This is a genomic window from Pseudomonas sp. PA-6-3C (assembly GCF_021605825.1).
Taxonomy (GTDB): Bacteria; Pseudomonadota; Gammaproteobacteria; order Pseudomonadales; family Pseudomonadaceae; genus Aquipseudomonas; species Aquipseudomonas edaphica.
In genome coordinates, this window is sequence record NZ_WKDV01000001.1 from 1 (window position 1) to 56,893 (window position 56,893).

The window sequence follows — 56,893 nt, forward strand, 5'->3', positions numbered from 1 at the left end:
TTCTTGACGACCATAGAGCATTGGAACCACCTGATCCCATCCCGAACTCAGTAGTGAAACGATGCATCGCCGATGGTAGTGTGGGGTTTCCCCATGTGAGAGTAGGTCATCGTCAAGATTAAATTCCGAAACCCCTGATTGCTAACGCAATCAGGGGTTTTGTTTTGGGCGGTCGAAAACCCAAACCGGTCCAAAGCTGCCGACAAATTTGCACAGTTATTTCTGAACCAGACCATTAGAATAGGCACCTAACCTTTTTTAGAGTTCGAGCCCTATCTATGCCCGATCCGGTTGATACCGTCGAGGTGTCGCAGTTACCACTTGAGGATCTGGTGGCATGCCATGAGTGCGACTTGCTGATGCGCAAACCCGCACTCGCCCTCGGTGAAAAAGCCCAATGCCCACGTTGCGGTTACGAGCTTTACGCTCACCGCCACAACGTGGTTGAGCGAAGCCTCGCTTTGGTGCTGGCTGCACTGTTGCTGTACATCCCCGCGAACTTTTTACCCATCATGCAGCTCAATCTTCTCGGGCAGTCTTCGCAGGACACCGTATGGAGCGGCGTGGTAGGTCTGTTCGATACCGGCATGCAAGGTGTCGCAGCCGTGGTGTTCCTGTGCAGCATGGGCATTCCCCTGCTCAAGCTGCTCTGCCAATTGGCGGTGTTGGTCAGTATCCGTTGGAACATCGGCCGCAGTTATGGGCTGTTGCTTTACCGCATTTACCATCACCTGAAGGATTGGGGAATGTTGGAGGTTTACCTGATGGGCGTGCTGGTCGCGATCGTCAAGCTCGCGGACATGGCCTCCATCACCATTGGCCTGGGGCTTGTCTGCTTCGTCAGCCTATTAGTGGTTCAAGTACTGCTGGAGGTGGTGATGTCGCCCCACCAGATCTGGCAAGCGCTTTCAGGAGAGGATGATCATGCGGGCGATTGATGCGGGCATTCTGATTTGTACCGAATGCCACGAGCTGAACAAGCAAGAGGCGGATACCGATGAGCAGCTGTGCACCCGTTGCGGTGCGCTGATCCATGCGCGTCGCCCCAACAGCCTTGTGCGTACCTGGGCGTTGCTGATCACTGCAGCGATCCTGTATATCCCGGCCAATCTTTTGCCAATCATGACCATCAACTCTCTCGGCCAGGGTGATCCCAGTACGATCATGGCGGGCGTGATTCAGCTGGTGCAGCACGGAATGTTCCCCATCGCTGCGGTGGTGTTTATCGCCAGTATTCTGGTGCCGACGTTCAAGCTGGTGGGCATTGGCTTATTGCTGTTCTCGGTGCAACGTCACCAACCGTTGTCCGCACAACAACGCATTATCATGTACCGCTTTATCGAATTCATTGGCCGCTGGTCCATGCTGGATATCTTCGTGATCGCCATCCTGGTGGCGGTTGTTAACTTTGGGCGACTTGCCAGTGTCGAGGCCAACCTTGGTGCTGCAGCGTTCGCCAGTGTGGTGATCTTGACGATGCTTGCCGCAGTAACTTTTGATCCCCGACTGATTTGGGATAACACGGAGTCGGACGACGACCATGAGTGATTTGCCTAAAGCTAAAACCCGCCCGGCCTCTAACTGGTCGGCCATTTGGGTGCTTCCCCTGATTGCGCTGATCATCGGCGGCTGGCTGGGATGGCGTGCCTATTCCCAACAGGGCATCGAGATCCAGGTGCGCTTTGAAAGTGGCGAGGGCATCCAGGTCAACAAAACCGAAGTGGTCTACAAAGGCATGACGGTGGGCAAGGTCAAAGCCTTGGCCCTGGATGACGAAGGCAGCAATCGCGGGGTGATCGCCACCATCGAGATGAACAAGGACGTCGAGCAATACCTCAAGACCAACACACGCTTCTGGCTGGTAAAGCCCAGCGTCAGCCTCGCCGGTATCACCGGCCTGGAAACCCTGGTCTCGGGTAACTACATTGCCGCCAGCCCTGGCGATGGCGAGCCCACGCGCAAATTCAAGGCGCTCTCCGAAGAGCCGCCGTTATCTGACGCCAAGCCTGGCCTGCACCTGACCCTTAAAGCCGATCGCCTCGGCTCACTGAACCGCGGCAGCCCGGTGTTCTACAAACAGATTCAGGTTGGCCAGGTCAAAAGCTACCTGCTGTCCGAGGACCAGAGCACCGTCGAGATCAAGGTTTATATCGAGCCGACTTACGCCAGCCTGGTGCGCAAACACACGCGTTTCTGGAACGCCAGCGGCATCAGCATCGACGCTAACCTGTCCGGCGTAAAAGTGCGTAGCGAATCGCTGTCCAGCATCGTCGCCGGCGGTATCGCATTCGCCACCCCTGAAAATCGCAAGGACAGCCCGCCGACCGATCCGAGCCTGCCTTTCCGTCTTTATGAGGATTTCGACGCCGCCGCCGCCGGCATCAAGGTCAAGGTAAAGCTCACCGACTTCGAAGGCCTGCAGGCCGGGCGCACCCCGGTCATGTACAAGGGCATCCAGGTCGGCAGCCTGAAAACCCTGAAGATTGACCCGGACCTGTCCAGCGCCCATGCCGAGCTGACCCTCGACCCGCTCGCCGAAGACTACCTGGTGCAAGACACCCAGTTCTGGGTGGTCAAGCCGTCGATCTCCCTGGCCGGCATTACCGGTCTGGAGGCGTTGGTAAAAGGTAACTACATTGCCATCCGCCCCGGCGACAAAGGCAGCGCACCGCAACGTGAGTACGTCGCCCGCGCCAAGGCGCCCCCACTGGATCTGCGCTCCCCCGGCCTGCACATGGTGCTCTTCACCGACAACCTAGGCTCCCTGGATGTGGGCAGCCCGATCCTCTACAAACAGGTCAAGGTCGGTTCGGTGCAGAGCTACCAGTTCTCGCGCAAGAACAAGCAACTGGTGATCGGCGTCCACATCGAGAAGGAATACGAAAACCTGGTCAACGGTTCAACGCGTTTCTGGAACGCCAGCGGCGTCACCTTGACTGGCGGCCTCACCGGCGGCATCCAGGTGAAGAGTGAATCCCTGGCCAGTCTGATGGCTGGCGGTATCGCCTTCGAAACCCCGGAACAGAATGTACCGTTGAAAAAACGTATCCCGCGTTTCCGCCTGTTTGCCGATCGCGACGCGGCCAACCAGCACGGGACCCTGGTGACCATCAAGGTTGATCGCGCCGACGGCCTGCGCCCCGGCACACCCGTACGCTTCAAAGGCCTCGACGTGGGCAAGATCGAGAACGTCGACCTCAGCGCCGACATGCAGTCGGTACTGCTCAGCGCCCGGATCACCCAAGTGGCTGATCGCATCGCGCGCAGCGGCAGCCAGTTCTGGGTGGTCAAGCCTGAGCTGGGCCTGATGAAAACCGCGAACCTGGAGACCCTGGTCACCGGCCAATACATCGAAGTGCAGCCCGCCGTGAAAAACGCCGGGCCGCAAAAGAGCTTCGTCGCGTTGGACAAGCCACCAGAGGCTGTTCACCAGCAAGAAGGCCTGAGCCTGGTCCTCAGCGCCGCACGCCGTGGTTCGTTGAAGGAAGGCGTGCCAGTCACTTACCGTGAAGTCACTGTGGGCAAAGTCACCGGCTACGAATTGGGCCAGACCGCCGACCGGGTGCTGATCCACATTTTGATCGAACCTAAATACGCACCACTGGTGCGCAGTGGCAGCCGCTTCTGGAATAGCAGTGGGTTTGGTTTGGACTTCGGCTTGTTCAAGGGGGCGACGGTGCGCACGGAATCTCTGGAGACGTTGGTGGCCGGTGGTATCGCCTTTGCCACGCCAGATGGCGAGCGGATGGGCAATGCGGCGCGACCGCAGCAGACGTTCCCGTTGTTTGATAAGTTTGAGGATGAGTGGCTGACCTGGGCGCCTAAGATTCCATTGGGCAAATAGGCCGAGGCGCGGCCATCGCGGGCAAGCCCGGCTCCCACATTGGAATGCATACCTCCTGTGGGAGCCGGGCTTGCCCGCGATGAGGCCCTCAACATCACTGCAAAACCCCAGCCCATAAAAAAGGCCGCGATCCATACAGATCGCGGCCTTTTTACATTTCAGCGCAGTGGCTTAAACCTCATCCAACTCCGGCTCATCCGCCTGCACATTCACCGTCGCCTTCACCACATCATGACGACGGATGTACTTCCAATCCGCCTCATCAATGTAGATACCATTCGGCCCGCTGCCGCCTTCCAGGTCGATCGCCACTTGGGCGGACACCTGCGGCTTCACACTGGCCAAAATCGGCACAAAGCCCAGCTGCAAACTGGTTTCCAGCAACGCCGCCTGGTTCTTCTCATCGATGTCCGCTGCCTCATCGAGGTAGTACGGTAAACGCACGCGCCCGGCCTGGTCACGGTCCATCAAGTGCAGCAACAAGTACATGTTGGTCAGCGCCTTGATGGTCATGGTGGTGCCGTTGGACGCCGCGCCGTCGATGTCGGTGTGAATCACCGGCTGGCCATGCACCTTGGTGATTTCAAATGCCAGCTCGAACAAGTCCTTGAGGCCCAACTGGTTATGGTTGGCGGCCACAAGACGGGCCAGGTATTCCTTGGCCTCTTCGTTCTTGTTGTCCTGCTCGGCGCTCTGGCTCAGGTCGAACACCGACAGGGTTTCGCCTTCTTCATACTGACCGGCACTGTGGATGATCTGGTCGATATGCTTGAGGGCTTCCTTGTTCGGCGCCAGCACGATGCGGAAGCTTTGCAGGTTGGACACCTGACGCTTGTTGATCTCGCGGTTGAACAAGGCTAACTGGTGCTCAAGGCTGTCGTAGTCGCTGCGGATATTGCGCAAGGTCCGCGCAATATCGGTGACGGCTGCACGGCGCGCCTTGCCTAGGGTCAGGGCTTCATCGGTGCGGTGCGCATAAGCGTTGATCAGCAATTGCAGACGACGCTCTACGTCATCCTCGCTGTCGAACTTGGCCACGCCCTTGAGGCGCACCTGTGCATACAGCGCCTCAATCTGGCCATCAGCGCGCAGCAAACCTTGCCAGCTGTCCTGATAGTCATTGAGCAATGGCAACAGGTTGTCCATCGAGTCGTCGACCGGGTCCATAAACGGTGTGCCGAACGGCAAGTCGGCCGGCAACAACTGACGGCGGCGCAGGGCGTCATCCAGCGTGCGTTGCTTGGCTTCCATATCGCCGATCTGACGGCCGACCAGTTGCAGCTTGGCCGACAACTGCTGGACACGCTCGGTGAAGGCATCACTGGAGCGCTTCAACTCATCTTGCGCGGCTTCCATCTGCGCCAGGTTTTCGAGCTTCTCGCCTTCTTCCGCGCTCAGGGTTTGCGCGCGACGGAAGTCTTCCAGCGCCTTCTGCGCATCCAGCACTTGCTGGTACAGGGCTTCGGTCTGGGTCTTGCTCGCCGCACGGTCAGAGGCTACGGCCTGCTGCGTCTTGAGCTGCTTGAGTTCTTTTTCCAGGCGCTCTTTCTGGTCGCGCAATGCCGCGCGATCGGCCAGCGCCTGCAATGCCGGTGGTTCGATATTGGAGATGTCGATCGACAGCCCCGGCACTTCAAATTTTTCACCCTTGAAGCCATCAAGGATCTGCTCCAGGGATTTAACCCACTGGCCATCCTCATCCAGCGTGATGCCATGCTCGCCCAGCGGCAAACTGAACAACGAACTGTTGAACAGGCGCATCAGACGCTCGACGTCCTGTTGTGAGAATTCTTCACGCAGTTTGGCGTAACTGTTGTTGTCGGCATGGTCGAGCTGTTGCTTGACCGACTTCAGGCGTTTCTCCAGGTCACGCAAGCGCTCATCCAGGTCCTCAGCGCTGAACTGACGGGATTGCGCCAGGGCGCCCGCCAATTCATCGTGGGCATCCTTGGCCGCCAACAGTTGCTGCTCCAGCACCTTGACGTCATCCACCAGCGCAAAGCGATGCTTAAGCACCGACAGCTCGCCCAACCAACGCTGGATGCCACTGATCTCGCGCTCCAGGCGCATCAGCTCCTGGGTACCGCCACGCTGATCGTTTTGCAGCGCGTCCTGCTCGTTACGGTAGTGCTCGGCCTGGATGGTCAGCTCTTCCTTGCGCGCACTGGCGTAGTCTGACCAGGTGCCGAGCAACGAATCCAGCAAGGGCGACAGGCGATGCAATTTGCCGCGCAATACATCGCGCAAGCGCACGCCATTGGCGAGCGCTTCAACCAACGGCCCGGCAGCCACCAGCGAGTTGTAGTCCTGCTCCATGCGCCTTACATCACGGAAGGCTTCTTCGCACGCAGCGATGTAGTCCACGCTGCCGGAACGCAGGCTGTGTTCGAACGCATCCAGGAACAATTGCTTGAGCTTGGCCGCGGTGATTTCGCGCATGTGCAGCAGGTTGATAAACAGCGCGCGGAAGGTCTTCAGGCTCTGTTCGCTGGTGGAACGCAGCGGAATCAGGGTCAGGTCCAGTGGGATTGACGTGTGGCCACCGACCAGCAAACGGCGCAGTTCATCCGGTTTGAGTTCGTAGGCTTTAAGGCCTTCGCGCTCAAGGTTGGTGAACAGCTCTTTTTGACGCAGGCAGGTGTCGTTCTTCTGGTAGTGGGCCAAGTCCAGCTTGCCGGCATAGGCAAAGAACTGGTGACCGAAACCACCGCCCGGGCCGCGCCCGACCACGCCGATTACGTGCGGGCCGTGGGGCAGCGAGACTTCCACGAGGATGTAGCTGGTGTCGGTGGCAAAGTAGAAGCGCCGCGATTGTTCCAGGGTGTACTTGCCGAAACTCATGTCCGACATACGCGCCAGGATCGGGAACTGCAAGGCGTTGATCGACGCAGATTTACCCAGGTTATTCGCGCCGTACACCGACAACGGTTCCTCCAGCGGGAACAAGCCCAGGCTGTAACCCGCGGTGTTCAATAGGGCGAAGCGGCGGATGCCGTAACGTTCCTTACTCATGCGTCGGTCTCCTGTTCTTCGGCAATGGCGCGGGCCAGGGCGTCTTCTTCGCTTTCTTCTGCGAAGTCGCTGAGGTCCAGCGGGTCATCGGTTTTCAGCAGTTTTTCATCGCTGTCTTCATCGATGATTACCGGCGCCGGCAATGGCAACACACTGTGCACGCTGGCGGCCAGGTCACGGTCCTGCTGCACGGACAGGCACACATCAAGGAAGCGGTGCATCGGCGGCAGGAAGCGATAGATGCCGTTGTCTTCGCTGGCAAAACCCAGTTGGGTCATGCGGCGCATGATCTTTTCTTCGAGCTCTTCCTGGGTCTGCACTTCGGCCTGGATAAACAGGTCGCGGTACTTTTCCAGCAACGACGGCAACTCATCGCGGCCCAGGCTGCCGCCATCGAGCACGGCGACCGGGTCGCGGCCCTGGTCGGCCAGGTGCTCGACGATGATGAAGGTGAACAGCGCCAGACGTTGCGCGGTCTTGTTGACCTGCGCCGCAGCCACGGCAGTGTCCGGCACGAAGTAATAGAAACCGCGTGTGTCACACACCAGCTCAAAGCCCAGGGCCTTGAACAGTGTGCGGTACTGGTCCTGGAAGTTCGACAGTTGTGCGTACAGCTCCGGGTCGCGGCGGCTGACGTGGTAACCCTTGAACAGCTCGCGAAAGATCGGTGCCAGTTGGGACAGTTCGGATAGATCAAGATGCATAAGGCGTGCTCGCAGAATTCTCGGTGGCATCGGTGCCAGCCGGGAGCAGGGCGAATGAGCGCAGGCTGACCTGGTGCTCGTGTGTGTGGTAGTCGCGGCGTTCCAGGCGTTCGCGCTTGAAGCGTTTTTCCCGCGAGAGCCGTGAGAACCAGTACAGCAATTCATCGGTGGCGCCGTCCGGTTCCTGCTCCAGCAGCCAGGTCATCAGGTCCGGCATCGGTAGCGCGTCTTCGCAGCGCTCGAGCATTTCCTTGACCGTGCGCGGCGCACGCTGGGCTTCGCCCTTGTGGGATTTGTGCGCCTTGGGGAAACGCGCCGGTTTCGGCTCGAAATTGGCCAGGGCATACACGTACGCTTCGACCTGGCTGGCACTGCCCAGGAAGGTACTTTGAGGCCGGGTAAACATCGGCATCGCCGCTTGCGGCACCGCGTCCAGGCCTTTACGGCGAATGGCCGACAAGGCCAGCGCCGCGCCACGCGTCACGGCGTTGTGGCGGCGCGCTTCTTCGCGCAGCGGCAGCAGCAGTTCGCGGGCATGGCGCAAGGTGAGCTGGGCGCTGGTTTGCATTTCGAGGATGCGCGCGTGAGTACGCAGCAGCATATCGTCGTCGACCAGATGGCCGAGGCGTTGCTGCTCGGTGAGCATGCGCAGCAGCACATTCTCGACCTTGCGCACGCCTTGCTCGAAGGCGCCGTCGGCGTTCACCAGTTGGATCATGGGTTCGACGTATTCGTCCCAGGTCGCCAGTACCTCGGCGTAACGCTGGCGCAACGGGATTTGCCGGTCGCTGGTCTTGGCGCGGTCGGCCACGGCCGCCAGGGCTTGTTCGTCGTTGGCGAGTTTTTTCAGCACGTCCCGCACACGCATATCCAGCAAGCGCAGTTGGCGGGCCAGGTCGTGGCCATCACGGATGTCAAAGGCGTCCTGGATGTAACCGGCCAGACGCTCAAGGTGGCGCAGGTAGGCTTCGATTTCCAGGCACAGGCCAAGCCGGTGCTCCTTGCGAAGATAGGCGAGGAAGTCGTGGATCTGTGCATTGAGCTCGAAACGGTTCGGGCTCTTGGCGACAGGCACCAGGATATCCAGGCGAATCCACACGTCCAACAGGCTGGTGATGTCCTGTGGCGTGCTGTCCAGTTGTTGGGCCGCCAGTTGTGCGCGCAGCTCGCCCAGGCTCAAGGTGCCTTGGTCGAAGTGTTCGCACAGTGGCTCAAGCAGGGCCCAGTGTTCGGCGAGGGCGCGCAAGACGCGCTTGGGTTCGATCATCGGAATGGCCGGCTGGTTGGCGAATAAAAGTCGCGATTGTACTGCATCAGGCGCGGGATTTATCCACAGCCGGTCAGTGCGCAGTGGGCGATTGTTACCGAACAGCGGTAGAATCCCCGCTCTTTAGTTATCCACAAGTGGCCGAGCTGTGCTTATCGAGTCCCGACGTCGCGCTTACTTGACTGCCATGCAGGTGGTCAACTGGCTGCCCCGCACCGAACTGCCGTTTGCCGCCCCATCGCGGCCCGAGCTGCTGCAGGCGCTTGAGCCTTATGAGGCGTTCGAGGTGTCGGGCGAGGAGGCTGCTGCGCCGGTGGCGGTGGTCAAACCCACGCCAGAGGCTCGCCCCGCTGTCGAACGCGTGAAAGTTGAAGTGCCGCGCCCGTCACCCGTGGCCAAGCCCGTGGCGGCCGAAACGCCAGCGCCGGTGGCCAAGGCAGCAGTGGTGCCACCGCCACGTTTCGCCCTGCAATTACTGCGGGCCGGGCGTTGCCTGCTGTTGGTGGAACTGCCCACCGGCGAACGTTTTCAGACCCGCGACCCGGCCTACATGCTGCTAAAAGACATGCTGCGCGCCGCCGGCCTGCCCGACAGCCCGCAAATCGTCGGCGACCCCGTGCGCTGGCCGCTGCTGGTGCGCGGCAACATGGACCAGGGCCCGGACGCTGCACGGGATTTTGTCCAGGGTTTTGTCTCGGCGCGCCTGGAAGACGAACCCTGCGTGTGCCTGTGGCTGATCGGCCTGCCCGCCGTGCGTTTTGCCGGTGAGGCGAATGCCGAAGCCTGGTATCGCGAGCTGCAGGTCGAAGGCCTGGGCTCGGTATGGGCCTTGCCGGGCCTGGAATTATTAATGGAAGAGCCACAGCGTAAGGCTGATGTCTGGCAAGCCATGCGCCGGCTGATGGCGCGCTGGAAAAGTACCGATGAGTGAAGCTTTATCGTTCCGCCCGATGACCGAGGCGGACCTCGACGCCGTACTGAAGATTGAATACGCGGCGTTCAGCCATCCCTGGACCCGTGGGATTTTTCTTGATGGGCTGGGCAAGTACCAGATCTGGCTGATGTTTGAAGGTGAGCAGCAGGTGGGCCACGGTGTGGTGCAGATCATCCTCGATGAAGCGCACTTGCTGAATATCACCGTCAAACCGGAAAACCAGGGCCGTGGCCTGGGGTTGGCGCTGCTGGAACACCTGATGTCGCGCGCTTATGCCGCCAGTGCGCGGGAGTGCTTCCTGGAAGTGCGCGACAGCAATACTGGCGCGTTTCGCTTGTATGAGCGCTACGGCTTCAACGAAATCGGCCGTCGCCGCGATTACTACCCGGCCGTGGGTGGGCGCGAGGATGCCGTCGTAATGGCTTGTACGCTGGTCGACTAAGGCATAAACCCGATGTGCAAGCCGGCCCCTGTGGGAGCTGGCTTGCCTGCGATAGCATCACCTCGGTCTGGCTGAAACACCGAGGCGCCTGCATCGCGGGCAAGCCCGGCTCCCACAGGGGAAGTATTCACAGGCTCAACTGTGTTGTGTCAGCGGTTACCGTCTATCGGGTCAATATCTGCCAATTCCGCCTCGTCCAGGCCATTGCCACCGCCAATCTCGTCCTCATCCACAATGCTCAGGTCATAATCCGCCGGATTATCCTCACCGGCCTCACGAGCATCCCGGGCGCCATCCTCATGGATCAGCGTTTCCGGGCTCATGTCATCATCCGTGGGCTCATGATCATCGGTCGAAGCCCCGGTCATGCCGGCTTCACGTACCCGTTCGTCGGGCATCAGGTGTTCGCGCTCGCGGCGCGGCAGCTCATCACCGATTTCTGCGGTCGGCTCTTGCTCGTCAAAATCCAGCTCGCGCATCTCGCCCATGCGGTCTTCGTTGTCATCAATCGGTTCGGGTTGGGTAGCGCCGTAGGGACGTCGTGATTCAGTCATGGCCAATCCTCATACTGTGGGGCTTATAGTGTGTGGACAGGCACGGCGCCCCAAAGATTCAAGCTAATTGCGCCCGGGCGTGACCCGGACGAGCGGTTGTCTGTCACAAAGCTGCGCATCATTCCTGAGGCTTTCCCTGATGAACGAACTACAAGACCTGCTTGATAACAACGAACGCTGGGCGGATGCGATCAAACAGGAAGATCCCGAATTCTTCGCCAAGCTCGCCCGCCAGCAAACCCCGGAATACCTGTGGATCGGCTGCTCCGACGCCCGTGTACCGGCCAACGAAATCGTCGGCATGCTGCCCGGCGACCTGTTTGTGCACCGCAACGTGGCCAACGTGGTGCTGCACACCGACCTCAATTGCCTGTCGGTGATCCAGTACGCGGTGGACGTGCTCAAGGTCAAACACATCCTCGTCACCGGCCACTACGGCTGCGGCGGCGTGCGCGCTTCGATGCAGGACCGCCAGTTCGGCCTGATCGACGGCTGGCTGCGCACTATTCGCGACCTTTATTACGAAAACCGCGAGGTGCTGGCCCAACTGTCCACCGAGGAGGAGCGGGTGGACCGCATGTGCGAGCTGAACGTGATTCAGCAAGTCGCCAACGTCGGCCACACCAGCATTGTGCAAAACGCCTGGCACCGCGGGCAGAGCCTGTCGATTCACGGCTGCATCTACGGCATCAAGGATGGCCGCTGGAAGAGCTTGAACACCACCATCAGTGGATTCGAGCAACTGCCGCCGCAATATCGCCTGCGCCCACTGGGCGAAGCCTAAGGCCGTTTGCGCAGGCGCCAGTGGGTCATGAACGCCTGGCCTTCGGCGCTCAATGGCTCCTTGGCGCCGGTGATCCAGCCCCGGCAGTTCAGCTCGCCGCATTGGCAAGCGAACTGCCGGAACAGCGCATCTTCGGTGGTGGCGTAATCCATCGTCAGCAAGGTGCCGGGCGCAATGGGTTGCACGGTCCAGACTTCCAGGTACGTGGCATCGAAAAACACGTTCGGATTGCAGGAGTGCAACATCAGGCGACTGAACCACGGGTCATAGAGGTGGATGCGTGACGAGAGCTGCAAGGTGTGGGCACGTCGTTCGCTCAACGCATAGCCGGACACTCTGGCAATGCGCACGCGGCTGTCAAAGGCGACGCATGCTTTGAGCGCGGCGCCAATGCCATTGGCATCGTGTACGACCTGGAAGTGTTCACTCGAAGGGTAACCCTGTTCAACGAGCACCGTTTTGAAGGGGTAAAGGCAGTCACTCACAGCAGTTTTAGCCTTATCCATGGCTTGAGTTTTCATAACTCTCCTGGGCTAGGCTGCATCGACCTGCGATGGGGTCTGACTTCCAGTCTTGCAGCGGATGGGTGCCGTTCAAGACTCGCTGAAGTTGTAGGCGATTTCTACTGTCAGATCTGACAGTAGAAACCGGTTATATTTTGTACGATTTACAGTGCAGGGGCAGTAACAGCAGGGATTGGGGCGGCGTCTTTCAGCTGTTTCAACTGCGCCTTGATGGGCGGGGTGGCGCATTTGGCGTTGGCTTGCTCCGGGGTCAGGTTGCGCACCGAGGTGTAGAACAGCTCACAGGTCTGCTCCTTGCGCGTGACTTGCCAGGTGTTCATGCACGCCTTGAGCAACACATTTGGGTCACTGGCGGGTTTCTGGCCCATGCCGGCTTGCCAGCAGGCGGCGCTCAAGTCTTGCCCCATCACTTTCAAACCAGCCTCATCGGCTTTTTGTTCATTGCCGTCATAGCTGGCCGGATCCGCCGCATACCAGATGTAGCTCGGGTGGTTGGAGCCCAGTACCGACACGGTTTTACCGGCAACCGGGCTGATCTGCGCCAGCCCCAGCACGGCGACGGTTTGGCCGTACTGTTGTTTGATCCAGTTACGCACCGGTGCGCCGAATGCCACCATCGGCAATGAGCCGTTGGCGTGCAGGCTCAGCTCCTTGACCATGCGCGTCTGGTAGTCGGCAAAGTAGCTGTAGACGTTTTCCAGGTCCTTGCCCGCATTGGACGGCGCGGCGATCGGCGCAATATCGATGATGGTCTGGTAGGCCGGTGTTTCCGTGGCCGGGATGCCATTGTCCGTGAGCAAAGTGGCCCAGCGGTCAGTGGTAGCCGATTCCAGGTAATCCTGGGCCTGGGTCAGCGAGTAGTCGGGCGGGAAGTGCAGCAGTTCGATGCTCTTGCGGTTTTCCAGGGCCATGCCCAGCGGCAGGAACAAGTACCAGTTGTAGGCCCACTTGCCGTCGCTGTTAAGTTTGCTGGCGCCCTGGTAAGCCAGGTCGGCGGTGTTGAGCAGCGTGGTCAGGGGCTGGCCATAGTGCTCGGGCACACCGCTGAAGGTAGCTGAAACCTGGCCGTCGTGGGTTTTCACACTGACCTTGGCACGGCTGTACCCGTCGCGCTGCAAGCTCTGGTTCAAATAGTGCTCGGCGGTCTGCTCCAGCGTCCATGGCCGAAAGCAGATTACGTTGCAGTTATTGGGGAACGCGAACAGTTGGGTGACGCGTTGCGTGCTGCCCAGTGGTACTTCGATGTCGGCCTGTACGACCGCACTGGTCAGCAGTGCGGCCAGGGTGAAGGACAGCCTGATCGGTTTAAACATAGTTGGTTCCTTGTCAGCGAAAGCCCGTCTGCGCGGGGTGAAAGCCCACTTGCACACAGTAGCGGTTGACCAGGAAAACCGCGTGCTAAATCGCCAGGCATGTCGCTATTGGATAAGAAAACCTACCGGTTGAACTGCAAGGCGTTGCTCAAATCGCCCATGGGCTTCTGGCCGCGGGCGATCATCGCGTCATCGCGCTGCTTGAGGCCGTCCAGTGTCTCCAACTGGAACACGCGGGTGATCAAACGCAGGATCGACGCGGTGTCGTAAACCGTATGGTCCACCGTGCCTTTGCGTGCAAACGGCGACACCACCAACGCCGGAACCCGCGTGCCCGGGCCCCAGCGATCGCCTTTGGGCGGTGCCACGTGGTCCCACCAGCCGCCGTTTTCATCGACAGTGACCACCACCACCATGTTTTTCCACTGCGGGCTTTCTTGCAGCACTTTCAAGGCGCGGGCGATATGGCGGTCGCCCGAGGCCACATCGGCGTAGCCGGCGTGCATGTTCAGGTTGCCCTGGGGCTTGTAGAACGTCACGGCGGGCAGCTTGCCGGCCTGGGCATCGGCGAAGAACTTGTTGGTGCCGGAATCATCGCCCAAACCGCCGTCACGCAAGCGTTTGTCGCGCTCAGCACGGTTTTGCGGGCCTTGTTGCTTGAAGTAGTTGAACGGTTGGTGGTGGTACTGGAAGTTCGGAATCTTCGGGATGCCGCCCGAGTCCTTGAACTGGTCCAGCGTCGCCTGCCAGGCCCCGGCGTACCAGGCCCAATCGACGTTCTTTTTCGACAGTTTGTCGCCAATGTGTTCGTGGGTTTGCGGCACCAGCACGTTGGGCAGATCGGGCTTGGAATAGTCCGGGTTTTGCGGGTCGCGGATCCAGGTCGGCCAGTATGGCGGTGCCAGGGTGTTCACGCCGTAACCGTCCGGCGTCAAGGCGCTGGGGCCGAACTGCGGCGGGCCGGTCATGGCGCTGGCCGGGGACTTGTCCAGCGGCTTGAGGCGCGGGTCGGTGGGGTCATCGCTTTGCAGCGTGGCTATTTGCGCCTTGGCCACCGATTGTGCGGCATTCGGATAAAACGGCGCGGTGGCGCTGATCAGGTACTGGTGGTTGAGGAACGAGCCACCGAAAGCGCCCTGGAAGAAGTTGTCGCACAGCACAAACTCCTTGGCCACGTCCCACAAGCGCAGGGAATATCGACTCTGGGCGTAGTACCCCATCACCAAGCCACCGGAATCGGCCCAGGCGACAAAGTTGTCGTTCTTGCCGCCGTTGATCTGCATCTGGTTCTGGTAGAACACATGCCACAAATCACGAGTGACCAGGCTCAAAGGCAGGTCCTCGGCATTCGGGCCTTTGAGGGCGAATGGCGCGTTGGGCAGGTTTTCCTGGAATTGCACTTCGCTGGGGTAAGTCACCCCGTCCACACTTTGCGGGCCGACTTGCAACACGCCGCCCCAGGCCGGTGGCAGGGTGCTAAGCAGGCTGCCATCACGGTCACGTTGCTGCACGTCGGCTGCGGAGAGCGCCGACAGTGGTTTCTCCACGCCAGGGAAGTCTGCGAACAGGTTATTGAAACTGCGGTTCTCGGCGTAGATCACCACCACCGTCTTCACCTGCTCGTGCAAGGCCTTGTCCAGCTCTTGCGGTGTAAGCGGCCGCACCTCTGGCTTGCCCGCTGGCTCGCTGGTATTGCCGCAAGCACTCAAGGTCGCACCAACCCCCAGCACCGCCGCGCCCCCGAGGAAACGCCGACGGCTGGTGTCCACGGGCGGTTGGGTTACGGAATCGGGAGAAGGGCGGTCTTCGTGCTCGTCACTCATTGCTGGGCGTTCCTGCTGGTTGATTGTTGCAAGATATTTCGCAGGACGGTAGCAATGCAATGTGACGGAACGAAGACAGCGGCTTGAATGCTGAAGGGCGATTACAACAAGTGCAGTGCCAGTTGGCTGCCCGCTCGCAAGTACTCCACTTGAGCCGTCAACGCATCCTTGACGATGGCCTCACCCGTGTCGGTCAGCTTGGCTTTTTTTGCATCGATGACCGTGGTTTGCAAAAGCTGCATGGCCACGTCCATCACTTTTTGGAAGGCTGTGACGTTATTGTGCAGGCCAAACTCATTGACGACGGCAGCCATACGCCGATCGGCATCGTCTCGCAGAGCCGTGTACTCGACGAACGACACGTGGTCGTCCTTGTAAATATCATTGATCAACTCTTCCAGTGATTTGGACAGGGGCGTCATCGGATTTTCCTTGGTGTTTGTGGGTGGTAATCCAAGGCAGGTTAATCAAAGGCGCGAGGGAGGGAAGTCAGAGGCTGTCACTGCAATAAGTGGGAAAGCCCGATACATCTGGCCAGGGAATTAGCAATGCAATGTGACGCAATGACGAGGTTGATGTAAGAAATCGGGCATGTATACACACACCCTGGCACTGCTAAACTGCGTCAATAATGGATGCCACCGAGGTGAACCGTGAAACCTTCAATCGCCCTTGATCTAAAACGGGCCGCCGTCAGAGAGGTGGTGGGGCGTTTCCGTATCTCAAATCCAAGGGTGTTTGGGTCTGTCTTGCTGGGTACCGATCAAGAAGGTAGCGACCTTGATCTGCTGGTAGATGCTCCGCCGGGGACCACGCTTTTTGATCTTGGTGGATTGCAGGTAGAGCTGGAGGATCTGCTCGGGGTCAATGTGGACCTGCTGACGCCTGGCGATTTACCACTGAAGTTTCGCGCAAAAGTGTTGGCTGAGGCACGCCCGGTATGACAGTAAATCGCCTCGGGGACTACTTAGATCACATAAGGCAAGCCACCGCTGATGCGATCACATTTGTTGACGGCTTGAACAAAGAAGAGTTTCTGGAAGACAGACGTACTCAACAAGCAGTTGTCATGAGTCTGATCATCATTGGTGAGGCATCAACAAAAATCATGGATCAGCATCCAGATTTCGCTGCGAGTCACCCGCAGATCCCTTGGCGTAGCATGCGCGGGATGCGCAACCGGATTGCCCACGGTTATTTCGATATCAACCTCGATGTGGTTTGGGACACGATCCAGGATGCGTTGCCTGATCTATTGCATCGCCTTCCTGTGGTTCCAGCCTGACTGCGCCTGTGCAACAAGCGCAGTCAGGGTCGTTTAAGGCATCACCGGCGGCAAATACTTCAACGTCGTCCCCAGCGCCCACAACAGAAACAACACCAGCGGCGTGTGCACCAGCAACTGCACAAATGAAAACCCGATCAGATCCCGTGCCTTCAGCCCCAGCACGCCCAGCAGCGGCAGCATATAAAACGGGTTGATCAAGTTCGGCAGTGCCTCAGCCGCGTTATAGATCTGCACCGCCCAGCCCAGGTGGTATTGCAGGTCATTGGCCACTTGCATCACGTAAGGCGCTTCAATAATCCACTTGCCACCGCCCGACGGGATAAAGAAGCCCAGCACCGCCGAGTACACGCCCATCAACAGCGCGTAAGTGTCGTGGGAGGCGATGGAGGTAAAGAACAACGAGATATGGTGCGCCAGGGTCTGGCCGTCACCGCCTTTCACCACGGTCATCAACGCGGCGATCGAGCCATACAACGGAAACTGGATCAGCACGCCCGTGGTGGTCGGCACGGCACGCGCCACCGCATCCAGGAAGCTGCGCGGACGCCAGTGCAGCAGCGCACCGACCATGATGAACAGGAAGTTATAGGTGTTAAGCCCCGAAATCGCGCTGATCGCAGGTTTGGTCGAGAACTCATGGAACAACCAGCCAGCCGCCAGCAAGGCCAGCAGGATGGTCAGCAGCGGGCTGTGTTCCAGCCATTCGCCCGGACGCGTCGGCGGTTGTGGTTTGGGCATATTGAAGGCCGGGTCGACACCACAGGCCTTGGCATCACGCGCACTATTGGGGCCGGGTGCGGTGGCATAGGCGATGATCAGCGACACCACGATCAGCGCCAGTAACAACACGCCCGATTGCCACAGGAAGATGGTCTCGGTGAACGGGATCATCCCGGTGATCGACAGGATCGACGGCGGCAAACTGGCCGGGTTGGCCTGCAACTGCGCCGCCGACGACGACAGCCCCAATGCCCACACGGCGCCCAAACCCAAATAAGCCGCAGCCCCGGCGGCGCGGTAATCCATGCGCAAATCCGTGCGACGGGCCAGTGCGCGCACCAGCAAACCGCCGAACACCAGGGACAAGCCCCAGTTAAGCAAAGAGGCGACCATGGAAATCAACGCGACCCACGCCACGGCCGAGCGGCCATTCTTGGGGACACGTGCCAGACGGTCGATCAGCTTTACGGCGGGAGGCGAACTGGCCACCACATACCCGCCGATCACCACAAAGGCCATCTGCATGGTGAACGGGATCAGGCTCCAGAACCCGTCGCCAAAGGCCTTGGCGGCTTCGGTCGGCGCGGCACCCATGCCCAGGGTCGCCACGGCAACAATGATCACCGCCAGTGCGGCAAACACCCAGGAATCCGGAAACCAGCGTTCGGCGAAGTTGGAACAGCGCAGGGCAAATCGGGCATAGCGGCTTTCTTCGATAGCATCGGCCACGAGTCTTTCCTCTTGTATTTATTATGGGTGTTGGCAGTTTTACGGCATGTTCCGCTACAGGCATTGATATGGGAATGCAGTTATCTTCATCGATCCATGAGGAAAACAAATATATCTGTCGCGATTGCCATCACTGGGCGCAGCTCATAACCTGCACGCCATTTTGTTTGTCTGCCGAGCCTTTACATGACTGCCACCTTTTCCCCACGGGCGCAGCGTTTTTCCCCTTCCGACTACAAAACCCTGGGCCTGGCCGCCCTCGGCGGCGCGCTGGAAATCTACGACTTCATTATCTTCGTGTTCTTTGCGCTGACCCTCAGCCAATTGTTCTTCCCGCCGGAAATGCCCGAATGGCTGCGCCTGCTGCAAAGCTTCGGCATCTTCGTCACCGGTTACCTGGCGCGCCCGCTGGGCGGCATTCTGATGGCGCACTTCGCCGATCACCTGGGGCGCAAACGCGTGTTCAGCCTGAGCATCCTGATGATGGCCTTGCCGTGCCTGCTGATCGGGATCATGCCCACCTACGCGCAAATCGGTTATTTCGCCCCGCTGATTCTGTTGGCCCTGCGCGTGCTGCAAGGCGCCGCAGTGGGCGGCGAAGTGCCGAGTGCCTGGACCTTCGTCGCCGAACACGCACCGCGCCACCACCGAGGCTACGCGCTGGGCTTCCTGCAAGCGGGGCTGACCTTCGGCTACCTGCTCGGCGCACTCACGGCCACCTTGCTGGCGCAAATCTTCACCCCCGCCGAAATCCTCGACTACGCCTGGCGCTTCCCGTTCCTGCTCGGCGGCGTGTTCGGTGTGATCGGCGTGTGGCTGCGCCGCTGGCTCAGCGAAACCCCGGTGTTCCTCGAAATGCAGGCTCGCCGCCAGGCCGCCGCTGAAATGCCGTTGCGCACGGTGTTGCGCGACCATCGCGCCGTATTGCTGCCGGCGATGATCCTCACCTGTGTCCTGACCTCGGCAGTCGTGGTGTTGGTGGTCATCACGCCCACCATGATGCAAATAACCTTTGGCATGAGCCCCAGCCATACCTTCGCCCTAAGTGCGCTGGGCATCGTCTTCCTCAATATCGGCTGCGTGCTTGCCGGTTTGCTGGTGGACCGCATCGGCGCCTGGCGCGCAGTGCTGGTCTACAGCCTGTTGCTGCCGGTGGGCATTGCGGTGCTGTATGCCAGCCTGATCAGTGGCGGCGTGTGGCTGGGCGCGGCGTATGCCGTGGCGGGCTTGAGTTGCGGCGTGGTAGGCGCGGTGCCGTCGGTGATGGTCGGTCTGTTCCCGGCGCAGGTGCGGGTGTCGGGGATTTCGTTTACCTACAACATTGCCTATGCGTTGTGGGCGAGTACAACGCCACTGTTGCTGATCGCGTTGATGCCGACCAGCCCGTGGATTTGCGTGGGGTATTGCGTGGTGATGGGCGCGGTGGGCGTGGCGAGTGTGGCGCTGTTTGGTAAGCGCCACACCTTGGCCGCCTGAGGGTCAGGTCAAAAAGTGCCAGAGCAGCAGCGTACCGACTAGCCCGACCACCGAAACAATCGTCTGCAACACCGACCACACCCAAATCGTCTGTTTCAGTTGCAAACCAAAGTACTCACGCACCATCCAGAACCCGGCGTCGTTGACGTGGCAGAAGAACACCGAGCCCGCGCCAATCGCCAGTGCAACCAAGGAACTCTGGGTCGCGGCCAGCCCGGCCATCATCGGCGCGAGGATGCCCGCCGTAGTGGTGGTAGCAACTGTCGCCGAGCCGGTGGCCTGGCGCAGGGCCACGGCGATCAGCCAGGCCAGCAAGAGATACGGCATGTGCGCGCCTTCGGCGACCTTGCTGATGGTCTGGCTGACGCCGGCGTCCAGCAGGGTTTGCTTGAGGCCGCCGCCGGCGCCGATGGTCAGCAGTAATACGGCGATGGGCGCGAGGGCTTTGCGCAGGGTGTTGCCGACTTCGGCACGCGGCATGCCGGCGGCCCAGCCCAGGCAGATGACGGCAGCGATCACGGCCAGGCCGAGGGCAATCAGCGGTTCACCGAGGAACTTCAAGGTCAGGCCGACGGTGCTTTCGGCTGGCAACGCGACTTTGGCCAAGGTGCTGCCGAGCATTAAAATCACCGGCAACAAAATGATCAGCAGCGACACACCGAAGCTCGGCTGGCGCGGGGCCTTGGGTGGCGCACTGAACAGCGCGCCAATGTCGGCCGGTTCATCCACGTGCAGGCGTTTGGACAGCCAGTTGCCGTAGAGCGGGCCGGCCAGGATCACCGCCGGCACCGCCAGGCAGAAGCCCAGCAGCATGGTCAGGCCCAGGTCGGCGTGCAATGCGCTTACCGCAATCAACGGCCCCGGATGCGGTGGCATCAGGGCGTGCAGGGTGGTCATGCCCGCCAGCGCCGGGATGGCAATTTTCAGCAATGGCTGGTTCGAACGTTTAGCCATCACGAAGATAATCGGCACCATCATCACCAGGCCGACTTCGAAGAACAGCGGCAATCCAATCACCATGGCCACCAGCGCCATCACCCACGGCAGTGACTTGCCTTTGCCCAACCCGAGCAAAGTGGTGGCGATGCGGTCGGCCGCGCCGGATTCGGCCATCAGCGCGCCGAGCATCGAGCCCAGGGCGATGATGATCCCGGCTTCACCGAGGATCGCCCCGGCGCCTTTGCTGAAGGCTTTGGCGACTTCTTCCGGCGGCAGCCCGGCGCCCACACCGGCGATGAACGTACCGATCAGGATCGACAGGAACGGCGGCAGCTTGGTGGCGCTGATCAACACAATGATGCTGGCGATGGCCAGCAGAACACAAAACATGAGGCGGGTGTCGTGAACCATCCACGCGGCAGTCGATAACTCCAAAACGGGACTCCTTATCGAACAGGTTGGCTAATTTGTTTCTTTTTGTTTCCTGCTCGAAAAGCATACCTGATAGAAATGCCGCAGCGCATGCATGGGCGATTTTGGTGCGCTCAATCTAACGATGAGCTGGCGGGCGAGTGACAAGTTTGCAAGGTATGCGCGGGAATTTGGCCTATAGCTCTATGATCAACGGACTACACACCACGAGGACATGCCATGAGCGCAGGACACAGCCACGCCCAAGTACGCGCCGGCCACGAACGCAAGTTATGGATGGCCCTGGGGCTGACCGGCAGCTTCATGATTGCCGAGGTTATTGGCGCTTTTGTCACCGGCAGCCTGGCGTTGTTGTCCGACGCCGCGCACATGATGACCGACGCCCTGGCCCTGGCGATTTCCCTGGTGGCCATTCAGGTCGCCAAGCGTGCGGCCGACCGCAAGCGCACTTTTGGTTATGCGCGTTTCGAAATCCTGGCGGCGGCCTTTAATGCGCTGCTGCTGTTCGCCGTGGCGTTTTACATCCTTTACGAGGCTTATCAACGACTGCAGGCGCCAGCCGAAATCCAGTCCACCGGCATGCTGGTGATTGCGGTGCTGGGGCTGATCGTCAACCTGATCTCCATGCGCCTGCTCAGTGCTGCCAGCGGTGAAAGCCTGAATGTGAAGGGCGCTTATCTGGAAGTCTGGAGCGACATGCTCGGTTCTATCGGCGTGATCATCGCGGCGGTGGTCATCATGTTTACCGGCTGGGGCTGGGTCGACTCCGTGGTGGCGGCGGCGATTGGTTTCTGGGTGTTGCCACGCACCTGGACGCTGCTCAAGGAAAGCATGAACGTACTGCTGCAAGGCGTGCCGGACGGCATGGATATCGATCAGGTTGAGCAGGCCATTCGCAGCGTGCCTGGAGTCAAGGACGTACACGACCTGCATATCTGGGCGCTGACCAGCGGCAAGAATGTGCTCAGCACGCATTTGGTCGCGGATCCGTCCCAAGGCACTGAGCAACAAATCCTCACGCGGGTGACGGAGTTGCTGCACGAACAGTTCGATATTCCCCACGTCACCTTGCAGGTCGAAGGCGAAGGTTTTCATCACGACGACCCTGACGAGGTGCACGCTTGAGGCTGTGCCTTTCGGATTTGTAATCTTTGCTCCACCGCTCTGATAAGTCGCGAAAGCTACATTGCCCCCGCTGGTAAACCTCAGCGAATTCATGGGCGTGGAACTCTCGTTATGGCACTTTCGTTTAGAACATTTTTGGGGGGCGCAGCGTTGTGGGTAGCGGCGAACGCTGCCCAGGCGCAAACCCTGACTCTTGATTCAGCCCTGCAAACCGCCTTCGCCAACAACCCCGACCTGGCCGCCGCGCAATGGGAAATCGACATTGCCCAAGGCGGCCGCCAGCAGGCGGGCTTGATCCCCAACCCAGTGGCTTCCTGGGATGCCGAAGACACCCGCCGCAACTCGCGCACCACCACCATCAAACTCAGCCAGACCCTGGAACTGGGCGGCAAACGCGGTGCGCGCATTGATGTGGCAACACGCGCTCAGGATGCCGCCGCGTTGACCCTTGAGCAGCGGCGCAACGGCCTGCGCGCCGATGTGATCGACAGCTACTACGGCGCCCTGCGTGCCCAGGAGCGCCTCGACCTGGCGCAACGCTCAATGGCCTTGGCCGAGCGCGGCCTGGTGGTCGCCAATGGCCGCGTCAAAGCCGGCAAATCGTCGCCGGTAGAAGCCACTCGCGCCCAGGTGCAGTTGTCGGAGATCCGCCTGGAACTCAACCGCGCACAGATCGGCCTCACGGATGCCTACCGCCGTCTCGCGGCCAGCACCGGCAGCGCCAACCCTGACTTCCAGGCGGTCGCCACGCAAAGCCAATCCGCACCACCGTTGCCGCCCTCCGCACCCTTGCTGGCGCGCCTGGAGCAAACCACCGAGTTGCGCCTGGCCGAACTGTACATCCAGCAAAGTGAGGCCAGCGTGGGCCTGGAAAAAGCCCAGCGAATTCCCGACCTCGACGTGTCGATCGGCAGCCAGTACGACGCCAGCGTGCGTGAACGTGTGAACGTGGTGGGTGTGTCCATGCCGATCCCGTTGTTCAACCGTAACCAGGGCAATGTGCTTGCCGCCAGCCGCCGTGCCGACCAAGCCCGCGACCTGCGTAACGCTGTCGAACTGCGCCTGCGCACCGAGACCCGCCAGGCCCTGGACCTGTGGCAAACCGCCGATACCGAAGTGCGCGCCTTCAACCAACAGATCCTGCCCGCCGCCCAAAGCGCGGTGGACAGCGCCACCCGTGGCTTCGAGATGGGCAAGTTCAACTTCCTCGACGTGCTCGACGCCCAGCGCACCTTGATCGCCGCACGCACCCAATACCTCACGGCGACCGCCCAGGCCACCGATGCCTGGGTGCGCATCGAACGAATTTACGGCGACCTCGCCCGGTTTTGATTTTTTCTGGAGTCCTCTATGAAACATAAACATGGCGTGGCGCTGGCCGTCGCCCTGGGCCTGATGCTGTCTGGCTTTGCCGTCGCCGATGAAGAAGAAGGCGCGCTTGAACTCACTGAACAGCAGATCCAGGCCGCCGGTATCCAACTCGCCCAGGCGCAACCGCGCTCGATCAGTACAGTGCTGACGCTGCCGGGGGAAGTGCGTTTCGACGAGGACCGTACCTCGCACATCGTCCCGCGTGCGGCCGGTGTGGTGGAGGCGGTGAAGGTCAACCTTGGCCAGTCGGTGAAGAAAGGCGAGCTGTTGGCGGTCATCTCCAGTCAGCAGATTTCCGACCAGCGCAGCGAGCTGGCGGCCAGCGAGCGCCGGGTCGAATTGGCGCGCACTACGTTCCAACGCGAGCGCCAATTGTGGAAGGACGAAATCTCCGCCGAACAGGATTACCTGCTGGCGCGTCAGACCTTGCAAGAGGCCGAAATCGCCCTGAACAATGCGCGCCAGAAGATGACTGCCCTCAGCGGCAGCGCGGTCCTGGTCGGCGGCAATCGTTATGAACTGCGTGCGCCGTTCGCCGGCGTAGTGGTGGAAAAACACCTCGGCGTCGGCGAGGTGGTCGGCGAGACCAGCAACGCCTTCACGCTCTCGGACCTGTCCCAGGTGTGGATCACCTTCGGTGTGTTTCCCAAGGATTTGAACAAGGTCCGGGTCGGCAAACCGGTGAAGGTCACCTCCACGGAAATGGGCACGCAGGTGCAGGGCACCGTGGCCTATGTGGGCAACCTGCTCGGCGAGCAGACGCGTACCGCCACCGTGCGCGTGACCGTGCCCAACCCCGATGACGCCTGGCGCCCGGGCCTGTTTGTGACGGTGCAATTGGCCACCGATACCTACCAGGCCAAGGTCACCGTGCCAGAAACCGCGATCCAGACCGTCGAGGACAAACCCTCAGTGTTTGTGCGCACTGCGCAAGGCTTTATCACCCGTCACCTCGAACTCGGTGTGAGCGAAAACGGCTACGTCGAAGTGCGCCAGGGCCTTGAGGCCGGGGCACAGGTGGCCACTGTCGGCAGCTTCATCCTCAAGTCCGAACTGGGTAAAGGCTCGGCCGAGCACGCCCATTGATCCTGCGAGTGATTCCCCATGTTTGAGCGCCTTATCCAATTCGCCATCGAGCAGCGCATCATTGTGCTGCTGGCGGTACTGTTGATGGCCGGTGTCGGCATCGCCAGCTATCAGAAGTTGCCCATCGACGCGGTGCCTGACATTACCAACGTGCAGGTACAGATCAACTCGGCGGCGGCCGGTTTTTCGCCGCTGGAAACCGAGCAGCGCATTACCTTTCCGATTGAAACCGCCATGGCCGGGCTGCCGGGTTTGCAGCAGACGCGTTCGCTGTCGCGTTCGGGGTTGTCCCAGGTGACGGTGATTTTCAAAGACGGCACCGACCTGTTTTTCGCCCGGCAATTGGTCAATGAGCGCCTGCAAGTGGCACGCGGGCAACTGCCGTTGGGCATCGAAACCGCGATGGGACCGATTTCCACCGGCCTTGGCGAAATTTTCCTGTGGACCGTCGAGGCCGAAGACGGCGCGCGCAAGGACGACGGCACGCCCTACACGCCGACCGACCTGCGCGTGATCCAGGACTGGATCATCAAGCCGCAACTGCGCAATGTGCCGGGCGTGGCCGAGATCAACACCATCGGTGGTTTCGCCAAGGAATACCAGATAGCCCCGGACCCCAAGCGCCTGGCGGCCTACAACCTGACCTTGGGTGATCTGGTCACGGCGCTGGAGCGCAACAATGCCAACGTCGGTGCCGGTTACATCGAGCGCAGTGGCGAGCAATTGCTGATCCGTGCGCCGGGTCAGGTGGCGTCGATTGATGATATTGCCAACATTGTGATCACCAGCTCGGATGGCACGCCGATCCGCGTGCGCAATGTGGCGCAAGTCGAAATCGGCCGCGAGCTGCGCACCGGCGCGGCCACCGAAAACGGCCGTGAAGTGGTGCTGGGCACGGTGTTCATGTTGATCGGCGAAAACAGCCGCACCGTGTCCCAGGCGGTGGCGAAGAAACTCGAGGAAATCAACCGTTCGCTGCCCGCCGGTGTGGTCGCCGTGACGGTCTACGACCGCACCAACCTGGTGGAAAAAGCCATCGCCACGGTGAAGAAAAACCTCTTCGAAGGCGCGCTGTTGGTGGTCGCGGTGTTGTTTCTGTTCCTGGGCAATATCCGCGCGGCGCTGATCACGGCGATGGTGATTCCGCTGGCAATGTTGTTCACCTTTACCGGCATGTTCACCAACAAAGTCAGCGCCAACCTGATGAGCCTCGGCGCGCTGGACTTCGGCATTATCGTCGACGGCGCGGTGGTGATCGTCGAAAACGCGATCCGCCGTCTGGCCCATGCGCAGCAGCGACATGGGCGGTTATTGACGCGCAGCGAGCGCCTGCATGAAGTGTTCGCGGCGGCCAAGGAAGCACGGCGTGCGCTGATCTTCGGGCAGTTGATCATCATGGTGGTTTACCTGCCGATTTTCGCCCTCACTGGCGTGGCCGGGAAGATGTTCCATCCCATGGCGTTTACCGTGGTGATTGCGCTGCTGGGCGCGATGATTCTGTCGGTGACGTTCGTGCCCGCCGCGATTGCGCTGTTCGTGACCGGCAAGGTCAAGGAAGAAGAAAATCTGGTGATGCGCACTGCGCGTCGGGTCTATGCGCCGGTGCTGGATTGGGTCATGACGCGCCGTTCATTGGTGTTCGGTTTGGCGGTGTTGACCATCGTCGCCTCGGGCGCGGTAGCGAGTCGCATGGGCAGCGAGTTTATCCCCAGCCTCAGTGAAGGCGACTTCGCCCAACAGGCTTTGCGCGTACCCGGCACCAGCCTGTCGCAATCGGTGCAGATGCAGCAGCAGCTGGAAAAAATACTGATCGCCCAAGTGCCGGAAATCGAGCGCGTGTTTGCGCGCACGGGCACGGCGGAAATCGCTTCCGACCCGATGCCGCCGAACATTTCCGACAGCTACGTGATGCTTAAACCGAAGGACCAATGGCCAGACCCGAAGAAGTCCCGCGAGGCGCTGATTGCCGATATCCAGCGCGCCAGTGCGATTGTGCCGGGCAGTGCGTATGAACTGTCGCAACCGATTCAGCTGCGGTTCAACGAGCTGATTTCCGGGGTGCGCAGCGATGTGGCGGTGAAAGTATTTGGCGATGACATGGCGGTGCTCAACAAGACCGCCGGGGAAATCGCCGAGACCTTGCAAAAGCTTGATGGTGCCTCGGAGGTGAAGGTGGAGCAGACCTCCGGCCTGCCGGTGCTGACGATCAATATCGACCGTGACAAGGCCGCACGTTTTGGCCTGAACGTGGGTGATGTGCAGGACACCATTGCCGTGGCCGTGGGTGGGCGCCAGGCCGGTACGTTGTACGAAGGCGACCGGCGTTTTGACATGGTGGTGCGGTTATCCGACGCGTTGCGCACCGATATCGAAGGCTTGTCGCGGCTGTTGATTCCGGTGCCGGCGTTGGCCGGGAGTGCGGCGGGGCAGTTGGGATTTATTGCGTTGTCTCAGGTCGCCAGCCTGGACCTGGTGCTCGGCCCGAACCAGATCAGCCGCGAGAATGGCAAGCGTCTGGTAATTGTCAGCGCCAACGTGCGCGGGCGTGATATCGGCTCGTTTGTCGAAGAGGCCGAGACGGCCATCAGCACCCAGGTGAAGGTGCCCGCCGGTTACTGGACCACCTGGGGCGGCCAGTTCGAACAGTTGAAGGAAGCCTTCGAGCGTTTGCGCATCGTGGTGCCGGTGGCGTTGCTGCTGGTGTTCGGGTTGCTGTTTATGATGTTCAACAACCTCAAGGACGGCTTACTGGTGTTTACCGGGATTCCGTTCGCCTTGACCGGTGGCATCATGGCGTTGTGGCTGCGCGATATTCCGCTATCGATCTCGGCAGGCGTGGGCTTTATCGCGTTGTCCGGTGTGGCGGTGCTGAACGGCCTGGTGATGATTGCCTTTATCCGCAACCTGCGTGAAGAAGGCCGCTCGTTAGCGCTGGCGGTCAACGAAGGCGCTCTGACGCGCTTGCGCCCGGTGTTGATGACGGCGCTGGTAGCGTCACTTGGATTTATCCCCATGGCACTCGCCACCGGCACCGGCGCCGAAGTGCAGCGGCCGCTGGCGACGGTGGTGATCGGCGGAATTATTTCCTCTACGTTGCTGACCTTGCTGGTGCTGCCGGCGCTGTACCAGTGGGCGCATCGCAAGGAGGAATGATGCGTATGAGCTGAGCGGGCTTGGTAATGAAATCACCAAAGCTCCCACAGGGGATCGGCTTTGTTGCTGCGGTTTCGGTTTGCAGGGCCATCGTGTCGAACGCAGACTCCACCAGCAACAAAGCTCAACTGTGGGAGCTGTCGAGCCCCAGCGAGGCTGCGAAGACGGCGGCATAGGCGACATATAAGTTGCCTGACCCACCGCTTTCGCAGCCTCGCTGGGGCTCGACAGCTCCCACAGGGGATCGGCTTTGTTGCTTGGGTCTTGGTCAGCAGGGCCATCGCGTCGAACGCAGATTCTGCCAGCGACAAAGCTCAAATGTGGGAGCTGTCGAGCCCCAGCGAGGCTGCGAAGACGGCGGCACAGGCGAGATATAAGGTGCCTGACCCACCGCTTTCGCAGCCTCGCTAAAGCTCGACAGCTCCCACAGGGGATCGGCTTTGTTGCTTGGGTCTTGGTCAGCAGGGCCATCGCGTCGAACGCAGATTCCACCAGCAACAAAGCTCAACTGTGGGAGCTGTCGAGCCCCAGCGAGGCTGCGAAGACGGCGGCATAGGCGAGAATAAGGTGCCTGACCCACCGCTTTCGCAGCCTCGCTAAAGCTCGACAGCTCCCACAGTGGATCGGCTTTGTTGCTTAGGTCTTGGTCAGCAGGGCCATCGCGTCGAACGCAGATTTTGCCAGCGACAAAGCTCAAATGTGGGAGCTGTCGAGCCCCAGCGAGGCTGCGAAGGCGGCGGCACAGGCGAGAATAAGGTGCCTGACCCACCGCTTTCGCAGCCTCGCTAAAGCTCGACAGCTCCCACAGGGGATCGGCTTTGTTGCTTAGGTCTTGGTCAGCAGGGCCATCGCGTCGAACGCAGATTCCACCAGCAACAAAGCTCAACTGTGGGAGCTGTCGAGCCCCAGCGAGGCTGCGAAGACGGCGGCATAGGCGACATATAAGTTGCCTGACCCACCGCTTTCGTAGCCTCGCTAAAGCTCGACAGCTCCCACAGGGGATCGGCTTTGGTTTGAAGTCCGCATTCCCTATTCAGGCAATACCCGAGGAAACACCAGGCGAAACAAGGTAAAGCCACCGGGCAGGCTGCGCACATCAGCCTGCCCCTGGTGCAGGGCCATGATTGATTGCACGATGGCCAGGCCCAGCCCGGTGCCGCCTTCGGTACGGGCGCGGCTGCTGTCGACGCGGTAGAAACGTTCGAACAGGTGCGGCAGGTGCTGCGCCTCAATCCCCGGGCCGGGGTTGCTGACCGACAGCGCAACCTGATTGCCATAGGCCTCCACCAGCATTGAAATATGCGACTGCGCCGGGCTGTGGCGAATGGCATTGGACAGCAGGTTGGACAGGGCACGTTGAATCATCAGGCGATCGCCCTGTACCTGGGCATCGCCGTTGAGGGTCAGGGTCAGTTGTTTGTCTTCGGCACTCAAGGCGAATAAATCCATCACTCGATGGGCCTCTTCTGCCAGCGACACTTGGGTAAATGAGCCTCGCGCGGCCGGATGGCTGACCTGGGCCAGAAACAGCATGTCGGAGACGGTGCGCGCCAGGCGTTCGAGCTCTTCGGTGTTGGACTCCAGCACTGCTTTGTATTCCTCCGGTGGCCGCTGGCGGGACAGCGTCACCTGGGCCTTGCCCATCAGGTTGGTCAGTGGCGCGCGCATTTCGTGGGCAAGGTCATCGGAGAACTGCGACAGCTGTTGCACGCCCGCGTCCAGGCGGTCGAGCATCACGTTGAAGCCATGGGCCAGTTCGCCCAGTTCCTGGGGCAGGTTGTCGATGGATAAACGGTGGGTCAGGTCCTGGGTGGTGACCTTGGCCGCCACATGACTGAACTGCTTCAGTGGCGCGAGCCCGCGTTGCACCAGCCACCAGGCGCCCATGCCGATCAGGATCAGCAGCATCGGCAAGGCAATCAACGTGGCGCGCAGGTAGGCACTGAGCAACGCCTGGTCGTCCATGCGGTCCAGCGACAGCAGCACGCGCACCCGTTCGCCATTGGCCAGACGCATCAGGCTGGAGGCGCTGAGCACCTGGTTGCCATTGCTGTCGGCCCAATTGAGGTAGCCGAGGGTTTCCCTGGGGGTGAAGTCCGTCAACAAAGGCTCCTGGGGCTTGGCGCCGATGCTCAGCAAGACGCTTTCATCCGGTGCGGTGCCGACGATGGTCAGGTAGAAATTGTCGTGGCCGATCACCAGGTCCATCAATGAGTGCGGGCGGGCGCGGATGCGGTTGGCATCCAGGCCTTGGGCCAGGCTGTGCTGGATCTGCTCCATCTTGCTTTCCAGGTTCTTGCGCGCCAGCTTTTCCAACTCGTGGGTCAGGGCCACGTACGCCAGGGTCGCCAGCAACAGCACCAGGCCGGCGCCCATCAGGCTGACCGTCAAGCCGAGGCGCATCGACAAACTCCCGGTTCTCATCCACGTGCCTCCAGCACATAACCCACGCCGCGAATGGTGTGGATCAGTTTCACTTCGCTCTGGTCATCGACCTTGGCCCGCAGGCGGCTGATGGAGACTTCCACCACATTGGTGTCGCAGTCGAAATTCATGTCCCACACCAGCGAAATAATCTGCGTGCGGGTCAGTACTTCGCCGGTCTGGCGCATCAGCACCTGCAGCAGCGCAAACTCCTTGGTGGTCAGGTCGATACGCCGGGTGCCGCGATAGGCGCGATGGCGACGCGGGTCCAGTTCCAGGTCCAAAACGCGGAACACGTCCGGCTGGGGGATATGCTCACTGCGCCGCAACAGGGTACGCACCCGCGCCAGCAGCTCGGGAAACTCGAAGGGTTTGACCAGGTAATCATCGGCGCCCATGTCCAGGCCCTTGATCTTGTCGGCCAGGCGGCCACGGGCCGTCAGCATCATCACCCGTTGTGTGCCATTGCGGCGCAATTGCTCCAGCACTTCCCAGCCATCCTTGCCCGGCAGGTTGACGTCGAGGATGACCAGCTCATAGGCGTGCTGCCCGGCCAGGTGCAGGCCGTCGATGCCATTGGACGCGCAGTCCACCACATAGCCGCTTTCATTCAGGCCCTGTTGCAGGTAGTCGGCGGTTTTTTGCTCGTCCTCAACCACAAGGATACGCATGGGGGGTTACCTTTTACTGAGGGATAAGGGCTCCATTTCCTTATGGAATCAGGTGTTTTGGGAGTAGGAAAAGTCTGAACCGTGAAGTAGCTTCAGGGTCAACTGCGACCATTGGTCGCTGCTAAACCTGCCCGCAAAAAAAAACGCCCCGAGGGGCGTTAAAAATTCATCTCTTTCCAAAGGAGCTACAAAAAAGCTTCTAGAGACGAATGTTGCTCGGTGCAAATAAGTTGATGCGAGTATAGGAACTTCAACTTAACGGGAAGCTGAGCTCAATATTACAGTTTTGATACCTGGCTATTTGTGAACAGATGTTAGTTAACGGCAAACGAATGTAAGGGCTCACAGTGCAACCAGTGGATACTCGGCAATCAAGCGAACTTCCTCCAGGTCTGACTCGAACGTACTGGAGCGCACCGTGGCCTGGCGTAAACGCAAGGACAAATCCTTGAGGCTGCCACTTTGCACCACGTACTTGGCCTCGATATCCCGTTCCCATCGGCGTTGATCGGTCAGCGGGTTACCGGCTGCATCGCGGCGCATGTACACCGCGTTGGCATTGCTGTAGTCGGCGCCGGTGCCTTTGGCGTAGCGGGTCATGAATGAGAGGCCGGGAATGCCGAAGGCCTGCATGTCGAGGTCGTAGCGGGCCATCCATGAGCGCTCCTTGGGCGAGTTGAAATCGCTGTACTGGATCGAGTTGTTGAGGAAGATCGAGTCCGACTGGCGCAGGTAGTCGAAGTCGTCATTGCCATTGTTGCGCTGGTGCGAGAGGGCCAGGCTGTGGGCGCCGACCTTGACCCCGAGCCTGGCGCTCCAGATGTTGTTGTTGAATTCGCCCAGCAGTTTTTTGCCTTCGTCCACGGCCTTGTAATAGTTCACGTCACCGAACAAGGACACGTTTTCACTCAATGGGTAACTGGCGTTGGTGCCGACGTAGTACTGGTCCCAGGCGTCCTTCAGGCGGCTGCTGTACGCACTGACACTGAGGTGTTTGTTCACCGCGTATTCGCCGCCGAAATAGCCGATCCAGGGCGAGTCGACCTTACCTGCATAGAAGGTCGCAAAGCCCTTGTTCATGCCGCTTTCACTCGGCTGGCTCATGCCGCTCAAGCGCCCGCCTTGCAGGCTCAGGCCCTCAAAGCTGGTGTTGTGAGCGGTGACGCCGCGAAAGCTTTCCGGCAACAGGCGCGAATCGCCAGCGGCCACCACCGGCGTGGCGGGGAACACATCGCCAGCTTTTATCACCGTATCCAGCACCCGTAGTTTCGCCGCACCGCCGAATTTGCTGTAGCTGCTTTCGGGGTGGTTGTCGCTGTCTACCGGCAGCACGCCGAACGACCCCTTGCCGCCGCTGCGACCGGTGCCCGAGTCGAGCTTGAGGCCGTACATGACGAACGCATCCAGGCCGAAGCCAACGGTGCCTTGGGTAAACCCGGATTCGAATTTGCCGATCAAGCCCTGCGCCAGGGCTTCAGAGTAACCGTTGCCGGTAGGGCTGGACTGGCCCTTGCGGTCATCGCGGTTGAAGTAAAACGTGCGCGCCAGCACGTTCACGCTGCTGCCTTCGATAAAACCGTCGGGCTTGTCCTCTAAGGCCACGGCCGCCAGGGGCAGTGCGGCGAGCAAGGAAAAGGGAAGGATATGGTTAGTAATGCGCATGGTTCGCTCCTGGGTAGTGGCAGTTTTCAGCTTCTTATAGAGGCGGGCGTTCTTATTGATCTGGCCCGGGCCGATAGTTGCAAACCGTGGATAACGAACTCATGGCGTGAACATTACAATTCTGGAAACTCACGGCCACCTAACAAATAAGTAATGTTTTGGTGAACATTGCGTCAGGGTTGGTTGATTAATCTCGTCACTGAACTTTTCTGACGAGGAACTAATGATGAACGCTTATAAAGTTGCCCTGGGTGTATTGGTCGCGGTCCTGTCTTTTGGCGCGTTGGCCGAAGGCGGCGGGGACCGCACCTTTGCCCTGATGATGGAGCGCAATGAAAAAGCCATGGCTGCTTACGCCGAAAAGAAGGGCAAGCCCGCACCCGAGGTGCAGGCCTACCGCTATGGCATGAAGCTGGACATTGAGAGGGTGGTCAACGTAACGCCGCCGATCCGCTCCTGCGAAGCGGTGCCGTCACGCATGACCTATGAAGACTCCACCGGCAAGCTCAATACCCTGGAATACCAAGTGATGGGTGTGTGTCGAAACAACGGCGGTTAATGGATCCAAAAAAAGACAGCTGGCTGCGGCGAAAAAAACGCTTCAGAAAACGCCCGCAGCGCCGATGCAGGTCAGATACACCTCACCCAATGCCATCGGTGCCTCATGTTCAATACCCGCCTGAAGCAAGAGCTGTCTGCTCTTCGCGAAGAATTGTCGAGCTTGCAGCAGGTCAAGGAGAGCCTGGAAAGTGAAATGCTGTGCCTGACGCTGGATGCCGACGGCCGGGTGGAGTGGGCCAATGCCAACTTCCTGCAAGAACTGATTTACCAGGCCAGCAACATCGTGGGGCGTCTCATTGATGAGCTGGTGCCGCCGCATGTGCGCCAGGACGAATTCCAGCTGCGCTTTAAAAATGCCCTGGTGCGCGGCGAACACTTCGCCGGCACCGTACGCCTGATGCGTGGCAACGGCAAGGAAGCGTGGCTGCGCTCGATTGTGCAGCCGGTGCGCAACTCGGAGGGGCGCATCAAGCATTTTTCGATTTACTCAAGCGACCTCACCCGCACCATCGAGGCGTCGCGCGAGCATGAAAACCTGATCACCGCGCTGGTGCGTTCCACGGCGGTGATCGAATTCGACCTCGACGGGCATGTACTTACGGCCAACGATCGCTTTCTCGGCGGCATGGGTTACAGCCTGGCGCAGATCCAGGGCAAACATCACCGCATGTTCTGCGAACCGCAGGAGTACAACAGTGCCCAATACCAACAGTTCTGGAAGCGCCTGAACGCCGGTGAATTTGTTGCGGCACGCTTCAAACGGGTCGACAGCCATGGCCGCATGGTTTGGCTGGAAGCCACGTACAACCCGGTGCTGGACGCCAATGACCGCCTGTACAAAGTGGTCAAGTTCGCCACGGTGATTACCGATCAGGTCAATCAGGAACAAGCCGTGGCCGAGGCTGCCAATATCGCCTACAGCACCTCGCTGCAAACCGACAACAGCGCCCAGCGCGGCACCACCGTGGTAACCCAGGCGGTGGATGTGATGCGTGATCTGGCCAAGCATATGCAACAGGCCGGTGACGGCATCGAGGCGCTGAATGCCCAATCCCAAGTGATCGGCACTATCGTCAAGACCATCAGCGGTATCGCCGAACAGACCAACCTGCTGGCGCTCAACGCAGCCATTGAAGCGGCACGTGCCGGTGAACAGGGCCGTGGCTTTGCGGTGGTGGCCGATGAGGTACGTCAGTTGGCCTCGCGTACCAGCAAAGCCACGGAAGAGATTGTCGGCGTAGTCCGCCAGAACCAGGACATGGCCCGCGATGCAGTGACCTTGATGAACGATGGCCGCCTGCAGGCCGAACAAGGCCTGGCCCTGGCGGCCGAGGCGGGCACGGTGATCGTGGAGATCCAGGACGGTGCGCAAAAAGTCGTCAGCGCGGTGGGCCAGTTCGCCAATCAGCTGTCGAGCTGACCCGTAGGGCGTGTGCTTGAGGTATCGTAGGTTTTTTCTTGCTTGAAGAGCCGACCCTCCATGAGCCCGACCCACCGTCGCCCCGTTCCGCTGTCCAAGGCCTACCGCTTGCTCAACCACGGCCCGACTGTGCTGGTCAGCGCAGCCCACGATGGCAAACGCAACATCATGGCCGCCGCCTGGGCGATGCCGCTGGATTTTGAACCGCCCAAAGTCGCCGTGGTGTTGGACAAGTCCACCTGGACCCGGCAACTGCTGGAAGGCGCCGGCACGTTTGTGTTGCAAGTACCCTGTGTGGCGCAGGCCGATCTGGTGCAGACGGTCGGCAATACCAGCGGTTCCGAGACCGACAAGTTCGCCGCCTACGGCCTGCACACCTTCAGTGGCGAGCACACCCAGGCGCCGCTGCTGGAAGGCTGCGTGGCCTGGCTGGAGTGCCGCTTGCTGCCCGAGCCGCACAACCAGCAGACCTACGACCTGTTCCTCGGCGAAGTGATCGGCGCCTATGCCGACGAGCGCGTGTTCAGCGACGGGCATTGGCACTTCGAAGGGCATGACGAATTGCGCACCTTGCACCATATCGCCGGCGGAAATTTCCTCAGCATCGGTGCGCCGGTTGTCGGGCGCGAGCTGTAAGCCACGGCTGCAGCGTGCTGCAGGCCGGGTGAGTGTTTTTGCCGGCGACCCCGCATTGTGGGAGCTGGCTTGCCTGCGATAGCGTGTGTCAGGCACCCAATATATTGACTGATGCACCGCAATCGCAGGCAAGCCAGCTCCCACAGGTTTAATCGCATTTCAGGTGGGCCAATCAGCGCCCTAGCATCTTCACCCATCGCGACGGCGGCATGCCGTAGGTGCTGCGAAATTGCCGGGTCATATGGCTCTGGTCGGTGAACCCTGCGGTCAGGGCCGCGTCCACCAGCGATTGGCCCTGGGCCAGCAAGCTGCGCACCAAGTCCAGCCGGCGCATGGTCAGGTAGCGGTAGGGGCTGGTGCCGAACAACAAACGAAAGTCTCGCGACAGCGCCCAGCGATCGCGACCGCAGTGGTCGGCCATTTCATCCAGGGTGATGCTGCGGCCCAGGGCGCTGTGGATAAACTCGCGGGCGCGCTCGGCAGCCACATAATCGAACGACTTGCGGCTGATGATCGCGCCGGACGCTGCGTTCAGCGCGTGTGCCAGGTCGAACAGGGCGTCCTGTTCCTGCATCGGGTCAACCGGGCAGTCGAGGTTTTGCAGCAACACTTCGCTGGCGCGGAAAAGGCGTGGGTCAGTCGACAAACCGTTGTGGATAAACGGCAATGGCCGACCACCGAGAATCTGCTGGATCAGCGCCGGCTCCACATAAATCATCCGGTACTTGAACCCCTCCACGCTGCTGGCGCGGCCGTCATGGGATTCATCGGGGTGAATCACCATGGTCCTGCCCGGCAGGCTATGGGTCATGCAGCCACGGTAGTGGTAGCTTTGCACGCCAAACAAGGTGCGGCCGATGGCGTAGGTGTCGTGGCGATGCGGGTCAAACGCAAAGCCTGCAAAGTACGCCTCGATACGGTCCAGGCCGCTGGCGTGCGGGGCGCGGTGCAGCCAGTCGAGGGTGGAAGTGGGTTGGCCCATGATGACTTGTCACATGTAGAGGTGGAAACACGTTAACCGAGTCTGCATCGGTTGTCTGCCGAGGTCTTGTACGATTGTGCAGGCGTTGGGCGAGGCCTATGATCCGGGTTCGTGTACTGCGCTGACGGAGCTGCCCATGGACGTTATCAACCCTGCCTATGTGGCCCCGCTGGTCTCGCTGGCGCTGCTGTGGACAGTCGCTGTCGTAACGCCTGGGCCGAACTTTTTCAACACCGCGCAGTTGGCTGCCAGCTGCTCCAGGCGCCATGGCGTTGTGGCGTCGGCGGGTGTAGCCAGCGGCACGATCATTTGGGGCTTGGCGGGCGGCTTGGGCATCAAGTCGCTGTTTACCGCCGCGCCGATGCTCTACCTGGCATTCAAGATCATCGGCGGTTGCTACCTGATCTACCTTGGGCTCAAGTTGTTCAAACGCTCGGCTCCGGCTGCGGGCCAGACGGTTCTGCCCGACGCACCGCGCCGCTCATTGTTCTCTGCCTGGCGGTTCGGGTTACTGGGCAACTTGTCCAACCCCAAGGCTGCGCTGTTCGTCGCGACGGCCTTTGCCTCGACCATGCCGCCATCTCCTTCGCCCGCGCTGCTTACCCTGGCCGTCATCACCATGGCCACCTTGTCGTTCAGTTGGTATTCCAGTGTTGCCCTGGTGTTTTCCAGCGAGCGCATGGCCAGCCTTTACGCGCGTTCACGCAAATGGCTCGACCGCTTTGCCGGTGGTTGCTACCTGCTGTTCGGCGCACATCTGGTAGCGAATCGCTGACCGCTCATGGTAAGAAGCCTTACTTTCAACAGTGAGGCCGGGTCATGAGCAAGGTGCGTGTAGGTATTATTTTTGGTGGCCGTTCGGCCGAGCACGAAGTCTCGTTGCAGTCGGCGCGCAATATCGTCGATGCGCTGGACCGTTCGCGCTTTGAGCCGGTCTTGATCGGCATCGACAAGGCCGGCCACTGGCACCTCAACGACACGTCGAACTTTCTGATCAACCAGGAAAACCCGGCGCTCATCGCTCTTAACCAATCCAACCGTGAACTTGCAGTGGTGCCGGGCAAGGCCAACCAGCAAGTGGTAGAAACCTCCGGTCAGGGCCTGCTGGAACATATCGACGTGATCTTCCCCATCGTCCACGGCACCCTCGGCGAAGACGGCTGCCTGCAAGGCCTGCTGCGCATGGCCGACCTGCCTTTCGTCGGCTCCGACGTGCTGGGTTCGGCGGTCTGCATGGACAAAGACATCAGCAAGCGTCTGCTGCGCGATGCCGGTATTGCTGTCACACCGTTTATCACCCTGACTCGCCGCAACGCGGCGCGTACCTCGTTTGAAGCGGCTGTGAACAAGCTCGGTTTGCCGATGTTCGTCAAACCCGCCAACCAGGGTTCTTCGGTGGGTGTGAGTAAGGTTGGCAACGAGGCCGAGTACCACGCCGCTGTTGAACTGGCCTTGGGCTTCGATGAAAAAGTGCTGGTGGAGTCCGCGGTCCAGGGCCGTGAAATCGAATGCGCCGTATTGGGCAACGACAACCCCATCGCCAGTGGCTGTGGCGAGATTGTGGTGAGCAACGGCTTCTATTCCTACGACAGCAAATACATCGACGGCCAGGCGGCCCAAGTGGTGGTGCCGGCCGATATCAGCGTCGAAGCCAGCGAGCGCATTCGCCACCTCGCCATTGAGGCGTTTGAGGTGCTGGGCTGCGCCGGCCTGGCGCGGGTTGATGTGTTCCTCACCGATGACGGTGAAGTGCTGATCAACGAGATCAACTCACTGCCAGGTTTCACACGTATCAGCATGTACCCGAAGCTGTGGCAGGCGGCGGGGATGAGTTACAGCGAGTTGGTGGGCCGGTTGATCGAGCTGGCGCTGGAGCGGCATGCCGGGCGTAAGGGGCTTAAGATCAGCCGATGAAATGACTCGAGTAACATGTGGCCTCTGTGGCGAGGGAGCTTGCTCCCGTTGGGGCGCGAAGCGGCCCCAACACCAGACAGCACGGTTCTACCTTGAAATAACGTAGTGGCTAAATTGGGGCTGCTGCGCAGCCCAACGCGGGGCAAGCCCGCTCGCCACAAAAGCGCCCTTGGCACTGATCAGGGGTTGCAAGCAATCCACGAATAGATCAACGTCTTCGCTTCTTCAGGGTGATGCGTGCGCCTGCGATAGCTGGCGAAAGTGGAGGATGTGCAATACGTACACACTTCACTGACTTCGATCTGCTCACGCTTAAGCCCTGCTGCTAACAGCAACATTACCCCGAAGCCGCTCAAATCAAACCAGGCACTTCCTGTTTGCCTGGCATAGGGCGGGGCAATTTCGGGGGGCAGCAATGGCGCCGGTTGTACGAAGCTCCACGGTGCCCGGTCGTCAGGCCACAGATGGCCTTGATCCGCCTGAAACTGCGCAATAAAGTCCTCGCTCACTTCATAGCAGCACGGTTTGATTGACGGCCCGATTGCCACCTGCAACTGCTCCACGGCGATGCCTTTGTCGGCAAATTGCTGCACGGCATTGGCGATGATCCCGCCTTGCAACCCCTTCCAACCGCCATGCACCGCTGCGACCGTCGCACCGTCTTCAGCCGCGATAAGAATGGGCAGGCAATCGGCTGTGATCACCGCAATCGGCTGATGCTCGCGCGTGAACACGCCATCCGCCGCCACGCTGTTGGTTGCCAACTGCGCCTGCCATTCAATCACCGTCGCGCTGTGTACCTGCTTGCAGATGAACACTGCATCCGGGCGCTGGGGGTCATTGATCGAGCAAAAACCATGGTCGACGCCGCCAAGGGCGCCGAGGTTATCGGCCTGTTGCACAGCACGCTCTCCGTTCGTAGAACATTCAGTCACCGACCGCTTCGCCTTCACGCCGAGGGTCGGCGCCGCCGCTCAGGGTTACCTTGCCTTGAGCATCGCGCGTGCGAACAATGGCCTGGATGCCGCTGGTCATATCGATTTCGCTCAACGCGTGGCCCTTGTCACGCAGCGCTTGTTTCAACGCAGGGCTGAACAGGCCGGCCTCCAACTCGGTCGCGCCGTTGCGGCTACCAAAGTTGGGCAGGCTGATGGCGGCTTGCGGGTCGAGGTTCCAGTCGAGCATTGCCACCAGGGATTTGCTCACGTATTCGATGATTTGCGAACCGCCCGGTGAACCCACCGTCGCCAGCAGCTCGCCGCTCTTGCGGTCGAACACCAGGGTAGGCGCCATGGCTGAGCGAGGGCGCTTGCCGGGTTCGACGCGGTTGGCCACGGGCTGGCCGTTTTCTTCAGGGAGAAACGAAAAGTCGGTCATCTGGTTGTTGAGCAAAAAGCCCTGAACCATCACGTGGGAGCCGAACGCCGCTTCTACCGTGGTGGTCATCGACACCGCGCCGCCCTGGTCATCCACTGCCACCACTTGCGAGGTGGAGATGCGCAGCGGCGAGCGGTCCGGCGCGTAGGCCACCTGGATGCCCGCTGGTGTGCCCGGCTTGGCAATGCCCATGCTGCGTTCGCCAATCAATGTGGCGCGCTGTGCCAGGTAGTTGGGGGCGACAAGGCCCGCGACCGGTACAGGGGTGAAGTCCGAGTCGGCCACATACAGCGCACGGTCGGCAAACGCCAGGCGGCCGGCTTCGGCGATCAGGTGTACGGCTTCGGGCACAGGCTCAAGGCCGGCAGGCGATGCACTCTTCAGCGGTTTCATCGGCGCGATGGCCAGGCGCGGGTCACGGGCCTCCACTGCCTGCAAGGTGCCGAGGATCTGTGCGACGGCTATCCCGCCCGACGACGGCGGCGGCATGCCGCACACCCGGTATTGCTTGTAGTCGGTGCACAGCGGCGTGCGTTCCTTGGCGGTGTAGCCCTTAAGGTCAGCCTGCGAGAGGCTGCCCGCATTGCGATTGCCCTGGACCTTGCGCGCGATTTCATCGGCAATCGGCCCGTGGTACAGCGCGTCTGGGCCTTCCTTGGCGATGCGCTTGAACACAGCAGCCAGCGCCGGGTTTTTCAACAGTGTGCCGGTGGCTTTAGGCGAGCCATCGGCGTTCAGAAAGTAAGCCGCCATTTCCGGCGACTGGGGAATGTAGCGGTCGGCCGCAATCAGTGCGTGCAAGCGTGGGGAAATCGCGAAGCCTTGCTCCGACAGCCTGATCGCCGGTTCAAACAACTTGGACCATTGCAGGTGCCCGGTCTTTTGATGCGCCATCTGCAGTGCCCGCAAGACGCCCGGCGTGCCGACCGAACGCCCGCCAATCTGCGCTTCGGGAAACGCCATCGGCGTGCCGTCGGCCTTCAGGAACAAGCGCTCAGTCGCGCCGGCGGGTGCCGTTTCACGGCCGTCATAGGCGTGTACGTTCTTGCCGTCCCACAGCATGATGAACGCGCCGCCGCCGATGCCGGAAGACTGCGGTTCCACCAGGGTCAGCACCGCCTGCATCGCTATCGCGGCGTCAATCGCCGAACCGCCCTGGCGCAACATCTCCCGCCCGGCTTCGGCCGCCAGCGGGTTGGCGGCGGCGGCCATATGGCGTTCGGCGTGGCGGGTGGTGAGGTCGGTGCGGTAACCCGAGCCCAGTTCCGGTGCCGGAGGCTGTTCGTTGACGGGTGTGTGGCAGCCGGCCAGCACCAGGGCTGCGGCAACCATCGACAGTTGACGGCGGGAAATCGTGAACACGCGCTGAACTCCGTTCATTTTGAGAATGATCTGTTGTCCTTGGGCAATCCCTTTTACAGGTAAATCGTGCCTTGCAGGTAGAGTGCTGCATGGCCTGAGATGATCACGCGGTCACCTTTGAGTTCACACCGCAGTTGCCCACGGCGCCTGCCGCCCTGTTCGGCGCTCAACTGCGACTTGCCCAGGCGCTCGGCCCAGAACGGTGCCAGCGAGGTGTGTGCCGAGCCGGTGACCGGGTCTTCATTGACGCCCACATTCGGGCCAAACCAACGGGAAACAAAATCAAAGCGCGTGCTTTTGGCCGTCACTGCTATCCCGCGTTTGGGCAGGCCCTTGAGGCGTGCAAAATCTGGCGTGAGTGCCGCGACCTGGGCTTCGTCATCAACGACAACGATATAGTCATCAGTGGCATACACCTCGGCGTGTTCGAGCCCCAGCGCGCTCAACATGCCGGCTGGCGGCTCGCAACGCTCGGGCTGTTTGGCCGGGAAGTCCATTGCCAGTTCGTCGCCATTGCGCGTCACGCGAAGCTCACCGCTGCGGGTGGCAAAACGCAAGATCTCAGGGGGATTCGGGAGTTTGTGAATCAGCACCCAGGCAGCGGCCAACGTCGCATGGCCACACAGGTCCACTTCGACTTCGGGGGTGAGCCAGCGCAGCTCATACACCTCGCCACGAGGCACGAAAAATGCGGTTTCGGAAAGGTTGTTTTCGGCGGCGATGTGGTGCAGCTGCTCTGTGGGCAACCACTCGGTCAGCGGGCAGACGGCCGCCGGGTTACCACCGAAGACCTGTTGGCTGAACGCGTCGACTTGATAGATATCCAGTTTCATCACAGGTGCTCCATGTAGGGAGGCAGGACACTAGCAGTGGGTTACGTGGAGCGTCAAAGTACAGATCCTCAGTTTTTTTGCGCGCATGTGTCCTGGTCAGCCCAGGCGCAACACCATCGCCCCGACGGCAATAATGCCGGCGGCAATGATGCGAGCCTGCGTTAAATGCTCTTTGAGCACCCACGCCGAAATCACTACGCCAAACAGGATCGAGGTCTCACGCAAGGCCGAAACCGTCGCGATGGGCGCGTGTGTCATCGCCCACAACGCCAGGCCGTATGACGCCACAGTGCCTGCGCCCCCGACGGCGCCAAGCTGCCAGTTACGGGCGACGTAGCGACAGAACGCTGCACGCCGCGCGGCTAAGGCCCACGCGGCGAGCGGGATGCCGGTCAGCAAAAATATCCACAGCGTGTAAGCCGCGGGTGCGCCGGACTTGCGCACGCCAAGGCCATCAATCAGCGTATAGCCGGCTATCACCAAGGCGTTTATCAGCGCGAGCACCAGCCCTTTTTTATGACCGGCCGAGGGCGCTGCGGCCATGCTCAAGATACCCAGGCAGATCACCCCAATGCCAAGCCAGGCAAACGCCGAGAGTGGCTCGTGCAACACCAGCACACTCACCAACGCCACCAGCAGCGGCGCAGTGCCACGCATGATCGGATAGGTCTGGCTCATGTCGGCAATGCGGTAGGTCGAGGCCACCAGTACGAAATACAACACCTGCAAAACCACCGATGCGCCGATGAAGGGCCAGCTTTCTCTGGCCGGTAGCGCCAGAAACGGGATGGCCGCCAGCGCAATCAATGAAGCGGCGGATGCAATCATGCAGGTGGTCAGCAGCTTGTCGACGCCGCCTTTGACCACCGCATTCCACGTGGCGTGAAGGGCGGCGCCCAGCAGGATGATTGCGAATACGCTCAGGCTCATGGATGGCACTCAAAGCAGCATTTTGGGGTGTTAATCGCAGAGAGTATGCCCGAGCACTTTTGTGCAGGCATAAAAAAACGGCCTACCTTTCGGTAAGCCGTTTTTAGTACTTGGTGGCTACGCAGGGACTTGAACCCCGGACCCCAGCATTATGAATGCTATGCTCTAACCAACTGAGCTACGTAGCCAAGTGGCGCGCATTATTCGCGTAGAACGCATATGCGTCAAGCGTTTATTTTAAAAATTTATCTACGCTTTCAACTGTTTAAACAGAATAAGGCCAAACGGCGACGAGTGGTGTGGCGGATACGGGTATTTCAGCCACGAAGATCCCACATGGGTTTTGCGGTGTTCTGCTGACGGTATTCAACGCGTGATCGCAAGGGTGTGGCGCTGTAAACACTTTGACGATGACCCCCAAGGTGCCATTCGGCGCGGCTTGTGATCCTGTTCTGCGCACGGTAAAGCGTCATTCGGTTGGGCAGATATCCCTGCCGCCCAACGCTTGCCCCCCAGGGCTTGCTTACGGATGCTGCGGTGTGTGGGTGACGCGCTTCAGGTGTTCGCGCGCCCGTGACAGACGTGAGCGAACGGTACCGATGGGGATGTCCAGCACGTCGGCGGTGTCCTGGTAACTGCCATCGGTTTCCAGGGAGGCATATAACGTCTTGCGCATCTCAGCCGGCAAATGATCGATGGCGTTCAAGGTTTTTTCCAGCCGGCGGTTGACCTCGAATTCCCAATCCAGATTCTTGTTTTCTTCCTGGCCGTGCCACAGCGATTCATCGAACTCGCAATGCACCGGTTTGGCATACAGGCGCCGGAAATGGTTGCGGACCAGGTTCTGCGCAATGCCGCACATCCAGGTACTGAGGGTAGCCTGGCCACTGAACCGCTCTCTGTTACGCCATGCCTCCAGGTAGGTCAGTTGCAGGATGTCGTCGGCGTCTTCGGGATTGAGTACGCGTTTATGAATAAAACGCCGGAGTTTTTTTTGCTGGTCGTCCGTCAGTTGGAGCATGAATTGAGGCGAGTCGCCAACGAGCTGCGCTAAAGCTTCAATAGGAATATTCACGATTTTTTCCTCAGGGTAGACGCTATCGAAATAATTTCGACGGGAACCCCTTTAGCACTGGCTGTGCCAAACAAAAAAATCTTATAACTTGCTGATTTATATATATAAATAAATTGAAATAGTGTGATTTTGCGCAGGTACTTGCAAAACGATTGGCGGCTTTGTGCAGGTATTTTCAAAGCGGGGAGTGTGGGTGGTTTTTATGGAACCGTATGGCACCGGGTTGCCACATAGAGACACAAACTCCCTGTCCTGGCATGCCCATGAAAGTCGAATTCAACCCCGATCTGCACAGAATCCAGCGCTTGGACCCATCCGTTTCAGAGAAGGTCGCCACGACCACATCGCAGGATGCCGCGCCAGGTTTTGATGCGCTCGCGGGCATCTTCAGCCAGGAAGCTGCGGCCCATGGCACTGCGTTGACCCGACGTGCCATTGGGGGGCCTGTCACGCCGGTCGAGCAGCTCGCGCAGTTGTATGATCGACTGGGCCATCCCGCCCAGAAAAGCCTGGCAAAGATGGTCATCGTGGCCAGGCAGTATCTGGAGCGCCAGCTTAGTCTCGAAAAATTGGTGGACCTCACGGGTGGAGACCCTGCACGTACCTATGTCGTGCTTCGTCAGCTTACGGCGCAGGCCGAGGCGCAGGTGCGCCAGACCCAATCCGCGTTGACGCGTGATGCGCAAGTCAAGAGCGAGGCAGCGCTGGCTCGGGCAGCGCTGGCGAGGCTGGAGATTCAGTACAAGAGGGAAATACAGGCGGGCCTTAATATTGCCCTGGCGTTGCAGTCAGGCAGTGACGATCCGGCGCAATGCCAGGCGATACGTACGCTCTACTACGCCAATGTGGTCGTGCGCCAATCCCTGGCCAGCATGATGCAGGCGCTTTTGAAAGAGTACGGTGGCGAGCAGTTTACGGTCGGGCTCAACCTCATGCGCCGGGCCCTGGCGGATGATATTGCGGCGTACGTCTCATCGATTCCCACCGCCAAATTGCGCACGCTTTTGTTGGGGTTACAGAGCTGCGGTCAATTGGGCGGGGTACTGTCCAATTGCCAGGACCTGGTTCAGCGTCTGAACGTTGAGCACGACGCCGTTGACCTGTTGCAGCGTCTGTTGGGTTATGCCGGCAATGGCATAGCCCCCTCCGAGGTTCAACTGCTGGCGGATGAATTGGCTGGGGATGCGGCGGCCCGCCAACTGGCCTCTCTCAATGCGCTCTATCCCGTGATCAAAGGTTTGCCTGCGGCCTTATGGCGCGACTCGCGGGGGCGCGAGGAGGCTTTGCATAACTTCCTGCTGGTGATGGATGAGTTCACGCGCCTGGAGAAGGGCCAGATTGAGCCGAGGGCGTTGATGTGACGGTGCTGGCGTTTATCAACCACTGGCTGCTCAAGGTTGCGCAACGTGCTGAAGTCCTTGGTGCTGTGGTGGTACTGGCCATCGTCTTTATTTTCATCGTGCCGCTGCCGACCTGGCTGGTGGACATCCTCATTGCGCTCAATATCTGTATTGCCTGCTTGTTGATTGTGCTGGCGTTGTACCTGCCCGGGCCTTTGGCGTTTTCGTCGTTCCCCTCGATTCTGCTGTTGACCACGATGTTTCGCCTGGCACTGTCTATCGCGACCACGCGTTTGATCCTGCTGGAGCAGGACGCCGGCGACATCGTCGAGGCGTTCGGCAACTTTGTGGTCGGTGGCAACCTGGCGGTAGGGTTGGTGATCTTCATGATCCTCACCCTGGTCAACTTCCTGGTCATCACCAAGGGCTCGGAGCGGGTTGCCGAAGTGGCCGCACGCTTCAGCCTGGACGCGATGCCCGGCAAGCAGATGTCCATCGACAGCGACTTGCGTGCGGGACTGATCGACGGCAATCAGGCGCGGGACAAACGTGACCAGTTGTCCCGCGAGAGTCAGTTGTTCGGGGCCATGGACGGCGCCATGAAGTTCGTCAAGGGTGACGCTGTTGCAGGCCTGGTGATCGTGTTGATCAACCTGTTGGGCGGTTTTTCCACGGGTATGTTCCAGCATGGCATGAGCGCCAGCGAATCCATTGCGTTGTATTCGGTGCTGACCATCGGTGATGGTTTGATTGCGCAAATCCCTGCGCTGCTGATCTCGCTGACGGCGGGCATGATCATCACCCGCGCCGCACCGGATGGGCGCCGGGGCGTGACTAACATGGGCGCAGAAATTGCCCGTCAGATGACCAGCGAACCCAAGAGCTGGATGATTGCGTCAGTGGGCATGCTCGCGTTTGCGGCGTTGCCCGGCATGCCGACCCTGGTATTTATTCTTATCTCACTGATGACCGGCTCCCTGGGCTATTACCTTGCGCGCCAACGTCAACGGCAAGAGGCGCCCGAGGCCGAGGCCACGCAGGCCGTGCGCCCGGAAGAAAACGGTGACGAGGACTTGCGCGGGTTTGACCCGTCGCGCCCCTATCTCTTGCAATTTTCTCCCGTCTTGCGCGGAACGCCTGAGGTGATCGAGCTGGTTCATGGCCTTCGTCAGACGCGTAATGCACTCGTTGCGAATATCGGGCTCACGCTGCCGCCGTTTGAAGTCGAACTCAACGACTCGTTGGCGGACGACGAAATGCGCTTCTGCGTACACGAGGTGCCGATGATCAAGGCCTCGGTTGTCACCAATGTGGCCGTAGAGCGTAAAGCCTTGGCACAGGTGCCTGAGCACGCAATACCAGGCCTGGCTGAACGCGATGAGCAAGATTGGGTGTGGTTGGCGCAGGATGATCCTTTGCTCGATGACCCCCTGCTGGAGCGCTTCAGTGCGACGAGCTTGATCGTCGAACGCATGAAGCAAGCGATGATGCTGTCCGGCCCCCAGTTTCTGGGAATCCAGGAGAGTAAGTCGATCCTCAGTTGGCTTGAACATAACCAGCCGGAATTGGTACAGGAGCTGCAGCGAATCATGCCGCTGTCGCGTTTCTCGGCAGTCCTGCAACGCCTGGCAGGCGAAGGCGTACCGCTGCGTGCTGTGAGGCTGATCGTCGAGTCGCTGATTGAATACGGCCAGCATGAGCGAGAGCCGGACGCGTTGGCGGACTACGCGCGCATTGCGCTTAAAGCGCAGATTTTTCACCAATACAGTGAGGCCGACGGCCTGCATGCCTGGTTGCTGTCCCCACAGACCGAAAACGTGCTGCGCGAATCGCTGCGCCAGACCCAGACCGGGGTGTTTTTCGCCCTTGATAATGACAGCAGTGCTTCACTGATCAACCTGCTCAACCAAGCCTTCGTGGCCCGGCCAAAAAGCAAAAGCGTGATGTTGGTTGCACAGGATTTACGCAGCCCTTTGCGCACTCTTTTGCTCGAAGAATTCAACCATGTACCTGTGATGTCTTTTGCCGAATTGGGGAGCACCTCAAAGGTAAAAGTGTTGGGGCGTTTTGACCTCGGTCAGACTGACCTGATGCGTGGTACTGCGGCATGAGAAGTGCGCCAGTTTCTGCACAGGAGAGCGCTCAATGATGTTTGAGCTGCGTGTTCTCGATGGCCTGCACCAAGGGGCTGCGCTGCCGCTGTTTGGTGAACAGTGGAGCATCGGTGCTCATGCAGAGGCTGATTTGGTGCTCAGCGATCCGGGGATCGCCGAGCAGCATGCGTTGTTGCGGCTGGTCGGATCCAGTTGGTCGGTGCAGGCCCAGGCAGGGCTGTTGCAGGATGCGAAAGAGCAGGTAGTGGCACAGATCACGAATCTGGCGCTGGGCGAACAGTTTGGCGTGGGCGCCATACGGTTGTATGTCGCCGTGGCGGATCAGCCCTGGCCCGAAGCACCCGCCCCGGCCACACCGGCCAAGGTTTCGGCCAAGGTGACGGCCAGGAAAACTTCCCCGCCGTTGACGTTGTCGTCGTTGGGACACTCGCAGCAAAAGCGCCTGATCAGTGTGGTGCTGGTGGTTGCCGTCATCCTCATGGTGGTGGGTATTGCTTCCACGGGCGAGCGTGATCCCCAGGCCTCGTTGATGCCGGCAGTGCCCCACAGAGTCGAGCTGGCCTCGCCATTCGAGGTGCGCCAACAGTTGCTGAATATGCTCAGTGAGCGTGATTTGAGCCAGCGGGTCAGTTTGCAGGTCATCAATGGCCAGGTTGCACTCAACGGCGATGTTTCCGAGGAGGATCTGGCGTTGGTGACGCGCATGCTCGACCGCTTTGGTGAGCAGTTCGACAGCGTTGTACCGGTGATCAGCCGGGTGCGTGCGCGTAACAATGAGTTGCCGTTCAAGATCGTTCAGATTATCGGAGGGGCGAACGGTCACGTTGTGCTGGAGGACGGAACCCGACTGTTTGTGGGGGACCAAGTGGACGACTTGCGCCTGGTGATGATTGACAACAGCAAGGTGGTTTTCGAAGGCGCGCAGCGTTATGAGGTGCGCTGGTGATTAAGGATTTGCAGGCGCGTCTCGACACTTGGCAGCGGCACCAGACCCAGACGTTGGCAGGTTTTGCTCCGGTGACAATGCGCGGGCGCGTGCAGCGTGTGAACGGCATGTTACTGCAATGTCGGCTGCCTCAGGCACGTATAGGCGACTTGTGCCAGGTGGAAAAACAAGGCGATTACATGCTCGCCGAAATTATTGGTTTCGACCAGCAGGATGCCGTGCTCAGTGCGCTGGGTAACCTGGAAGGTGTGCGTGTGGGGGCCAGCGTAGAGCGCCTGGGCATATCCCATCAGGTACAGGTCAGCGAGAAGCTGCTGGGCCAGGTACTGGATGGATTTGGGCGGCCAATTACCGGCGAAGGCGCCAGCGCTTTTGCACTGGTCGACTCACCGGATACCAGCGCTGTGTTGTGCGAAGCGCCTTTGCCCACCGATAGGCCGCGAATCAACCGCGCGCTGGCCACCGGCGTGCGTTCGATCGATGGGCTGTTGACGCTGGGGGAGGGGCAGCGTGTCGGCCTGTTTGCCGGGGCCGGCTGCGGCAAGACCACATTGCTGGCGGAGATAGCCCGCAACGTTGAGTGTGACGTGATTGTGTTCGGCCTGATCGGCGAGCGAGGCCGAGAGCTGCGCGAGTTTCTTGATCATGAACTCGATGATCAACTGCGCGCCAAAGCGGTGTTGGTGTGTGCCACCTCTGATCGTTCGAGCATGGAGCGGGCACGCGCAGCCTTCACGGCGACAGCCTTGGCCGAAGGCTTCCGAAGCAAGGGCAAGCGCGTGCTGCTTTTGATCGATTCCCTCACACGGTTCGCCAGGGCCCAGCGAGAAATTGGCCTCGCCGCCGGCGAGCCTCTGGGCCGTGGTGGCCTGCCACCTTCGGTATACAGCCTGCTGCCGCGGTTGGTCGAGCGTGCCGGGTTGACGCGCGAAGGCGTGATCACGGCGATCTACACGGTGCTGATCGAGCAGGACTCCATGAGCGACCCGGTGGCCGATGAAGTTCGCTCGCTGCTCGACGGCCATATCGTGCTGTCTCGCAAGCTGGCCGAGCGTGGGCACTATCCGGCGGTGGACGTATTGGCCAGCCTTTCGAGGATCTTGAGCAACGTCGCCGAGCCTGGGGATATCCAGGCTGGCACGGCGTTACGTCGGCTGTTGTCGGCGTACCAGCAGATCGAGCTGATGCTCAAGCTGGGCGAGTACCAGCCGGGTAGCGATGTATTGACCGACTTGGCGGTAGACAGTCGCAGCGCAGTGGACAGTTTTCTGCGCCAGGACTTGCGTGAACCCTCGCCAATGGCGGAAACACTGGAGCAACTCAAGGAGCTGACGGCCTATGTCCCATTCTGACGTGTCGATGGCTGAAATCGAGACCCTGCGGCGCCTGCGCCGTCATCGGGCCGACCGCGCTGAGCGTGCATTGCGTGAGGCCAAGCGAGCACGGCAAACCCTGCAGGCACATATCCAGGATGCCCAGCAAACCCTTGAGCAAACCCGCCAGGAGGAGGCTCGGCAAAGTGCGCAGTTGCTCAGCCAGCATCAGGGCCAGGTGCTGACGCTCAAAGCGCTGAAGTCCTGGGGGTTACAAGAACGTTCATTGTCGGCAAGCACTCTGCGGGACGAAGGCCAGGTGCAAGCACTGCGAGCGCAGCACACGGAAAAGGAAATAGAGGTTGGCAGTGCCCAGAAGTACGCCACGGAGTGTTTGCGCCAGGTGGAAAAACTTCAGGAACTGTCCAAATTGCTCGCTCAGGAATCGATATGAAACAGGTTTCAAATGCCGCTCCTGAGCAGCGACGCATGCGCGAACTCCGGGAGGAGCGCGAACCCTCCGTGGCGGCCTACGTTCCCGTGGAGCAAGGGCGACTGTTTGCTTATCTGCTTGCAGGCGGTGCTGCAGAGAAACGTTTCGGACATTCGCGCATGGACATCAAGGCCTCAGTCGAGGCGGCCAGGGCCGATATGTTGGTTGAACAATTGGTGGCGCCTATACAGGCCGGTGGGCAGTGGCCGCTGCAGTTTGTGCTGTGCATGCCGCGCCTGGGGCGGGTTAACGCACTTGTACACCGTGAGCAGAACACCTGGGCCATTGAACTGGACGCAGAGGAAGAGGCAACCAACCGTTGGCTGCGTGGCGTGCGGCAGCAATGCCAGGAACGATGCACGCAAGCCTTGGGGCAGCCGGTCAAGTTCTACCTGCCAGGTACCCGTTCATGATGAAGGTGCCCTTTTTGACATTGCCTGTGGTCAAGCACAGCACGGTCGCTGCGCGCCGCAGGCTGGGGCGTGGGCTGCGCTTGCCGTTTAAGGTTGCCGGGCAAGAGGGTGAACTGCTCATTGAACCCGGGCGTGCCCCTGTTGGCGGCGAGGCGTTGTGCTTCGAAACCGCCCTCGGTGTATTGGCGCTCGCTGAAGCGGGGCCGCTGTTGAGCCTGCTGGGCGAATGCCCTGTGCCATTGGCCAAGGCAGGAAACGATCCACATTCTTGGTTCTGGCCGCTGTTTGAGCAGCACCTCAGTCCCCAAGTCAAAGCGCTGTTTGGCTATATGCGATTGCTGGTGACTGCGCGTCCCGCAGGTTTCGGCTGCAGGTTGAGCGTGACGTTGGGGGCCTCTCGGGTCGTAGGTTATGTGTGGCTGGCTCACCAGAGCTTTCTAGCGTTGTGCGATGCCGCACCTTGGCGCTCTATCGCCGCGCCGATGCCGGCGTCGTTCAAGCTGGCCATTGGCGTGCCCCTTGGGCGCGTGCAGTTACCGCTGGCACAAGTGCGCAACCTGCGGGCTGGCGATGTGTTGGTGCTTGAGCAGGCTTTTTTTCAACCCCAGGGCAATGGCTACGTGCAGGTTGGCAGGCAGCGCCTTCATGGCTGCATTGACGACGACACCGGGCCGCTGTGCCTGACCCTGACTTCTATAGAGGACACGAGTGTGGACGAGGACTTTTCAGCAGCCTATTACGCTGAGCCGGAAGACGAACCAGTGATGGAAGTGTTCGGGCATGAACCGTTCGATGAGCTGAGCATGTCGCTGAGCGTGCGTTGCGGTGTGCTGAACCTGACCCTGGGCGAACTGCGCAACCTGGTTGAGGGTTCAGTATTGGGTATTACCGGTTATGCGCCGGGAATGGCCGGCCTGTACTACGGTGATCGGCCGATCGGCCAGGGGCAGTTGGTGGAAGTGGATGGGCGCTTGGGCCTGCAAGTGACGCGAGTGGTTTTTTCTCGATGAGTATTCAGGGCATAGATCCCTTCGTACTTGCGCTGTTCCTGGGGGCATTGTCGCTGATGCCCATGCTGCTGATCGTGTGTACGGCGTTCTTGAAGATTGTCATTGTGCTGATGATCACCCGCAACGCTATCGGCGTGCAGCAAGTGCCTCCCAGCATGGCTATCAATGGCATCGCGCTGGCGGCGACGCTGTTTATCATGGCGCCTGTGGGTTACGAGATCGCCGAGAGCGTCAAGGTTTCGCCGCTGGATTTGAGCAGTGTGCAGATGGCTCTGCACACCGGCGGTGAGGCAATCAAACCCTTGCGTGCATTCATGCTGCGCAATATTGACCCGGATGTGTTGACGCACTTGCTGGAAAACACCGGGCGCCTGTGGCCGGCAGCCATGGCGCAGGAAGTCCAGCGAGAAGACTTGATTCTGTTGGTGCCTGCCTTTGTGCTGTCGCAATTGCAGGCGGGGTTCGAGATCGGCTTCCTCATCTACATTCCGTTCATTGTGATCGACCTGATTGTCTCCAATTTGCTACTGGCATTGGGCATGCAAATGGTCTCGCCGATGACCATTTCCTTGCCGCTCAAACTGTTGTTGTTCGTGATGGTTTCCGGGTGGTCACGGCTGCTCGACAGCCTCTTCTTTTCTTATCTCTGAGTGGCGTATGGAACCGATCGTGCTGTTCAAGCAGGGCATGCTGCTGGTCGTGGTGTTGTCGGCACCGCCGTTGATTGTGGCGGTGGTGGTCGGCGTATTGACCTCCCTTGTACAGGCGCTGATGCAGGTACAGGACCAGACCTTGCCGTTTGGCATAAAGCTGGTGGCAGTGGGTGTCACGCTGGTCATGACGGGGCGTTGGATCGGTGTGGAGTTGATTCAGCTGATCAATCTGACATTCGACATGATCTCTCGCTCTGCGCTGAACTGAGGTCTTGCCTGTGCTGCAGTATCTTGACTACCTGCCCAGCCTGTTGATTGGCATGGCGCGAATCTACCCTTGTGCCTTTCTGGTCGCGGCGTTTTGTTTTCAACATATCCGCGGGATGCCGCGCCACGCCATTGTGGCAGTACTGGCACTGCTGCCTGCACCGGGTATATATGCCACCTTCGCCGACCAGGAACTCTCTACGCTGATGCTCAGCGCGTTGGTGCTCAAGGAGGCGGCCCTGGGGACCTTGCTGGGCGTATTACTGTCGATGCCGTTCTGGATGTTCGAGGCGGTGGGGGCGCTGCTGGATAACCAGCGGGGAGCCTTGGCGGGTGGCCAGCTCAACCCTTCGCTTGGGCCGGATGCCACACCCATCGGGCATCTGTTCAAGGAGCTGGCGATTTTTTTGTTGATGGCCACCCTGGGGCTTGGAGCACTGACGCAGGTGATCTGGGACAGCTACTCGGTCTGGCCGCCTACCGTTTGGTTTCCACTTCCGCACGCCAATGGGTTTGGCATGTTTCTCAACCTGCTCGGCGACACGTTCACCCACATGATGCTCTACGCTGCACCTTTTATCGCGGTGCTGCTGTTGTTGGAGTTTGGCGTTGCCCTGTTAGGACTTTATAGCCCGCAGTTGCAGGTGAGTACGCTGGCCCCACCGGTCAAGTGCCTGGCGGGTATTGGTATTTTGCTGTTGTATTTTGAACTGTTGCAGGACCTGATCGTCGGCCGCTTAAGCCTGCTGGGCGAGCTCAAGCACGCCCTGGGGCTGATGTTCAAGGTGGCGATGCCATGAGTGATTCCGGTGAGAAAAAACACCCGGCCAGTGCCAAGAAACTGCGTGATCAACGCAAGAAAGGCCAGGTTGCCCAAAGCCAGGATGTCGGCAAGCTTCTGGTGCTGACAGCCATCAGCGAGATCGCGCTATGGACCGCTGACCGCAGCCTGCAGCGGTTTCAGGAAATGATGCTGCTGCCGATATCCCGCATCAGCCGACCCTTTGTGTCAGCCTTGGAAGAGGTGCTGCTCGACGCCATGGTGGTGTTTTTTTCCTTTGCGTTGCTGATGGCTTCAGTGGCAATCGCCGTCAAGCTGCTCAGTAGCTGGATGCAGTTCGGCTTGCTGTTCGCGCCGGAAATCCTGAAGTTGGATTTCAAACGCCTCAACCCCCTTAGTCAGCTCAAACAGATGTTCTCCGCCCAGTCGCTGATGAACCTGTTGATGGGGGTCGCCAAGGCGGTGTTGTTAGGCGTGGTGTTGTACGCGGTGATCGGTCCTTCCCTTGGGGCCTTGATCAACTTGGCCAATAGCGACCTGTCCAGTTATATCCTGGCGCTGATTGATCTGTTTCGTTACCTGTTGCATGTGTGCCTGGGCCTGTTGCTGGTGTTGGCACTTCTCGACCTGACGCTGCAGAAACACTTCTTTGCCAAGCGCATGCGCATGACCCAGGTCGAGGTGGTCAAGGAATACAAGGACATGGAAGGCGACCCCCATGTGAAGGGCCAGCGACGGTCGCTGGCGCAGCAATTGGCTCAGGAGGAGCCAAAGGTCAAGTTGCCCAAGCTGGAAGAGTCCGACATGTTGGTCGTCAACCCGACGCACTTTGCCGTCGCGTTGTATTACCGCCCCGGCAAGACACCGCTGCCGTTGCTGGTGGACAAAGGCACGGATGCCGACGCGCGTGCACTGATCAAAAGGGCTAAAGCGGCTGACGTGCCGGTCATTCAGTGTGTATGGCTGGCCCGCACGCTCTACACCAATAAGCTCGGCGCCAGTATCCCTCGTGAAACCCTGCAGGCGGTCGCGCTGATCTACCGCACCTTGCGTGAGTTGGATGATGAAGCCAAGCGCGAAACCCTGGAGTTGCCTGAGCTGGAACAACGCTGATCAACGCGTGGCGCGGGCATCCAATGCATCAAGGTTGGCCAGTGAAAGCAAGCGGCTGACGGCACTATCAAGCGCGTTGTGGTGCGTAGGCAGCGAGCGCCAGATGACCAGGGTCCCTTGGGCGTCGAGATAGACAAAGCAACCGTCGTACCTCACTGCTTGTTCAAAACGTCGCTCCAGTGCCCGCTGCACCTGCCCGGCTTGTAATGCTTCGCGCGCGATGTGTAAGGCCAACCCCGGGCGGGTGCCGGCTTGCAGCGTACACAGGTGGATACCTGGGAGGAGTTGCAGGTGGGCGGCAACGCCTCTGCGCACGTCGGCCAAAAAAACCTGACGATGCAATGCATCGTCAGGCTGTGTCGTGAGTCTCATCGTTCCAGGGAAATGGTCTGGTAGTCTGCCCGCTCCCCAGAGGGGCCGGAGTCTACGCGCATCTCTGGTGGCCACCAGACCACCATTTTGTCACTGCTCGATTGCGGGCGCGTGCAGGAGTCGCCCTTGCAGGTTGGCGTACAGCCGGCGGCGATCATTGCTGCGCCGATCAGGATAATACTCAAGAGTCCGTGCTTCATGGCGTGGTCTTCAAGGGGGCGGTGAGAAGGGAAGGGCGGGGTACGCCGATGTGTTCATCTTTCACAACGGGCCGCATGGCGATAAACACTTCAGCTTCTTCACCCGGTTTAAGCCAGGCGCGTGGCCAGACACTGACCGCCAGCGTTTGTGAGTTGCTGCATTCTTTTTCATCGATGCGCACGTTGCGTTTGATCTGGTTGCGCACGACCACCACCGCCACATTGAACTGCGCGCCGGTATACCACTGGCTGCGCTCGCTGTTGAGCGCCAACAGATCGCGCGTGGCGCACAACGTGTCCAGTTGCAGGGGCATTGGCCCTGCCTTGAAACCGTCTGGGACTTCGCCGCTGACCAGGTGCGCCAGGGTGCTGGTGATATCGCTTCTGTTTATGGGCGGCAGATGGGCGGCTTGCCGGCGCGCCAGAGGCTTGAGGGCAGCCTGCAATTGGGCCTGGTCCTCCTGGGGCAAGTAACGCGAAGGGTCAGATTGGTCGCCGATGACCCGTGGGGTGAGGATGAACAGTCGCTCGCGTCGACTGTTCTGTCGTTCAGTCGAGGAGAACAATGCCTTGCCCAGCAAAGGAATATCGCCCAGGAGCGGCACCTTGCTTTGTTTGTCCTTGTTGTCTGTGACATGGAAACCACCGACCACCAATGAGCGCTTTTCCGCCATTACCGCCTGGGTGCTCACCTTGCCACGGCGAACATCGAGGTCATCGGGCTGTAGGTTGAGTTCGTCGAAGTTACCGTCTTCAATATCCACCACCAAATGGATCTGGTGGCCACCACGGCTGGTGATCACCCGTGGTACCACCTGAAAGCTGGTGCCGACGGTCACGGGTAAAATGGTTGCGTAGTCTCTGCCGGCCTTCAGGTATCGCGTGCGGTTGAAATCGATGACCGCCGGCTGGTTCTCCAGGGTGAGCACGGAAGGGTTGGAGACCAGGGTTGCCAGCCCTTGGGACTCCAGGGCACGTATGTGAGCGTAGAAGCGCCCGGGGTTGCCAATCGACAACTGAGAAGTCGTGCCCGGTGCCACGTTGACGCCGCCGCGCCAGCGGCTGTTTTGAAAGCCCCATTCAACCCCGAACTCTTGCAACTTTGTGCGTTCGATGTCGAGGATGATGGCGTCTATCTCCACCAGCTTGCGTGCAACGTCGAGTTGGGTGATCAACTCGCGGTACATCGTTTGGCGCTCAGGCAGGTCGTAGATCAGAATCGCGTTATTACGCACGTCGGCTTCGACCCGGATTCGGCTGGTTGCGCGTGGGGCGCGAGGGCCGAGTGAGGCGCCCGTCGACAGCCCTCCTGCATTCGTGGGGTTGGCGAGCATCTGCTCCAGCAGAGGGTTGTTCAACCGCGGGACGTTGGGCGTAATCAGGGCCGACGGTGAAGAAGCGCCGGAAGATTGGGTGGCATTGGCGACTGTGGAGGTGGAGCGCGGCTCCAGTAACCCACGCAGCACGCTGGCCACGCCCGCGATGGTCAGCTTCTCTCCGCGATAATCGATGATCCGGTCCGCCGCGTTGGCGTACTTGAGCGGGTAAGTCAGCACGCTCTGTTTTTCATCCGGAGATCTGCGTTGGCTGCTGAACTGTTTGATCTGCTCGATATAGCGTTTAGGACCGGAGACGAGTACAACGCCATCATCCGGCAATTCACCCCAGCCAAATCGGCTGTCGAGCAGGCCGATATCGGTCAGGGCCTTTTTAAGGTCAGCGATCGTTTCCGACGAAACTTCCAGCCGCGCAGACTCTTGCTGATCCAGCGTGCTGATGTACAGGGTGTTGTTGTACAGGTACCACTGGAAGCGGTGTTCGACCCCCAGCCTGTCGAGCATGGACTGGGGAGTATTAGCGCGTATTTTGCCATTGACCACGCCCTCCAGCAGGCCCTCGATTTGCAGTTGGGTGCCGAAGGTCTGGGCGAAGTCTTCGAGCACTTCGCGTACAGGCTTGTACTGGGTTTCGTAGGCATACGCCGTGTTTTTCCATTCCGCTGGAATGGCGGCAAGGGGGCTTTGCAGAGGTATCAACAGGCACATCAGAACTATTGGAATACGCCAGTCGGCGTGTTTGAAACGCGCACAGGGCGAGCTGATAGACAAGCGTAAACGCTTGTAAATGAGGGTGTTCATATAGGATTCTCTAGTTAATAAAACTGCGCACGCAGTGGAGTTGGCCCACATTTTTTGGGCGTTCTGGCCAGCCGCTTGGCCGTGGAACGCCAGGTGTCGCGCTGATTGAGAAGGGATTCGAGTTGGTTAAACAGAACGGCCTGATGGTCTTCCTGCGTGACGCATTGAAGTAGCCAGAGCTGCCCCGTGGAGGGCTCGACTGAAAGCGCTCCCTGAAAGTACGCCAGGCTTGCTCCACCCAGTTGTAGCCAGGTTTCCATTGTTGTTTGTGCGTGCTTTAGCTGATGGGTAAGTTGAGCGCTGAGCAAAAAACACTGCGGGTAACGACGCAGGGTTATGGCGTCGTCGCCCTCCAGCAGCGTGATTTCTTGCT

51 protein-coding genes, 1 tRNA gene, 1 rRNA gene and 2 pseudogenes (1 of these 55 cut by a window edge) are annotated in these 56,893 nt (G+C 60.0%); 31 read left to right on the forward strand and 24 right to left on the reverse strand.

Translation table 11 applies throughout. From position 1 onward, the window contains the following. Positions 1–2: 2 nt before the first annotated feature. The 4 genes from rrf to GIW48_RS00020 all read left to right on the forward strand — a co-directional run bounded on the left by rrf (position 3) and on the right by GIW48_RS00020 (position 3,844). Positions 3–118 (forward strand): 5S ribosomal RNA (gene rrf / locus GIW48_RS00005). Positions 119–278: 160 nt separating this feature from the next. Then, the gene (locus tag GIW48_RS00010) at positions 279–938 is read left to right on the forward strand and encodes a paraquat-inducible protein A (protein ID WP_138453443.1); all 660 of its coding nucleotides are present in this window, start codon (positions 279–281) and stop codon (positions 936–938) included. Next, positions 925–1,548, forward strand: a complete 624-nt coding sequence (locus GIW48_RS00015) for a paraquat-inducible protein A (RefSeq protein WP_017134539.1) — start codon at positions 925–927, stop codon at positions 1,546–1,548. The genes GIW48_RS00010 and GIW48_RS00015 overlap by 14 nt, the downstream gene beginning before the upstream one ends. Further along, positions 1,541–3,844 (forward strand): PqiB family protein, encoded by a 2,304-nt coding sequence (locus tag GIW48_RS00020; RefSeq protein ID WP_017134538.1) that lies wholly within the window; start codon positions 1,541–1,543, stop codon positions 3,842–3,844. The genes GIW48_RS00015 and GIW48_RS00020 overlap by 8 nt, the downstream gene beginning before the upstream one ends. Before the next feature lie 171 nt (positions 3,845–4,015). On the opposite strand, the gene mksF is transcribed toward GIW48_RS00020, so the two are convergent. The 3 genes from mksF to mksB are packed head-to-tail and all read right to left on the reverse strand — an operon-like array spanning position 4,016 to position 8,827. Beyond that, entirely contained in the window at positions 4,016–6,856 is a 2,841-nt protein-coding gene (gene mksF / locus GIW48_RS00025) for an Mks condensin complex protein MksF (protein ID WP_017134537.1), read from the reverse strand. Then, positions 6,853–7,560 carry an Mks condensin complex protein MksE gene (mksE, locus tag GIW48_RS00030; RefSeq protein WP_017134536.1) on the reverse strand — a complete coding sequence of 236 codons (708 nt, stop codon included), beginning with the start codon at positions 7,558–7,560 and terminating at the stop codon, positions 6,853–6,855. Before mksE ends, mksF begins: the two co-directional genes overlap by 4 nt. Further along, positions 7,550–8,827, reverse strand: coding sequence for an Mks condensin complex protein MksB (gene mksB, locus GIW48_RS00035; protein ID WP_017134535.1), 1,278 nt, complete (start codon positions 8,825–8,827; stop codon positions 7,550–7,552). The genes mksE and mksB overlap by 11 nt, the downstream gene beginning before the upstream one ends. A gap of 187 nt (positions 8,828–9,014) precedes the next feature. Between mksB and GIW48_RS00040 the strand changes: the two genes are divergently transcribed. After that, on the forward strand, positions 9,015–9,758 hold the full coding sequence (locus GIW48_RS00040) for a hypothetical protein (RefSeq protein WP_026013484.1): 744 nt from the start codon (positions 9,015–9,017) through the stop codon (positions 9,756–9,758). Beyond that, positions 9,751–10,203: a ribosomal protein S18-alanine N-acetyltransferase gene (gene rimI / locus GIW48_RS00045; RefSeq protein WP_005784514.1), complete on the forward strand. Its 453-nt coding sequence runs from the start codon at positions 9,751–9,753 to the stop codon at positions 10,201–10,203. The genes GIW48_RS00040 and rimI overlap by 8 nt, the downstream gene beginning before the upstream one ends. Positions 10,204–10,352: 149 nt before the next feature. On the opposite strand, the gene GIW48_RS00050 is transcribed toward rimI, so the two are convergent. Beyond that, entirely contained in the window at positions 10,353–10,757 is a 405-nt protein-coding gene (locus GIW48_RS00050; RefSeq protein ID WP_017134533.1) for a hypothetical protein, read from the reverse strand. Between the two features lie 139 nt (positions 10,758–10,896). On the opposite strand from GIW48_RS00050, the gene can reads away from it, so the two are divergent. Continuing rightward, on the forward strand, positions 10,897–11,541 hold the full coding sequence (gene can / locus GIW48_RS00055) for a carbonate dehydratase (RefSeq protein WP_099549196.1): 645 nt from the start codon (positions 10,897–10,899) through the stop codon (positions 11,539–11,541). Here the strand turns inward: can and GIW48_RS00060 are convergent. The 4 genes from GIW48_RS00060 to GIW48_RS00075 form a co-directional block, all read right to left on the reverse strand. Beyond that, complete coding sequence (locus GIW48_RS00060; RefSeq protein ID WP_017134531.1) at positions 11,538–12,062, reverse strand: SET domain-containing protein-lysine N-methyltransferase; 525 nt, start codon at positions 12,060–12,062, stop codon at positions 11,538–11,540. The genes can and GIW48_RS00060 overlap by 4 nt on opposite strands. Positions 12,063–12,208: 146 nt before the next feature. After that, on the reverse strand, positions 12,209–13,378 hold the full coding sequence (locus GIW48_RS00065) for a hypothetical protein (RefSeq protein ID WP_176992563.1): 1,170 nt from the start codon (positions 13,376–13,378) through the stop codon (positions 12,209–12,211). A 122-nt stretch (positions 13,379–13,500) separates the two neighbouring features. Further along, a complete protein-coding gene (gene acpA / locus GIW48_RS00070) occupies positions 13,501–15,201 on the reverse strand; it encodes an acid phosphatase (RefSeq protein WP_099549199.1) in 1,701 nt (566 codons plus the stop codon). A 101-nt stretch (positions 15,202–15,302) separates the two neighbouring features. Beyond that, positions 15,303–15,623, reverse strand: a complete 321-nt coding sequence (locus GIW48_RS00075) for a hypothetical protein (RefSeq protein WP_017134528.1) — start codon at positions 15,621–15,623, stop codon at positions 15,303–15,305. 231 nt (positions 15,624–15,854) lie between these two features. On the opposite strand from GIW48_RS00075, the gene GIW48_RS00080 reads away from it, so the two are divergent. Next, entirely contained in the window at positions 15,855–16,145 is a 291-nt protein-coding gene (locus GIW48_RS00080; protein ID WP_017134527.1) for a nucleotidyltransferase family protein, read from the forward strand. Then, the gene (locus GIW48_RS00085) at positions 16,142–16,486 is read left to right on the forward strand and encodes a HepT-like ribonuclease domain-containing protein (RefSeq protein WP_169986771.1); all 345 of its coding nucleotides are present in this window, start codon (positions 16,142–16,144) and stop codon (positions 16,484–16,486) included. Before GIW48_RS00080 ends, GIW48_RS00085 begins: the two co-directional genes overlap by 4 nt. Positions 16,487–16,519: 33 nt before the next feature. On the opposite strand, the gene GIW48_RS00090 is transcribed toward GIW48_RS00085, so the two are convergent. Next, a complete protein-coding gene (locus tag GIW48_RS00090) occupies positions 16,520–17,938 on the reverse strand; it encodes a short-chain fatty acid transporter (RefSeq protein WP_099549200.1) in 1,419 nt (472 codons plus the stop codon). Between the two features lie 186 nt (positions 17,939–18,124). On the opposite strand from GIW48_RS00090, the gene GIW48_RS00095 reads away from it, so the two are divergent. Continuing rightward, the gene (locus GIW48_RS00095) at positions 18,125–19,414 is read left to right on the forward strand and encodes an MFS transporter (protein ID WP_236460570.1); all 1,290 of its coding nucleotides are present in this window, start codon (positions 18,125–18,127) and stop codon (positions 19,412–19,414) included. 3 nt (positions 19,415–19,417) lie between these two features. On the opposite strand, the gene GIW48_RS00100 is transcribed toward GIW48_RS00095, so the two are convergent. Further along, the gene (locus GIW48_RS00100) at positions 19,418–20,788 is read right to left on the reverse strand and encodes a GntT/GntP/DsdX family permease (RefSeq protein WP_236460571.1); all 1,371 of its coding nucleotides are present in this window, start codon (positions 20,786–20,788) and stop codon (positions 19,418–19,420) included. 216 nt (positions 20,789–21,004) lie between these two features. On the opposite strand from GIW48_RS00100, the gene GIW48_RS00105 reads away from it, so the two are divergent. From GIW48_RS00105 to GIW48_RS00120, 4 genes are all read left to right on the forward strand, one after another. After that, positions 21,005–21,910 (forward strand): cation diffusion facilitator family transporter, encoded by a 906-nt coding sequence (locus GIW48_RS00105; protein WP_176992561.1) that lies wholly within the window; start codon positions 21,005–21,007, stop codon positions 21,908–21,910. Between the two features lie 111 nt (positions 21,911–22,021). Next, positions 22,022–23,242, forward strand: coding sequence for a TolC family protein (locus GIW48_RS00110; protein ID WP_236460572.1), 1,221 nt, complete (start codon positions 22,022–22,024; stop codon positions 23,240–23,242). Positions 23,243–23,260: 18 nt separating this feature from the next. Continuing rightward, positions 23,261–24,367, forward strand: a complete 1,107-nt coding sequence (locus tag GIW48_RS00115) for an efflux RND transporter periplasmic adaptor subunit (RefSeq protein ID WP_186618438.1) — start codon at positions 23,261–23,263, stop codon at positions 24,365–24,367. A gap of 18 nt (positions 24,368–24,385) precedes the next feature. Continuing rightward, on the forward strand, positions 24,386–27,520 hold the full coding sequence (locus tag GIW48_RS00120; protein ID WP_236460573.1) for a CusA/CzcA family heavy metal efflux RND transporter: 3,135 nt from the start codon (positions 24,386–24,388) through the stop codon (positions 27,518–27,520). Between the two features lie 1,029 nt (positions 27,521–28,549). Here GIW48_RS00120 and GIW48_RS00125 read toward each other — a convergent pair. The 3 genes from GIW48_RS00125 to GIW48_RS00135 all read right to left on the reverse strand — a co-directional run bounded on the left by GIW48_RS00125 (position 28,550) and on the right by GIW48_RS00135 (position 32,277). Further along, positions 28,550–29,944, reverse strand: coding sequence for a heavy metal sensor histidine kinase (locus tag GIW48_RS00125; protein WP_236460574.1), 1,395 nt, complete (start codon positions 29,942–29,944; stop codon positions 28,550–28,552). Continuing rightward, positions 29,941–30,615: a heavy metal response regulator transcription factor gene (locus tag GIW48_RS00130; RefSeq protein WP_017137677.1), complete on the reverse strand. Its 675-nt coding sequence runs from the start codon at positions 30,613–30,615 to the stop codon at positions 29,941–29,943. Before GIW48_RS00130 ends, GIW48_RS00125 begins: the two co-directional genes overlap by 4 nt. Positions 30,616–30,957: 342 nt before the next feature. After that, on the reverse strand, positions 30,958–32,277 hold the full coding sequence (locus GIW48_RS00135; protein WP_170036129.1) for an OprD family porin: 1,320 nt from the start codon (positions 32,275–32,277) through the stop codon (positions 30,958–30,960). A 226-nt stretch (positions 32,278–32,503) separates the two neighbouring features. Between GIW48_RS00135 and GIW48_RS00140 the strand changes: the two genes are divergently transcribed. The 4 genes and pseudogenes from GIW48_RS00140 (at position 32,504) to GIW48_RS00150 (ending at position 34,894) form a co-directional block, all read left to right on the forward strand. Next, positions 32,504–32,836, forward strand: coding sequence for a DUF2790 domain-containing protein (locus GIW48_RS00140; RefSeq protein ID WP_017137675.1), 333 nt, complete (start codon positions 32,504–32,506; stop codon positions 32,834–32,836). Between the two features lie 195 nt (positions 32,837–33,031). Beyond that, positions 33,032–33,718, forward strand: a pseudogene (locus GIW48_RS29790) (PAS domain-containing protein); the annotation flags it as partial. Positions 33,719–33,826: 108 nt separating this feature from the next. Then, a pseudogene (locus GIW48_RS29795) lies at positions 33,827–34,258 on the forward strand (methyl-accepting chemotaxis protein); the annotation flags it as partial. 60 nt (positions 34,259–34,318) lie between these two features. Continuing rightward, positions 34,319–34,894 (forward strand): flavin reductase family protein, encoded by a 576-nt coding sequence (locus GIW48_RS00150; RefSeq protein WP_169986786.1) that lies wholly within the window; start codon positions 34,319–34,321, stop codon positions 34,892–34,894. A 172-nt stretch (positions 34,895–35,066) separates the two neighbouring features. Here the strand turns inward: GIW48_RS00150 and GIW48_RS00155 are convergent, their stop codons facing one another. Then, positions 35,067–35,876, reverse strand: a complete 810-nt coding sequence (locus GIW48_RS00155) for an AraC family transcriptional regulator (RefSeq protein WP_017137672.1) — start codon at positions 35,874–35,876, stop codon at positions 35,067–35,069. A gap of 136 nt (positions 35,877–36,012) precedes the next feature. Here GIW48_RS00155 and GIW48_RS00160 point away from each other — a divergent pair, with 136 nt between their 5' ends. Next, entirely contained in the window at positions 36,013–36,651 is a 639-nt protein-coding gene (locus GIW48_RS00160; RefSeq protein WP_017137671.1) for a LysE family translocator, read from the forward strand. A gap of 44 nt (positions 36,652–36,695) precedes the next feature. Continuing rightward, a complete protein-coding gene (gene ddlA / locus GIW48_RS00165) occupies positions 36,696–37,790 on the forward strand; it encodes a D-alanine--D-alanine ligase (protein WP_176991524.1) in 1,095 nt (364 codons plus the stop codon). A gap of 179 nt (positions 37,791–37,969) precedes the next feature. Here the strand turns inward: ddlA and pgeF are convergent, their stop codons facing one another. The 6 genes from pgeF to GIW48_RS00195 all read right to left on the reverse strand — a co-directional run bounded on the left by pgeF (position 37,970) and on the right by GIW48_RS00195 (position 43,367). After that, positions 37,970–38,692: a peptidoglycan editing factor PgeF gene (pgeF, locus tag GIW48_RS00170; RefSeq protein WP_236460577.1), complete on the reverse strand. Its 723-nt coding sequence runs from the start codon at positions 38,690–38,692 to the stop codon at positions 37,970–37,972. A gap of 25 nt (positions 38,693–38,717) precedes the next feature. Next, positions 38,718–40,547 carry a gamma-glutamyltransferase gene (gene ggt, locus GIW48_RS00175; RefSeq protein ID WP_050547746.1) on the reverse strand — a complete coding sequence of 610 codons (1,830 nt, stop codon included), beginning with the start codon at positions 40,545–40,547 and terminating at the stop codon, positions 38,718–38,720. Between the two features lie 35 nt (positions 40,548–40,582). Beyond that, the gene (locus GIW48_RS00180) at positions 40,583–41,362 is read right to left on the reverse strand and encodes a PhzF family phenazine biosynthesis protein (protein WP_017137667.1); all 780 of its coding nucleotides are present in this window, start codon (positions 41,360–41,362) and stop codon (positions 40,583–40,585) included. A 96-nt stretch (positions 41,363–41,458) separates the two neighbouring features. Continuing rightward, entirely contained in the window at positions 41,459–42,292 is an 834-nt protein-coding gene (locus GIW48_RS00185) for an EamA family transporter (protein WP_236460578.1), read from the reverse strand. Positions 42,293–42,403: 111 nt separating this feature from the next. Further along, positions 42,404–42,480: transfer RNA gene (locus tag GIW48_RS00190), tRNA-Met, on the reverse strand. A gap of 335 nt (positions 42,481–42,815) precedes the next feature. Beyond that, positions 42,816–43,367: an RNA polymerase sigma factor gene (locus tag GIW48_RS00195; RefSeq protein WP_017137665.1), complete on the reverse strand. Its 552-nt coding sequence runs from the start codon at positions 43,365–43,367 to the stop codon at positions 42,816–42,818. Positions 43,368–43,630: 263 nt separating this feature from the next. On the opposite strand from GIW48_RS00195, the gene GIW48_RS00200 reads away from it, so the two are divergent. The 11 genes from GIW48_RS00200 to sctU are packed head-to-tail and all read left to right on the forward strand — an operon-like array spanning position 43,631 to position 53,810. Next, entirely contained in the window at positions 43,631–44,728 is a 1,098-nt protein-coding gene (locus tag GIW48_RS00200) for a TyeA family type III secretion system gatekeeper subunit (RefSeq protein ID WP_236460580.1), read from the forward strand. Beyond that, positions 44,725–46,818, forward strand: a complete 2,094-nt coding sequence (gene sctV / locus GIW48_RS00205) for a type III secretion system export apparatus subunit SctV (protein ID WP_099549211.1) — start codon at positions 44,725–44,727, stop codon at positions 46,816–46,818. Before GIW48_RS00200 ends, sctV begins: the two co-directional genes overlap by 4 nt. Positions 46,819–46,855: 37 nt before the next feature. Continuing rightward, positions 46,856–47,767 carry an FHA domain-containing protein gene (locus GIW48_RS00210; RefSeq protein WP_026013747.1) on the forward strand — a complete coding sequence of 304 codons (912 nt, stop codon included), beginning with the start codon at positions 46,856–46,858 and terminating at the stop codon, positions 47,765–47,767. Then, positions 47,764–49,119 (forward strand): FliI/YscN family ATPase, encoded by a 1,356-nt coding sequence (locus GIW48_RS00215; protein ID WP_017137661.1) that lies wholly within the window; start codon positions 47,764–47,766, stop codon positions 49,117–49,119. The genes GIW48_RS00210 and GIW48_RS00215 overlap by 4 nt, the downstream gene beginning before the upstream one ends. Continuing rightward, a complete protein-coding gene (sctO, locus tag GIW48_RS00220) occupies positions 49,106–49,534 on the forward strand; it encodes a type III secretion system stalk subunit SctO (protein WP_177033730.1) in 429 nt (142 codons plus the stop codon). Before GIW48_RS00215 ends, sctO begins: the two co-directional genes overlap by 14 nt. Next, positions 49,531–49,986, forward strand: a complete 456-nt coding sequence (locus GIW48_RS00225; RefSeq protein WP_017137659.1) for a type III secretion system HrpP C-terminal domain-containing protein — start codon at positions 49,531–49,533, stop codon at positions 49,984–49,986. The genes sctO and GIW48_RS00225 overlap by 4 nt, the downstream gene beginning before the upstream one ends. Next, complete coding sequence (locus GIW48_RS00230; RefSeq protein WP_177033767.1) at positions 49,986–50,996, forward strand: FliM/FliN family flagellar motor switch protein; 1,011 nt, start codon at positions 49,986–49,988, stop codon at positions 50,994–50,996. Before GIW48_RS00225 ends, GIW48_RS00230 begins: the two co-directional genes overlap by 1 nt. After that, positions 50,993–51,646, forward strand: a complete 654-nt coding sequence (gene sctR / locus GIW48_RS00235) for a type III secretion system export apparatus subunit SctR (RefSeq protein WP_017137657.1) — start codon at positions 50,993–50,995, stop codon at positions 51,644–51,646. Before GIW48_RS00230 ends, sctR begins: the two co-directional genes overlap by 4 nt. A 7-nt stretch (positions 51,647–51,653) precedes the next feature. Beyond that, entirely contained in the window at positions 51,654–51,917 is a 264-nt protein-coding gene (gene sctS, locus GIW48_RS00240) for a type III secretion system export apparatus subunit SctS (RefSeq protein WP_099549214.1), read from the forward strand. A gap of 10 nt (positions 51,918–51,927) precedes the next feature. Further along, positions 51,928–52,716, forward strand: coding sequence for a type III secretion system export apparatus subunit SctT (gene sctT, locus GIW48_RS00245; protein WP_099549215.1), 789 nt, complete (start codon positions 51,928–51,930; stop codon positions 52,714–52,716). Next, positions 52,713–53,810 carry a type III secretion system export apparatus subunit SctU gene (gene sctU, locus GIW48_RS00250; RefSeq protein ID WP_099549216.1) on the forward strand — a complete coding sequence of 366 codons (1,098 nt, stop codon included), beginning with the start codon at positions 52,713–52,715 and terminating at the stop codon, positions 53,808–53,810. The genes sctT and sctU overlap by 4 nt, the downstream gene beginning before the upstream one ends. Here sctU and GIW48_RS00255 read toward each other — a convergent pair whose 3' ends face one another. The 4 genes in view from GIW48_RS00255 to GIW48_RS00270 are tightly spaced (at most 14 nt apart) and all read right to left on the reverse strand, a layout consistent with a single transcriptional unit that may run on beyond the window. Continuing rightward, positions 53,811–54,182 (reverse strand): transcriptional regulator, encoded by a 372-nt coding sequence (locus tag GIW48_RS00255; RefSeq protein WP_138450775.1) that lies wholly within the window; start codon positions 54,180–54,182, stop codon positions 53,811–53,813. Further along, positions 54,179–54,382, reverse strand: coding sequence for an HrpT family type III secretion system protein (gene hrpT, locus GIW48_RS00260; RefSeq protein WP_017137653.1), 204 nt, complete (start codon positions 54,380–54,382; stop codon positions 54,179–54,181). The genes GIW48_RS00255 and hrpT overlap by 4 nt, the downstream gene beginning before the upstream one ends. Then, the gene (gene sctC / locus GIW48_RS00265) at positions 54,379–56,520 is read right to left on the reverse strand and encodes a type III secretion system outer membrane ring subunit SctC (RefSeq protein ID WP_017137652.1); all 2,142 of its coding nucleotides are present in this window, start codon (positions 56,518–56,520) and stop codon (positions 54,379–54,381) included. The genes hrpT and sctC overlap by 4 nt, the downstream gene beginning before the upstream one ends. A 14-nt stretch (positions 56,521–56,534) precedes the next feature. Next, positions 56,535–56,893, reverse strand: partial view of a hypothetical protein gene (locus GIW48_RS00270; RefSeq protein ID WP_017137651.1) — the 3' portion only. The gene runs 52 nt beyond the window's last position; only the last 359 of its 411 coding nucleotides appear in the window; its start codon lies off the right edge, out of view — the gene reads right to left on this strand; it ends in the stop codon at positions 56,535–56,537.

Coding starts and splice junctions, on each gene's coding strand:
- GIW48_RS00010 (WP_138453443.1), top strand. CDS start 279: ATGCCCGATCCGGTTGATACCGTCGAGGTGTCGCAGTTACCACTTGAG.
- GIW48_RS00015 (WP_017134539.1), top strand. CDS start 925: ATGCGGGCGATTGATGCGGGCATTCTGATTTGTACCGAATGCCACGAG.
- GIW48_RS00020 (WP_017134538.1), top strand. CDS start 1,541: ATGAGTGATTTGCCTAAAGCTAAAACCCGCCCGGCCTCTAACTGGTCG.
- mksF (WP_017134537.1), bottom strand. CDS start 6,856: ATGAGTAAGGAACGTTACGGCATCCGCCGCTTCGCCCTATTGAACACC.
- mksE (WP_017134536.1), bottom strand. CDS start 7,560: ATGCATCTTGATCTATCCGAACTGTCCCAACTGGCACCGATCTTTCGC.
- mksB (WP_017134535.1), bottom strand. CDS start 8,827: ATGATCGAACCCAAGCGCGTCTTGCGCGCCCTCGCCGAACACTGGGCC.
- GIW48_RS00040 (WP_026013484.1), top strand. CDS start 9,015: ATGCAGGTGGTCAACTGGCTGCCCCGCACCGAACTGCCGTTTGCCGCC.
- rimI (WP_005784514.1), top strand. CDS start 9,751: ATGAGTGAAGCTTTATCGTTCCGCCCGATGACCGAGGCGGACCTCGAC.
- GIW48_RS00050 (WP_017134533.1), bottom strand. CDS start 10,757: ATGACTGAATCACGACGTCCCTACGGCGCTACCCAACCCGAACCGATT.
- can (WP_099549196.1), top strand. CDS start 10,897: ATGAACGAACTACAAGACCTGCTTGATAACAACGAACGCTGGGCGGAT.
- GIW48_RS00060 (WP_017134531.1), bottom strand. CDS start 12,062: ATGAAAACTCAAGCCATGGATAAGGCTAAAACTGCTGTGAGTGACTGC.
- GIW48_RS00065 (WP_176992563.1), bottom strand. CDS start 13,378: ATGTTTAAACCGATCAGGCTGTCCTTCACCCTGGCCGCACTGCTGACC.
- acpA (WP_099549199.1), bottom strand. CDS start 15,201: ATGAGTGACGAGCACGAAGACCGCCCTTCTCCCGATTCCGTAACCCAA.
- GIW48_RS00075 (WP_017134528.1), bottom strand. CDS start 15,623: ATGACGCCCCTGTCCAAATCACTGGAAGAGTTGATCAATGATATTTAC.
- GIW48_RS00085 (WP_169986771.1), top strand. CDS start 16,142: ATGACAGTAAATCGCCTCGGGGACTACTTAGATCACATAAGGCAAGCC.
- GIW48_RS00095 (WP_236460570.1), top strand. CDS start 18,125: ATGACTGCCACCTTTTCCCCACGGGCGCAGCGTTTTTCCCCTTCCGAC.
- GIW48_RS00105 (WP_176992561.1), top strand. CDS start 21,005: ATGAGCGCAGGACACAGCCACGCCCAAGTACGCGCCGGCCACGAACGC.
- GIW48_RS00110 (WP_236460572.1), top strand. CDS start 22,022: ATGGCACTTTCGTTTAGAACATTTTTGGGGGGCGCAGCGTTGTGGGTA.
- GIW48_RS00115 (WP_186618438.1), top strand. CDS start 23,261: ATGAAACATAAACATGGCGTGGCGCTGGCCGTCGCCCTGGGCCTGATG.
- GIW48_RS00120 (WP_236460573.1), top strand. CDS start 24,386: ATGTTTGAGCGCCTTATCCAATTCGCCATCGAGCAGCGCATCATTGTG.
- GIW48_RS00125 (WP_236460574.1), bottom strand. CDS start 29,944: ATGAGAACCGGGAGTTTGTCGATGCGCCTCGGCTTGACGGTCAGCCTG.
- GIW48_RS00130 (WP_017137677.1), bottom strand. CDS start 30,615: ATGCGTATCCTTGTGGTTGAGGACGAGCAAAAAACCGCCGACTACCTG.
- GIW48_RS00135 (WP_170036129.1), bottom strand. CDS start 32,277: ATGCGCATTACTAACCATATCCTTCCCTTTTCCTTGCTCGCCGCACTG.
- GIW48_RS00140 (WP_017137675.1), top strand. CDS start 32,504: ATGAACGCTTATAAAGTTGCCCTGGGTGTATTGGTCGCGGTCCTGTCT.
- GIW48_RS00150 (WP_169986786.1), top strand. CDS start 34,319: ATGAGCCCGACCCACCGTCGCCCCGTTCCGCTGTCCAAGGCCTACCGC.
- GIW48_RS00155 (WP_017137672.1), bottom strand. CDS start 35,876: ATGGGCCAACCCACTTCCACCCTCGACTGGCTGCACCGCGCCCCGCAC.
- GIW48_RS00160 (WP_017137671.1), top strand. CDS start 36,013: ATGGACGTTATCAACCCTGCCTATGTGGCCCCGCTGGTCTCGCTGGCG.
- ddlA (WP_176991524.1), top strand. CDS start 36,696: ATGAGCAAGGTGCGTGTAGGTATTATTTTTGGTGGCCGTTCGGCCGAG.
- ggt (WP_050547746.1), bottom strand. CDS start 40,547: ATGAACGGAGTTCAGCGCGTGTTCACGATTTCCCGCCGTCAACTGTCG.
- GIW48_RS00180 (WP_017137667.1), bottom strand. CDS start 41,362: ATGAAACTGGATATCTATCAAGTCGACGCGTTCAGCCAACAGGTCTTC.
- GIW48_RS00185 (WP_236460578.1), bottom strand. CDS start 42,292: ATGAGCCTGAGCGTATTCGCAATCATCCTGCTGGGCGCCGCCCTTCAC.
- GIW48_RS00200 (WP_236460580.1), top strand. CDS start 43,631: ATGAAAGTCGAATTCAACCCCGATCTGCACAGAATCCAGCGCTTGGAC.
- GIW48_RS00210 (WP_026013747.1), top strand. CDS start 46,856: ATGTTTGAGCTGCGTGTTCTCGATGGCCTGCACCAAGGGGCTGCGCTG.
- sctO (WP_177033730.1), top strand. CDS start 49,106: ATGTCCCATTCTGACGTGTCGATGGCTGAAATCGAGACCCTGCGGCGC.
- GIW48_RS00225 (WP_017137659.1), top strand. CDS start 49,531: ATGAAACAGGTTTCAAATGCCGCTCCTGAGCAGCGACGCATGCGCGAA.
- GIW48_RS00230 (WP_177033767.1), top strand. CDS start 49,986: ATGAAGGTGCCCTTTTTGACATTGCCTGTGGTCAAGCACAGCACGGTC.
- sctR (WP_017137657.1), top strand. CDS start 50,993: ATGAGTATTCAGGGCATAGATCCCTTCGTACTTGCGCTGTTCCTGGGG.
- sctS (WP_099549214.1), top strand. CDS start 51,654: ATGGAACCGATCGTGCTGTTCAAGCAGGGCATGCTGCTGGTCGTGGTG.
- sctU (WP_099549216.1), top strand. CDS start 52,713: ATGAGTGATTCCGGTGAGAAAAAACACCCGGCCAGTGCCAAGAAACTG.
- GIW48_RS00255 (WP_138450775.1), bottom strand. CDS start 54,182: ATGAGACTCACGACACAGCCTGACGATGCATTGCATCGTCAGGTTTTT.
- hrpT (WP_017137653.1), bottom strand. CDS start 54,382: ATGAAGCACGGACTCTTGAGTATTATCCTGATCGGCGCAGCAATGATC.
- sctC (WP_017137652.1), bottom strand. CDS start 56,520: ATGAACACCCTCATTTACAAGCGTTTACGCTTGTCTATCAGCTCGCCC.